The organism is Methanosarcina soligelidi (assembly GCF_000744315.1).
GTDB classification, from domain to species: Archaea; Halobacteriota; Methanosarcinia; order Methanosarcinales; family Methanosarcinaceae; genus Methanosarcina; species Methanosarcina mazei.
The window spans coordinates 1960092-2017762 of the sequence record NZ_JQLR01000001.1 but is presented as its reverse complement, the minus strand read 5'-3'; the positions used below and the strand labels follow the sequence as shown (position 1 = coordinate 2017762).

Sequence of the window (57671 nt, the reverse complement as noted above, 5' to 3'; positions counted from 1 at the left end):
AGATCGGAGCAAGGGTTGCTGCAGGGCAGGCCAAGGAATACCAGATAAAAAGGGCAAACTACGTAATTGACAGGTATCTTTTCCCACACCTTGGAAACGACGTCAGAGACAGGGTCTCAAAAGCTCATTTCCTCGCAAGAATGGCAGAGTCCTGTTTTGAGCTGGCACTTAAAAAGCGTACCGAAGACGACAAAGACCACTACGCAAACAAGAGGCTTAAACTCGCAGGCGACCTGATGGAAGACCTTTTCAGGGTATCCTTTAACAGGCTTGCAAGGGACATAAAGTACCAGCTCGAACGCGCAAACATGAGGAACAGGGAACTTAATGTTGCCACAATTGTAAGGGCAGACGTTTTAACTGACCGCCTGCAACACCCGCTGGCAACAGGAAACTGGGTAGGAGGCAGGACAGGTGTTTCCCAGCTCCTTGACAGGAACGATTACATTTCTACACTTTCTCACCTTCGCCGCGTAATTTCACCACTTTCCCGTGCCCAGCCTCACTTTGAAGCCCGTGACCTGCACGCAACTCAGTGGGGGCGTCTCTGTCCTTCCGAAACTCCAGAAGGTCCGAATTGTGGCCTTGTGAAGAACTTTGCAGAAATGGTCGAACTCTCAACCGGGACAGAAGAAATAGAGAACATGAAAAAAATACTCTACGACCTTAATGTCGAAAAAGTGGTTGTGAAAGTGCCAGAAATCCCGGCAAAAATAAAAGAAATATTACTCGATGAATTCGGGGAAGAGATTGTTGAAGAGTTTGAAGAAACTCCTGAACCCGAAACCAAATTCAAAGATGATGATTTCTACGATTATTCAGATATGGACGACTCTGGATCTATGTATGGTGACTGAGGGGTTGATGTCAGATGGCTAAAGCAAAAGTATTCATAAACGGAGAGCTCGTCGGGACTCATGACAACCCTGCGGAACTCGTAGAAGAGCTCAGAAAAATGAGGCGGCAGGGATTCATATCCAGACAGGTCAATATAGCTCTAAATGACAGTACCAGGGAAGTAATTATAAATTCCGATATGGGCAGGGCAAGAAGACCTCTTCTGGTTGTGGAAAATGGTTCTCCCAAAGTAACCGAAGAGCATGTACAGAAACTGAAGAACAAGGAAATCAGTTTTGACGACCTTGTGAAAGAAGGCTGTGTGGAGTATCTGGATGCCGAAGAAGAGGAAAACGCATACATTGCCCTCTATGAGTCCGACATTACTGACAGGCATACCCATATGGAGATCGACCCCGAAATGATGCTCGGCATCTGTACCGGGATGGTCCCTTACCCGGAACACAACGCATCTCCGCGTAATACCATGGGTGCAGCCATGATCAAACAGTGTATCGGAGTCTCCACAGCAAACCAGAAGTTAAGGCCGGATACCCGTGCCCACGTCCTTCACTATCCTCAGAGGGCACTCACCAGAACAAGAACATCCGAAGCAATAGGCTTCGATGACAGACCTGCAGGCCAGAACTTCGTAGTAGCAATTCTGTCTTATGAAGGATATAATATTGAAGACGCCCTGATCTTCAACAGGGGTTCAATCGATAGAGGGCTCGGGAGAAGTCATTTCCTCAGGACTTTTGAGGGTGAAGAAAGAAGGTACCCCGGTGGACAGGAAGATAAATTCGAAATTCCTGACTCCGAATACCGCGGAGCCCGCAGTGCAGAAGCATATGCAAACCTTGACGTGGATGGGCTTGTGAACCCTGAGACCCCTGTAGGTCCCAATGACGTGCTTATAGGAAAGACCAGCCCTCCCAGGTTCCTTGAAGAGCCTTCTGATTTCGGGATTGCAGTAGAACAGAGAAGAGAAAGCTCTGTTACCATGCGGTCTAACGAAACAGGGATTGTGGACACAGTAATTCTTACAGAATCCATTAACGGAACCCGCCTTGCCAAAGTAAAGGTAAGGGATGAGAGGATCCCGGACATAGGGGATAAGTTCGCTTCCAGGCACGGGCAAAAAGGAGTTATCGGCTTAAAAGTCCCTATTGCGGACATGCCTTTTACGGAATCAGGTCTCACCCCCGATCTGATGATTAACCCGCACGCAATTCCTTCACGTATGACTGTAGGACACGTCCTGGAAATGATCGGCGGGAAAGTGGGCTCAATGGAAGGCAGAAGAGTAAATGCAACAGCCTTCTCAGGAGAAAAAGAGGACGATTTAAGAGAAGCCCTGAAAAAACACGGCTTTGCCCACACAGGAAAAGAGGTTTTCTATGACGGAGCAACAGGCAGGATGATCCCTGCAGATGTCTTCGTTGGTGTAATCCTTTACCAGAAACTTCACCACATGGTTACTTCCAAGATGCACGCAAGGTCTCGCGGACCCGTACAGGTGCTTACCCGTCAGCCGACTGAGGGTCGTGCAAGGGAAGGTGGTCTCAGGTTCGGGGAAATGGAGCGTGATGTTCTGGTAGGGCACGGAGCAGCCATGTCCTTAAAAGAAAGATTGCTTGACGAGTCTGACAAAGTGGTTGAACTTGTCTGCTCGCACTGTGGAATGGTTGCAACATACGACAAGCAGAGGAACGTAGCTTTCTGTTCGGCCTGCGGTGCTGACACTGATATATATCCTGTAGAGATGAGCTATGCTTTCAAGCTGTTACTTGACGAAATTAAGTCTCTTGGAGTCGCTCCCAGGCTTAACCTTGAAGATGCTGTATAAGTGAGGTGGACATATGGCAAACGTACCTCCAATTCCTAAAAGAATTTCTTCTATCAAATTCGGCTTAATGTCCCCAAAAGAAATCCGTAAGATGAGTGCAACCCCCATTATCACGGCTGACACTTATGATGACGACGGGTTTCCAATTGACATGGGGCTTATGGACACAAAACTCGGGGTTATTGACCCCGGGCTTCGCTGCAAGACCTGCTCTGGCAGGGCGGGTGAGTGTCCTGGACACTTCGGGCACATTGAACTTGTTGCCCCTGTTGTCCATGTAGGTTTTAACAAAGTAATCAGAAAACTTCTCAGGGCAACCTGCAGGAAATGCAGCAAGATCCTTCTGGAACCGGCACAGAAGCAGCAGTTTCTGGACCAGCTTACTGCAGTTGAAGAGATCGGGCACATGCCTGATGACCTGATTAATGAAGTATATAAAGAAGCCAGCAAGGTGAAAAACTGCCCTTACTGCAATGAAGAACAACTTGAAATCAAGTTCGAAAAGCCCAGCGAGTACCTGGAAAACGGAGAGAAGCTGACCCCTACCGAGATAAGGGACCGCTTTGAAAACATCCCTGACGAAGATATAAGGGTTGTAGGGATGGACCCGAAAAACGCAAGGCCTGAATGGATGATCCTTACAGTCCTGCCGGTACCCCCTGTTACCGTACGTCCTTCAATTACACTGGAATCCGGGCAGCGCAGTGAAGACGACCTGACCCACAAGCTGGTAGACATTATCAGGATCAACCAGCGGTTCCAGGAAAACAGGGAAGCAGGAGCTCCACAGCTTATCATTGAGGACCTCTGGGAACTTCTCCAGTATCACGTTACCACATTCTTTGACAACTCGGTTTCAGGAATTCCGCCTGCAAGGCACAGGTCTGGAAGGCCTCTCAAGACCCTCTCCCAGCGTTTAAAAGGTAAAGAAGGGAGGTTCAGGGGAAGCCTGTCAGGTAAGCGTGTTAACTTTTCAGCCCGTACTGTTATCTCCCCTGACCCGAACCTCAGCATAAACGAAGTCGGTGTGCCCATGCCCATTGCAAAGATCCTGACAATGCCTGCAGTGGTGACTCCAAGGAACATCGAACAGCTCAAGGTCTATGTAAGGAATGGTGAAGATATCCACCCGGGAGCAAACTACGTTTTCAGGTCAGACGGCAGGCGCATAAAAGTAACCAATATGAACAAGGAAGACCTCGCCGAGAAGCTGGAATTCGGCTGGACTGTGGAGCGCCAGTTAAAAGACGGCGATACTGTCCTTTTCAACAGGCAGCCTTCTCTTCACAAAATGAGTATCATGGCGCACTCAGTAAAGGTTCTGCCGAACAAAACTTTCAGGCTGAACCCTGCAGTCTGTCCTCCGTATAACGCGGACTTTGACGGGGACGAAATGAACATGCACGCCCTCCAGACAGAAGAGTCAAGGGCTGAGGCAAAGATCCTCATGCAGGTCCAGGAGAACATCCTTTCCCCGCGTTTCGGAGGTCCCATTATCGGAGGGATCCACGACCACATTTCAGGTCTTTTCCTGCTCACCCGTTTTGAAAACAGAATTTCCAGTTTTGATGCTTACGACCTTCTCAGGAAGAGCAGCGCACGCAGCCTGCCTGAACCTGCAGGGCATGATGAGTACGGAAAACCTTACTGGACAGGGAAACAGATCTTCAGCCAGATCCTGCCTGAAGGTCTCAATGCAGAGTTCTCAGCTCAGGTCTGCTCACACTGCGATACCTGTAAGAAAGAAGAATGCCCGAACGATGCCTATGTGGTAATCCGGGATGGAAAACTCATTACAGGTACCATAGACGAAGCGGCAATAGGGGCTTTCAAAGGAAAGATTCAGGACCGCATCATCAAGGAAATTGGCCCCGAAGCAGGAGCCCGCTTTGTGGATGACATGACTAAACTGGCAATCAGGGCAATCATGCGCACGGGACTGAGTTTCGGAATTGCTGATGAAGATATCCCGAAAGAAGCCAGGATCCAGATCAATGAGGTCCTCACAGAGGCTGAAGATGCCGTGCAGAACCTTATCAAGTCATACATAAATAAAGAGCTTGACCCCCTCCCGGGAAGGACCCTTGACGAAACAATTGAAATGAGTATCATGCAGAAGCTGGGTAAAGCCAGAGACAAGACTGGTAACATAGCAGACAGCCACATGGGTCTTGAAAACTCTGCAGTTATTATGGCTCGTTCGGGAGCCAGAGGTTCTATCCTCAACCTTACTCAGATGGCAGCCTGTGTCGGCCAGCAGGCAGTGCGTGGTGAGCGCATCCGCAGAGGGTATGCAGGCAGAACCCTGCCCCATTTCCTTGAAGGTGACCTGGGATCGGATGCCCATGGGTTCGTTAAGGCAAGCTACAAGAGCGGGCTCAACCCGACCGAGTATTTCTTCCACGCCATCGGTGGTAGAGAAGGTCTTGTGGACACTGCGGTCAGGACATCGCAGTCAGGTTACCTGCAGAGAAGACTTGTCAATGCCCTTCAGGACCTTGAGGTCCAGTACGACCTTACAGTAAGGGATACCAGAGGTGTGCTTGTACAGTTCAAGTACGGGGAAGATGGAATTAACCCGACAAAGAGTGATTTCAGCAAACCCGACACTATCCACAGGATTGTCCGTTCCGTAGTAAACAAGGAGGTGGCATGATGAGCATCAGCGAAGCCACAGTAGACAGCATGATAAAGGACCTTCCACTTCCTTCTAACATTTTAAAAACTCTGAGGGACGATGTTATCAAGGCAGGGGTAAGCAAAAAAGAAATGGAAGAGATTATAGAAAGGATAATGGAAGAATATACGGTCTCGTGCATTGAGCCCTGTGACGCTGCTGGAGTTGTTGCAGCCCAGTCAATAGGAGAACCGGGCACTCAGATGACGATGCGTACCTTCCACTACGCCGGTGTGGCTGAGATTAACGTTACCCTGGGTCTTCCTCGTTTGATTGAAATCGTGGATGCAAGGAAGATTCCGAGCACTCCTATGATGACAATTGCCCTTTCCAAAGAACACCCGGAAGACTATGCTTACGACAGGGAAAAGACAAGAGCCCTTGCATGGGAGATTGAAGCAACCAAAATAGACCATATCGCTGACGTTACCACTGACCTTTCCCAGATGAAGCTTATAATAGACCTGCACGAAAAAGCAATGGAAGGCAGGAATATTACAATAGACCGGGTAAAGGAGAAGTTCAATGAAGAGCTCAATGTCCTGGTCAGCATCTCTCCTGATATAGACAACCAGATTGTTATCACTCCCGGAGAGCCTTCTTACAGGGAACTGCTCCAGCTTGCAAAGAGCATCCACAATGTTACCCTCAAAGGCATAGAAGGGATCAAAAGAGTCGTGGTCCGAAAAGAGGGCGAAGAATATACCCTGTATACAGAAGGGTCGGCTCTTCGTGAAGTCCTGCAGTTTGAAGGCGTGGACAGGACCAGAACCAGCACAAACAACATTAACGAAATATACGAAGTGTTGGGGATCGAGGCTGCAAGAAACGCAATCATCAAGGAGGCTACGGATACCCTGCGTGAACAGGGTCTTACCGTGGACATCAGGCACATCATGCTTGTGGCAGACCTTATGACTTCGGACGGGGAAGTAAAACAGATAGGCAGGCACGGCATTTCAGGTGAAAAGGCAAGTGTATTTGCCCGTGCGGCTTTCGAAGTTACTGTGAACCATCTTCTCGATGCAGGTATGCGCGGATACGTGGACCAGCTGCAGGGTGTTACGGAAAACATCATTGTCGGCCAGCCGATACGCATGGGTACGGGAGACGTACACCTTATAAGCAGAAAAGCAGAGAAAGTGGTGAAAGTACCACCGGAAATCGAAGCAGCAGAAGAAATTGAAGTCGAAGAGGGGTGAAGTCCGGTAAAACCCGGACACGACCTATAATTATTTAAATGTATAATCTGATACAGGACGGGTCCATATCGGACACATATTACCTTAATAAACTTCATCAAATCCTGCTGCAGAAACTTGAGTCCGCGAGGCTCATAACCAGAAAATTGATATAAGGCATCAGGTATTTAGAGTACCATATACTCACCGAGCTTGGAATCTTTATTTAGAAAGAGATAGAGTAGACGAGCGAATTTGAGACGAGAGTTGATGAAAATGAAGATTAATGTTGATAAATCTCTTATTAAGGCTGTGAAAACAGGAAAAGTAATAATCGGAGCCAACAGGACCGTTGATGCAGCAGAAAATGGCTCAGCAAAAATGGTGGTTCTGGCATCAAACTGCCCGGCAGATATCAAGAAGAAAGTTCAGGAAACAAATGTTCCGGTTCTTGAATACGAAGGCACAAGTGTGGAACTCGGGCCCGTATGCGGAAAGCCGTTCACGATTGCAGCCATGGCAATCCTTGATGCAGGCGAATCAGATATACTTGCAGCTACAGCTTAAGAAAAAGGAGTTGCAGCGTCTTGGGTGAAATAAGACTTACTGCAGAAAGCATCCAGTACATTGCATTGTTTGAAAACATGACACGGGCCAAGATACTTGACTGTATCCCGGAAGAGGAAAGGCTTGTGTATGTTGTAAAGCAGGGCGATATGGGGCTTGCAATAGGCAAAAACGGAGAAAATATAAACCGTGTTAAAAAAGCCCTGGACAAACCCATTGAGCTTGTGGAGTATTCAGAGGATCCTGGAACTTTTATCAAGAACGCCTTCGGACCGGTATCTGTAAGTTCAGTGAACCTTACAAATAAAAATGGCAAGCGATTAGCTTATGTAGAGGTACCCAATAAAGAGAAGGGACTTGCCATCGGTCGCAACGGTAAGAATATAGAGAAAGTGAAAATGCTTGCACGTCGTCATCACAATATAGAAGACGTTATCCTGCAATGATATCCCTTTAATTTACGTTGATCCATTAATCCGGCGTTGAAGGACAATTCTTGCATTTGATGCAAAATCAGGAAACTGTGATCAATTATTAACGGAGAATTTACTATGGCTAAAGGAAAATATGCAGCTAATATACTCAAACAAACCAGGAAAGATGCCCGCTGGAAAGACACATACTACGGCAGGCGTGTTCTTGGTCTGAATGTTAAGGCTGACCCGCTTGGTGGTGCACCTCAGGGTCGGGGAATAGTATTGGAAAAAGTAGGAGTCGAAGCCAAACAGCCGAACTCCGCAATCAGGAAATGCGTAAGAATCCAGCTCATTAAAAACGGGCGTCAGGTAACCGCTTTCTGTCCCGGAGACGGTGCAGTAAACTTCATTGACGAACACGATGAAGTTACCGTGGAAAGGATAGGAGGCCGCATGGGCGGTGCTATGGGTGACATTCCAGGCGTACGTTTCAAAGTAATTGCCGTAAACAATGTGTCCCTGAACCAGCTGGTCATCGGCAGATTGGAAAAGCCCAGGAGATGATTTTTTGTACAAGATTTTTGGGAAATGGGACCCAACAGAAGTAGAGGTCAGGGACCTCGGTATTAAGCGCTATGTCAGCCTTACACCTGTAATTGTTCCGCACAGCAGTGGGAAACATGCCAGGCAGCAGTTTAACAAATCTGAAATTTCCATTGTAGAGCGCCTCGCAAACAACCTCATGAGGACAGAAACAAACACTGGAAAGAAGCAGGTGACCCTCCGCGCAGTCGAAGAGGCTTTTGATATCATCAACAGGAAGACCCAGCAGAACCCTATCCAGATTCTCGTGGACGCCATTGCAAATGCAGGCCCCAGAGAAGAAGTGGTCAGGCTGAAGTACGGCGGAATCTCCGTTCCAAAAGCAGTTGACACCGCACCTCAGAGGCGTGTTGACACCGCTCTTCGCTACATCAGCATGGGAACAAACGCTGCAGCCTTCAAATCCAAGCGCTCTGTTGCAGAGTGTCTTGCAACCGAACTTATAGGTGCAGCAAACCGCGATACAAAATCCTTCTCCATCAACAGAAAGGATGCAAAGGAAAGAGTTGCGAAGGCAGCCCGTTAATCGTTTACGGGCCTTTCCTGAATAAACATATAAACATTCACATTTTGCTTAAAAGGTATTAGCATGGGACGAAGAAAGAAAATGGTCGAGCGTGTGACAACGCTCATGAACGATCCGCAGAGGATCAGAAACATAGGAATCGTTGCACACATTGACCACGGTAAAACCACATTATCGGACAACCTGTTAGCAGGCGCAGGCATGATTTCCAAGGAACTTGCCGGAAGACAGCTATTCATGGACTCCGATGAAGAGGAACAGTCAAGAGGTATTACAATTGATGCCTCCAACGTTTCCATGGTTCACACATTTGATAATGAAGACTACCTGATCAACCTTATAGACACCCCGGGTCACGTTGACTTCGGTGGAGACGTTACCCGTGCCATGAGAGCAGTAGACGGTGCGGTAGTGGTAGTTGACGCAGTAGAAGGCACTATGCCCCAGACCGAGACTGTGCTGAGGCAGGCTCTCAGGGAACACGTAAGGCCCGTGCTTTTCGTTAACAAGGTAGACAGGCTTATCAATGAGCTGCAGGTCGATTCTCAGGAAATGCAGGTCCGCCTCGGAAAGGTTATTGACCACGTTAACAAACTCATCAAGAACATGAACCCCGAAAAGTTCAAGGCAGGCTGGAAAGTAGATGCTGCAGCCGGAACCGTAGCTTTCGGGTCAGCCCTTTACAACTGGGCAATCAGCGTTCCTATGATGAAGAAGACCGGGGTTTCCTTTAATGATGTATATGAATACTGTAAAGCCGGAGATATGAAGACCTTGGCAGAAAAGTGCCCTCTGCACGAAGCTGTCCTTGACATGGTTATTCACTTCCTGCCAAACCCGCTTGTAGCTCAGGAGGGCAGGGTACCTGCTATCTGGCACGGAGATGCTAACACTGAAATTGGCAAATCCATGGCAAGTGCAAATGCAGATGGAGACCTTGCATTCATGGTAACTGATATTTCCGTTGACCCCCACGCAGGAGAAGTCGCAACCGGAAGGCTGTTCAGCGGATCTCTTACGCGTGGAATGGAAGTCTTTACCTCAGGGACTGCAAAGAAGAGCAGAGTCCAGCAGGTAGGTATCTTCATGGGTCCGGAAAGGCTTGAAGTGGACAAGATCCCTGCAGGAAACATTGCTGCAGTTACCGGATTAAAGGACGCAATCGTAGGTTCCACCGTAACAACTCTTGACGGAATGACTCCTTTCGAAAGCATCAGGCACGTAAGCGAACCTGTGGTGACAGTGGCTGTAGAAGCAAAACACACCAAAGACCTCCCCAAGCTTATTGAGGTTCTCAGGCAGGTAGCAAAGGAAGACCCGACTCTCCAGATTACTCTGGACGAGGAAACCGGGGAACACCTGATGGCAGGTATGGGTGAACTTCACCTTGAAGTCATTGCCCACAGGATCGAAAGGGACAAGAACGTGGAAATCACCACAAGCAAGCCTATTGTCGTTTACCGGGAAACAATAAAGAAGAAGACTGAACCCATTGAAGGGAAGTCTCCGAACAGGCACAACAGATTCTATATCTCTGTTGAGCCCCTTGACCTCGAGATTGTCAGCGCAATCAAGGAAGGGGAAATCACTATGAACATGCCTGAACTTGAGAGGAGACAGAAACTTATTGAGCTCGGCATGGACAAAGAACAGGCAAAAGGCATTGCCGGCATCTTCAATTCCAATATCTTCATCGATCAGACCAAGGGTATCCAGTATCTGAATGAGACAATGGAACTGGTACTTGATGGGTTTGAAGAAGTTATGCGTGCTGGCCCGTTAACCAGAGAGCCTGTGGCAAACGTGAAATGTGTACTTGTAGATGCAAAGCTTCACGAAGACGCAATCCACAGAGGTCCTGCTCAGATTATCCCTGCATCAAGGCAGGCAATCCAGGCTGGTATGCTCATGGCAGAGGACAGCCTTCTTGAACCTTACCAGAAGGTCTTTGTCCAGGTACCCCAGCTCCTTATGGGTGGTGCAACAAAGGAACTTCAGGGCCGCCGTGGTGTTATCCTTAACATGACCACAGAGGGAGACCTGGCAATTATCGAAGCAAGAGTACCTGTGGCTGAGATGTTCGGATTTGCCGGAGAGATAAGGTCAGCAACCGAAGGACGTGCCATGTGGAGCACTGAGTTCGGAGGCTTTGACGTTGTGCCGTCAAGCATCCTGACCGAAATTGTTGGCCAGATCAGAGAAAGGAAGGGTCTGAAGAAGGATCTTCCCAAAGCTTCTGACTACCTTTCAATGTAAGCGGAACTATTTTCCGCTTCACCTTATTCAGGCATAAACCGGACCACAAACTTTCCTGTCCGTTCACAGGAGAAAGATCAGGATGTCTTCAAAGAGAAGAGTCCAGAAATCTTTTGATGGTTAAGTCGATGGGAAAGGTTTAAAACAAGGTATGCCTATAATGGGGAAAACAGTCCAGGCCGCTGGAAATTCAAATCAATTTGACCCGATAAATGTTCGAATCGGGAAATTTTAAGTAATGGTTGAAAGAAGACCGGAGAAGGTCTGATCATTACGAGATCTGCCCTAATATTAATATACTATGATTAGATATAGCATTGAAACTCATCCAGAATTTATAAAGGAGAATAATAAATGGCAGCAGACAAACCGCACATGAATTTAGCAGTGATTGGTCACATTGACCACGGAAAGTCAACATTCGTAGGACGTTTAATGTATGATGCAGGAGCTGTACCTGCTCACATTATCGAGAAGTACAAGGAAGAAGCAAAACAGAAAGGTAAGGAATCCTTCGCTTTTGCATGGGTTATGGACTCTCTTAAGGAAGAGCGTGAAAGAGGTATCACAATCGACATCGCTCACAAGAGATTCGACACAGACAAGTTCTACTTTACAGTCGTGGACTGCCCTGGCCACCGTGACTTCGTTAAGAACATGATTACAGGCGCTTCCCAGGCTGATGCAGCTGTTCTCGTTGTCGCAGCCCCTGATGGTGTCATGGCCCAGACCAAGGAACACATCTTCCTTTCCAGGACCCTCGGCATCAACCAGCTTATTGTTGCAATCAACAAGATGGACGCAGTAGACTACAGCGAAGCAAGGTACAAGGAAGTCGTTGAGCAGGTATCCGGTATCCTTAAGATGATCGGGTTCAAGCCAAGCGAGATCCCCTTCATCCCGACCTCTGCATTCCACGGTGACAACATCCTGAAGCTCAGCGACAAGACCCCCTGGTACAAGGGTCCGGCAATCATGGAAGCCCTCAACAGCCTTAAGGAGCCTGAAAAGCCGTCCACTCTCCCTCTCAGGATCCCTGTCGAAGACGCATACACTATCTCCGGTATCGGAACTGTGCCTGTAGGCAGAGTTGAAACCGGTGTAATGAAGAAGGGTGACAAGGTAGTCTTCATGCCCGGCGGAGCCGGCGGTGAAGTTAAGTCCATTGAAATGCACCATGAAGAAATTCCACAGGCAACCCCTGGAGACAATATCGGCTGGAACGTCCGTGGTATCGGTAAGAACGACGTCCGCAGAGGAGACGTTTGTGGCCACGTTGACAACCCACCAAAGGTAGCTGACGAGTTTGTCGGACAGATCGTTGTCCTTCAGCACCCCTCAGCAATCACTGCAGGTTACACACCTGTTTTCCACGCCCACACCTCCCAGATCGCATGCCAGCTGATTGCTCTTAACAAGAAGCTGGACCCGAAGACTGGCCAGGTTAAGGAAGAAAACCCGACTTTCCTTAAGGCAGGAGATGCAGCAATCGTTACCATCAAGCCAACAAAGCCGATGGTCATCGAGCCCGTAAAAGAAATTCCACAGCTCGGCAGGTTCGCTATCCGTGACATGGGTATGACAATTGCCGCAGGCATGTGCATGAGTGTTAAGCAGAAATAACACTTTCCTTTTTTCATTTTTTAAGGAGAAAAAAGGTTATGCAAAAAGCTAGAATAAGATTGTCAGGCATCAGTCCTAAGGATCTGGACGGAGTCTGCAACCAGGTAAAATCAATTGCGGAAAGGACAGGAGTAAATATATCAGGACCTGTTCCACTTCCAACAAAGAAGCTGGTCGTCCCTACAAGGAAGAGTCCAAGCGGTGATGGGACAGCAACATGGGACCACTGGGAAATGCGCGTACACAAGAGGCTCATCGACATCGCAGCCGATGAAAGAGCACTCCGCCAGCTCATGAGAATCCAGGTCCCAAAGGACATAAACATTGAGATTGTCCTCGAAGGATAAATGCAAAAAACGCCAGGTTACAGAACAATTCTGTACCCGGTCTTGCAAATTTTCCTTTTACTTCGTTATTCCTGAATATTTATTCCATCCACTTTTGAGAAATTTGCCGGTGGCTGTCTGTATAAAGAACCTGTCAGCCAGCCGGATATTCTTCAAATCTATTTCTGTGATGTTTTTCTTGATTTTTCTCTCTGTAATTTCTTGTGATTTTCTTTCTGTGATGTTTTTCTTGATTTTTCTCTCTGTAATTTCTTGTGATTTTCTTTCTGTGATCTTCTTTCTATATATTCACTTTACTTAGTGAGATCAGTTTTTTACTTAGTGAGATCAGTTTTTTACTTTAGTTAGATCTCAGCCAGTTACAAATTCATTTTATAAGATAAATTGAAATTACTCAGTTTTATTCACTTGTTCTTTGTCCATTTTTCCGATTTTGTCTATTCGTTCAGATAGAACGAATCTGGCATACTTACAGAAAAAAATACCTGTAGAAATATACTTCAGGATATTCAGATGTTAAATTCTAAAATTCATATCAATCTTTCTTGATATTTGCCTTGTGGGTTTTTATAAACCAGACCCATATTGATTAAGAGAATTGAATTTCCTTTTTGGAAGAAGAATGCCTGATATTATTATGTAAAAACCTCAGTTAAATTTTTGTAACCTTCGCAGGTGGTAAAATGCCCGGAAATCCTAATGAAATAAAACTGGTAAACAATGCTATGTCCAATGTTGCCCGACGGAAGATAATGAACTTTTTATCGGCAGGAGACAAAAGTACTGAGGAAATCGGGGGACAAATGGGAAGGACTATGCTTGATTTCCATCTAAAACTCCTTCAACAGGCAAGCCTGATTGAGATTGAAGAAGGGACTGTGAGACTGAGCGAATATGGCAGGAATTTCCTTAAAGAGAAAGAGGAGAAAGGTGCAGATAAAACTGCAGATATTTCTCAGGCAAAACCAATAGAGATTACTGAGGTCAGACAGCTTTTGCCCTGTATAGCCGATTCCTCAAAGTTCAGGGTAATTGCAAATATAGCCCCTCCTCCAGGCGGAACTCTCAAGGTTCTTGAACCACTTTTTCCCAGAGGCAAATATTCGGACAAAATAGGCGCTCTGATAATTCAAAAAGGAGAAATTATTACAACTGTCTACGGCACTGGGAAGGTGACCATGACAATGATAAAAAGTGAGGCGGAAGCCAGAGAATCTCTCCAGAGCCTCAAAAATACTATCAATGAAGCAATTGCAAAAGGTGTTGCTCCAGCACCAAGAGAAAAAGTAAGGGTTGAACCTATGGAGATATACAAATACCTGCCTCAGACCAACTGTGGCAAGTGTGGTGAACAGAGCTGTTATACCTTTGCAATAAAGCTCATGGTAGGAGAGATCGCTCTGGACAAATGCACACCTCTAAAAGAACCGGGCTATGTAACAAACCTGGAGCATCTGCAAGTCCTGAGTGCATATATCTGATTCGGTTTTATGAAATTCGTCTGATTGGAGCACGTTAAAACACCTTGGTTACAGTGCTCATTGATAGCTCTTTATCATACTCCAGACCGGTTAAATTCTCCTGCAAACTCGCTGAAAATGCTCTTAAACGATGTTATTTGAAGACACTGGCGCCCAGAAGTAAGGAAATATCCAAAAAAGTCATATATTTTTTTATTTTTCATAGAGATTTCTTCATCGGGTTGTGGAAAATGAGTTGTGATCAGAGCCTGTAAGCAACGTGTACGCCTGAAAAAATTACCTGGCGGAAATAGCCTCCTGGTGTTAAAAATGACGGAGAATCCGAACGAGACAAAGCTAGTAAACTTTGCTATGGCCAACGGTACTCGAAGGAAGATAATTAACTTCCTGGCGGACGGCTATAGAAGTACCGGGGAAATAGGAGAGATAGTTGAGAAGGCAACGCTTGACTTTCATCTCAAGATTCTCAAAGATGCGGGAATTATCGAGCTAGAAGAAGAAACTGTAAAGTTAAGTGAGTACGGAAAGAATTTCCTGAAAGGTAAAAAAGAGACAAATCCTGAAGAAATCGCTGATTTCTCCCAGGCAAAACCAATAGAGATTGCAAGTATCAGACAGGTTTTGCCCTGCATAGCTGATGCCTCAAGACTCAGAATAAGTGCAAATATAACCCCACCACCTGGTAGAGTTTTGAAACTCCTTGAACCGCTCTTTCAAAGAAGTAGTTATTCAGATAGAAAAGATAGCTTGATAATTCAAAAAGGAGAAATCATCACAACTATTTACGGTAGTGGGAAAGTCTCCATCAGAATGGTCAAAAACGAAAACGAAGCTAAAGAAGAACTTGAAAGACTGAAGAGTATTATCAATGAGGCTATTGCAAAAGGCGAAGCCCCAGCTCCCAGAGAAAAGGTAAAGGTTAATCTTATGGAGATATATAAACACCTGCCCCAAACCAACTGTGGCAGATGTGGCGAGCAGGGATGTTACAGCTTTGCCATCAAGCTTATGGCCAGACAGGCAGCTCTGGAATTGTGTACACCCCTTAAAGAGCCGGAATACGCAAATAATCAGGAGCATCTTGAGGTTCTGGTTAATTACATCTAAACTATTAATAAAATAATCTTGTTAGGAGGAAATTTGAAGACACTTACTATAGTGCTCACCGATGGCCCTTATATTTCAGAATATGCTGAAATCGCCTCCAAACTCGCTGAAGAAGCACTTAAACAAAATCAGGTGAACATATTCCTTTACCTGGATGCAGTGCATATCCCTAAAAAAAGCCAAAACCCTTCATTTTTTAATAATGTGAGTGAACTTTTCACCGGGCTGGCAGAGAAAGGAGCCATAATTAGAGCCTGTGCAAGGTGTGCTGCTGCACGCGGCTACTTGGCAGAAGAGGACAATACTCTGAAAGGAAGTAACTGCAAAGACTACCTTCCCGGAATAAAGATCTCCAGTCTTTATGAACTCTCAGAAATGCTGAAAAAGAGTGACAGGGTAATCTCACTGTCAAGATAAACCACCAAAAAGAGGTCTAATGATGAAATCGGTTTTCTGTCTGCTGGATACTGCCCCATACGGAAATGAAAAAGCCTTTGGAGCATTGAATGCGGCTGCAGTAAGTCTTACGGAAATGAGCGTTACTTTCGGCCTTTATGGAGATGGAGTTTATCTTGCAGCTGCTGACCAGGATAGCACAGAGCTTGGAGTTCCAAATCTTTCAGACATTCTCTACTCATATGGAGAGTTAAGAGTAATTGTGCATGAACCCTCACTGATTGAAAGGGGACTTTTTGGTGAAACTCTGATAGAGACCATAGAACTTGTAGATGAAGAGGATTTTCTTGAAGAGATGGAAAACTCAGACTTCGTTATCTTATTTTAAGAAAGAGGTAATAGTGTGCAAGAAGAATATGATGTATTCCTGTTGACAAAGCCTCCTTTCAGTCCACGGGCAGAATTGTGCCTTAAACTGGCTGCTCGCTCCGGAAATGCAAGGCTTTACCTTGCAGGCGACGGAGTTTATCATCTTCTTTGCGGCATACGAGAGCTTCCGGGATGTATGGTTTATGCCTGTCAGGAAGACCTCGAAGCAAGGGCTGTAAACGCCAGAGAGAAAGCTATGGTTCCTGAGAACTTTTACGCTGTTTTTATAGAGGATGTAATGGAACACTGTAAACATGCATATACATTTTAAACGAAAGCCAGCAGACATGAAATAAGCGTCACTGGACAGGATGACTTTATATGACCGAAAAGCTCCCACCTGAGATTATTTAGGGATTAGAACAAGCGAGCAGGTTGCATGAGCAAGCAGTCTGCGACCATGAAAGATGCAGAGAGTTTAGTGAAACTTTATCTAACCTTCTGGTCAGGCTCGAAGACATGAAATACTACAGGACAGCGGATAGGTTAATGAGCATTCTCATAAACTGCAGCCCGAAAGAAGCCTCTCACTGCGAAAAAGCTTCGCTTGTTGGAGAAATGATGAAAGAACTGACAAAAGAACTGACAAAAAAGCACAATTCAAGATAAGTTATTATGATCTTTATATACTCAGTGTTATCAAATACTCGACACTCAGAACTTTAATAATGGGTAATTCGTTTTTTAACTCCAAAATCTTGAAAAGAATGCGCTCTTATTAACATTTCAGGTTGACAGCTCTCAGCTACTTAAATAAGTTATTTAATATTCAGTATCTCTATAACATTCCGGACTCGTCATCTGTTTTTTACCCGGTTAAAAATGATTAACAATCATCCCAAAAATATTACAACCGGTTACTTTTATATAGGTTATTTCAAATATATTTGAAACAGCCATGGGATTCATACCTTTAAAGAACAGCATGAGGCACATTAGAGATTATGAAATACTTCTGTGCTTCAGAGACTTTGATGCTGATTTTTAAATTCAGTTGTCTGAAGCCTGAACAAATGAATATTTCAGAAGATTGTTCACGTCAGCGTTAAACTGAGTGTAGTCGATTACAGGCGGTTCAAAATCGTATTATTTATGAGTATTGACGCAACATCAGATATAAAACTTTGATGTATGCAATATGTGAATAAAATAGCAGTTTATGGGGTACAAAAAACGTGTCGGAACCAAAAAACTCCTTGTTCAGGTAATTGGCTTTACACCAACAGACGCTCTGCATGTGCTGGGGGAATACACAGCCTGGAACGAAGAAGCTTCGCGTACAGGAGCAGAAAGGCTTGGAAGACTCATGCGCATGACACCAATAGAATTCTGTACTGCCGTAAAAAAGAAAGTTGCCAGAAATATGGCACTTCATCTTCTCTCGTATATCCTGACAGGTGTCCCATGCGAATCCATTGAGAAGATTTTGGACGGAGACTATCCCGCAAAATTCAAACTGCAACTTCCTGTTGTCCTGCTTGGAGGACCTGTTAGAGCGCATAGAAAGGAACTGGAAGAACTGATAGATGCAGATATCCTGGTTCCAGAACATGCCGAGGTAGGGAATGCAGTTGGAGCACTTGTAGGAAAAGGAATCAAAAGAGCTGAAATTCTCATAAGGCCAGAGAGCCTCATGTCTCCTGACAGGGATTTTCTGGTCTTTGCCCCGGGAAGCAGACTGAAATTTGAGACTTACTCAAAAGCTTTGGAGAAAGCAACCGAGATTGGAAAAAAGCTTGTTGAAGATTATATGAAAGAATGTGGGCTCAGTGGCAACCAGGTTGAAATCTCTAGTGAGAAAAAGACCGTTTCTCCTGACGGCTGGAACCATCCTCCTATGGAAACAAATCTGCTGGTTGTGGGAGTAGGTATGAGAGAATTGCACGTTTGAGCAACTGACTCAGAATCGAATCATGAAAGCTGGCAAGGGTTTTTAAAAAACAATTAATAAGTTTGTCTTATCAGGCTATACCCAGGATCCACGTTTAAGACTTTCTCAATGTGGAGTTTGTATTTTAAAGTAAGGGATAAAAATGGATGAAAAATATTTGAGGTATGTAAGGCAAAACAAAAAAAAGATAGGAGCATCCATTGTAATTCTTGTTTTCCTGATTGCAATGGGAATTTTCATTCTTTATGCCATAAAATCCGAATATTCTCCTATACCTTTAAATAAAAAGGTATATGTTGCAGGCGATAGAAGTGGAGATTTCAACTGTGACGGAGAAGCTGACCAGGTAGAGATAAACCAGGCTCTTAAATTCGTAGCAGAAACACCCGGATATAATACTGTTTATCTTAAAGGTCCCTTTACCTATACTATCAACAGTACCATTTACATGCAAAGCAACATGATTCTTGAGGGAGACCCTGATGCTGTTATCAAACTGGTTGATCATGCAGGGTGGACCAATTCTCCTATGATCCCCCTGATTGGGAAATATGGAGACTCAGAAATAACCAATGTAATTATTCGTGGGTTTGAAATCGATGGCAATCATGATAACAACACTGATCGTTCTAAAGGTAGAGGCTACTATAATATAATTTATTTCACCAGTGCGAAAAACATAAAAGTTTATAATATGTATATGCATGACGGCCACGGTGACGGATTAAGGATTAACCACGGTAAAAATATTCAGTTTTATAATAACAAAATATATAAGCTTGGACATGATGGGCTTTATGCTATTGAGTGCACAAACGTAAAAGCCTGGAATAATACGATAACCTGCAGAACTAACAGTGGCCTCAGAGTCTGGAATTCGAATCATGTGAAGTTCTATGATAACATTATTAATTCCACATTTGACAGGAACGCAGGCGGCCCTGGAATCCTGATTGAAAAAACTACCGGAGTTATGAATGATATAGAAATCTACAATAATTCTATTCACAACACCTTCGGACCCGGATTATGGTTGATAGGATACGACTCTTCTTATCCCAAAAAAGAGGCGCAGAATATCCATATTCATCGAAATACATTTTATAGTACGGGTACTAATCCGAGTATAAACTGGGTCGGTGGCATCGTAACAAGTGGCTTTTACGATACTCTTATAGAGAACAATATATTCGATGGTGTGTACCACGCTGCAGTAATCCATATGTACCCGGATGGTAAAGTCACGGACCTTTCACCTGCAGGTACGGGACACACAACAACCGTCCGCAACAATATTATAGTGAATACCCAGAAACGCACAGAGAATCCAGATGGGACCGGATATGCAGTAATCAATTATCTCCCTGAAACACATAGTTTTGTGCTGGAAAATAACTGCCTTTACAATAATTCTGCAGGTAACTATAAAAACGCGAGTTCAACAACTGACTTCTATGCAGATCCTCTCTTTGTAGACCAGAAGAAACATAATTATCACCTGAAATCAAATTCTCCCTGCATAAAGGCAGGTAACTCTTCTTAAATTTTTAAAAAATTGGAAAAAAATGTCCAAATCAACAAGGAAAAATCAATAGGAATATGGTTAAAAGTGTAGGCTCATACAGAACTCAGCTTCCTAAAGTCAAATCGAAATTAATATCATAATTAACAGCTCATTAAAAATGAAATGCAAGTTATCAAAAAGTGAACTAAAAAACCGTTTAACATGAAGAACTACTCGGAAAAGGAGCTTTTACATGGGATGGCCTGTAATTTCCGGCGATTATATAGTAGGAGATCCAAAATCTCCTGTGGCAGTAGTAACCCTCGCTTCTGACTATCAAAGCCTGAACCTGAAAAACTACGCCATCTGTGGAACCTGTTTTACGGAAAATTTTGGAATTGAGAAGGTAATAGTTAATGTGCTTTCGAATCCCCGCATCAGCTGCCTGGTTGTCTGCGGACAGGAAAGCGACCATTTTGCCGGGCAGTCCCTGCTGGCACTTGCCGAAAATGGGGTTTCTGCTTTCGGAGGGTCAAAAAGGATTATCGGGTCAGAAGGAGTGATCCCTTATCTTGACGACATCCCGGCAACCGCAATATCCCGCTTCCTCAGGGAAATTGAAGTTATTGACCTTGTCGGGACAACCGACCCTGCAGTCATCCAGCAGGCAATCGATTCCTGCAGCGGAAAAGAAAGAGGCGAAGCCCCGGAACTTTCTATGCCCGAAATTAATGAACATAGCTGGAAGAAATACGAACCTGAGGTAAAGAAGAATATAATGTCCAAAATTAAAAAAGGATAAAATTCGCCTCTTTGTTTAAACTTCATTAAACTCTATACTGATACTGCCTGCTTTTTTTACCAGGGATTTTGCAAGGAAACCGCTTTCCATTCTGCATAGATTGAGCACTGCACATGGTACAAGGCAATTAGAGGAGCACTGCGCTTCCTGTGCTCTATCAATGACATAATTGTTTTTGATATCGAGAATTTCCATCATGGGGACTTCAATGTGAGAGAATTTTTTTATCTTCTCACAGGGGGTTTCAATATCAACAATAATTTTGTTTCCTTTTTTGCTTCCATGTATCTTGTGTACAAAACCACAGATCGTAGAATTTACAGTAAATTCAGACAATGTGCCACCTTTGATATCAGTCAATTAAGTTCTTAGATTATCCATTTTCGAACATCTTTTTCATCCGGGACTTTACCTGCAAGTTTTACTTCACCATCAATAACAACTGCAGGAGTGACCATAACGCCGTAGCTCATAATTTTTTCAATATCCTCAACTTTAATTACTTCAGCTTCAATTCCAGTTTGCTTCGATACTTTTTCAATCGTTTCTTTTGTTTTTTTGCATTTGGGGCATCCTGTTCCGAGAATTTCTATTTTCATACGCTTTCCTCTGTTATTTAAGTTCTGTTCCTATTTTGGCTTATTTGACATTTAATTTCAAAAATTTGTAAGACATTGGCAGATTTACAACAACAAATTGAACAAATAACCTGTAAAAATTATCGATAATGCTACAATTGAAACAAATATCGCAATCAATTCTTTTTTCAGTACTTTTCTAAGAATAATCATCTCAGGCAGAGACACTGCTGTAACAGACATAAGAAAAGCAAGGGCAGTCCCTACAGGCAGTCCTTTTCCAATCAAGCTCTCTACAATAGGGATCATAGCCATGATATTCGAATAAAGGGGCACCCCAATAAGGACCGCAACTGGCACTGCAAGCAGATTGTCCTTACCAGCGTATTTTTCGAGTATTCCTTCGGGCGCATATCCATGGAAAATACCTCCGATAGCGACTCCTATTATTACATAGAGCCATACTTTGCCCACAATTTCTTTTACACTTTCAAAGGCATATTCTGCTCTTTCCTTCATTATTAGTTTTTGATCTTCCACACTTTGCTTTCCTACTTTCATCTTATAAACGAAGTCTTCTACATATTTTTCGAGTTTAAGAAGGCCAATTAGATACCCTCCCAACACGCCCAGTATGACTCCTGAAATAATATAAATTACCGTAGCCTTAAGGCCGAGAGTTGCCCATAGAGCGGCTATAGCAGCTTCGTTTACAAGAGGAGAGGTGATCAGAAAAGCGAAAGTAACTCCCAGAGGCACTCCAGCCTCAACAAATCCTATAAATATCGGGACAGACGAACAAGAACAAAAAGGAGTTACTGTTCCGATGAGAGATGCAAGAAAATAATATCTGATTCCTTTCTTACTTCCAAGAACCTGCCTTGTTCTTTCGGGAGTAATGTATGTCCTTATATAGGAAACAACAAAAATCATTACAGCTAAAAGGACGAAAATTTTCATTACATCATAAATAACAAAATTAACACTGGATGCAAGGCGTGTATCAGATGCAATCCCTAAGATCTCATATGTCAGTTTGTCAGCAATCCATTGAAGAGGATAAAATATATCGACCATTTTAGACCCTCCTTTGTATCCATCATTTTATTACTGTTGCTTCAATCTTCAAATATATCAATATATATTGATATATTGTGCACTATATAAATATTTCCATTGGTCTCGGAATATTTTCTTTATTTTGAACACCATTATACATTTACAGCTACCAGCAAGCCTTCCCAGATATTTTCAGAGAAAAAACAGCAAATTCACGGGACAGAAAAAAGATGAAATATAGAAAAAGAGTCCCTAAAACTTGAAATAAATAAATGAGTTTCGATGAAAAAAGAAAACTTCTTCCTTCAGATAAATGCCTGTTAGTTCAAAGAGTGAAGGTCGGTTTTCTAAAGAGAAAGAGTAAGAAGAACTTATTTCATTTAAAAGGAGAATATTGTTATTTATGAGATCCTGAAAAAAACTTTAATCCACTCATAACTTTCAGGGAACACAGCTCATAAGGTTTCTATAATAGTACTAAAAGTTTCTATAATAATACTAAAAGTTTCTATAATAATACTAAACATTACTCTTCAAGGACTTCCAGGATTTTCCTGATTTTTTCGTTTTGTATGGAATATAATCTCTTTTTGCCTTCTTTTCTTACTTTAATTATCCCCCAGTCCTGTAGTTTTGCAAGGTGCATTGAGGTATTGGATTGAGTCTTACCAATAATTTCTGGAATTTCACATGCGCATATTTCACCTTTATTACCGTGTTTATTTTCCCCACATTTGCACTCAGATTCAATTAGAGCCCTGATGATTCTATACCTTGTATCTTCGCTAAGAGCCTTGAAAATTTGTAAGTTTTTTTCATTAATCATATCAAGATACATTGAATATGAAAGATATATACTTTTCTAAAGCCAGGAATTAATACTGAATTGAATTATCCTGATGAATTTCAACGGTCTTAATTGCTTATTAATCCTTATCTCTGCCCTTGCTATTCTTGGTCCCTCACTTAGAAATTACAATATAATTGTCAATCTTGAAAGCGGCTAATATCGTAGTTTCGATCGAACATCATGAAAAACCACATAGGCCTATTTTTTTCTATCTTGAAGTTTGTATTTTTTGAAATCGTTATCATTTTATATCATATCGATAGACATAAATATCAACAATTCATGATATATCTTATAGATCTCTAATGGAGATGTTCTTAGATGGGCAAACTTGGAAAAAATTTGCTTGGAAAATTGGTTGGAAGCGACAAAAGTTGCTGTTGCTGCGGCCCTTCTATCGTAAGTGTAAAAAAAATAAAAGTTGACAACAAAGATATGGAAATTGCCGGATTAGATGAAGAATTCGAAAAATATTTTTCTGCAGGCAAGACACCTGAAAATATAGATATAGAAGAACTTATCCGAACCCTTACAAAAATAAATGAAATACCCGAAGAAGGACTGGATAAGTTAAAAGTCGCAGTACTTGAGGAGTACGAGACATACTGGCAGGGGAAAAGAAAATAATCATATCTACGTGTGTGAATATGTAGTGTTGCCATTTACTAAAAGATTTTGTCGTGAGTCGATGGAAATGAATCCCGTATGCTCAATTTGTGGAAAAGAGGAAGATTCGTTACTCAGAGCCAATCACAGGGACTTAGGAAATATAAAGATGTGTGTGAAGTGCTGGTCAAAAGAACAGTGTAAAAACATGCTACTTCCTATAGGAAGTGGAGGCAGCTGCTGCAGGTAAATTCATGAAAGCTGAAAGAAAATCAGATGTGAACAAAAGAAAGCGTGAAGTGGAAATTGGAAGATTGGAACGTTTTATTTTTGACAGAGATCAGTTAGAGGTAAGAACACAAAAGCTCAGTTCTCTGGTAAATGGGCTGGATGAAGAAGCACTATACTCAGAAGCCAGGATTTTTAAAGCCCTTGCAGATCCCAATCGCCTCAAAATTGTAAAACTATTAAAAGAAGGAGAACTCTGTGCCTGCGAATTAACTATTGCACTTTCCAGTTCCCAATCGACTGTTTCTCACCATCTTTCGGTATTGAAGAGTGCGGGCCTGGTCAAAGAACGGAAAGAAGGAAAATGGTCTTACTTTCGTCTCTCAGAAGGAGCAGTTATTGAAATACTTAACCAGGCAAAATTGCTTCATGAAAGATGAGATTTCAGAAAGTTATATTTTTAAAAGTAGCATTAAGGGCCGGATCTGTATCCCTTAAAAATGGTTAAAGCTTCAGAAAAATCGCATTTATGAGAGGGTGTCTGGTGTTTTCAAGGTTCCAATAGCTGTAGCTTTCGGTAATTTAAAGGAAAAAATAATTTTGAAGGAAGATCAAAATGTTCTGGGATAATTTAACTGTGGCGGCTAAGTTCTTTATTGAGATCTCCGTTGAGCTAACTATTTTATTTATAGGTATAACTTTTCTAGTGGGGCTGATTCAGGAGTATGTGCCGGACGAGACCATAAAAAGAGCCCTTGGTGGGCGGAATAAAGTTATAGGCAGTATCCTTGGGGCAGGATTTGGTGCAATTACCCCTTTCTGCTCCTGTTCAACCATACCGCTTCTCCTGGGAATGCTTAAGGCTGGTGCACCTTTTGCTGCAGCAATGGCATTCCTATTCTCGTCGCCTTTACTAAACCCGGTGATAATATCTCTGTTTGTCATTCTGCTGGGCTGGAAGGTAACTGCTCTTTATTTTGTCGTCGTTTTTATGTCTACAATTGCTATAGGTCTCTTACTTGACTGGTTAGGCTTTTCCAATCAGATTAAGCCAGTTGCTGTTGTAAGAAACCGTTGTGATTGTGAGCAGGACACAAATGCGAAGTCCAGAATACAGCGGTCTGCAGTATTCGCGTTTAGCCTTTTCCGTCAGCTTATGCCTTATCTCCTCTTGGGAGCAGGAGTTGGGGCATTTATTCACGGATTTGTACCAACAGAAGTTATCACCCGCGTTGCCGGACCGAGCAATCCTCTAGCAGTTCCTGTTGCTGCAATTATTGGTGTCCCCATCTATATCCGGGCTGAGACTATGATTCCTATAGGACTGGCACTCATCGAAAAGGGAATGAGTGTGGGAGCTGTTCTGGCACTGATAATAGGCGGTGCAGGAGCCAGCATACCCGAGCTGACACTTCTGTCATCAATATTCAAGAAGAGACTACTTACAGCCTTCATGATAACGGTTTTTTCAATAGCTGTGATTGCAGGATATCTTGCAAATCTGCTGACACTGTGAAAACCTTATAAAAGCTTAGGAACCATACCAAGCATGTAGATCAAAGACCTGGATCATTTCTCAAATATCCGGATGATCCAGTCTTTTATCTCATCTCTGATCTGGCGGAAGATCTTAAGCTTCTCTTCTTCTGATCCCAAAGTTGCAGCGGGATCCTCAAAACTTTTCTGAATCACCTCTCTTGCTCTTGGGTATTCGGCTGGAACCTCCAGGTTTGTACTGCAGATAGGACAGGAAACTTTAGCCTGATCGCAGACTGTAGCTGCCACATCAAAAATGGTGTCCTGAAATTCTTTGGGAGTTTTGGAGTATTGGCTGGAGATATCAATGCCAATTTCCTTCATAACTCGAACAGCATACGGATTAACGGTTGTAGCTATAATACCGGTGCTGTAAGCCTCGTACCGATCCCCATAAATAGCTCTCAAAAGACCTTCAGCCATCCGGGATCTGGCTGAGTTGTGGGCGCGTAAAAAAAGAACTTTCTTTTTTCCTTTGATCCCGTATTTGGTACCATATGACTGTTATTGCATATAATAATTAATTATCATTGTGATGGTTCTTTAATCTGTCAGGTCATGTATTAAAAATGAGGGAGAATAGTAAAGGTTCTTTAAGTATTAAGAGCGTGTCTTAAAATTCATTCTCATTCGCATAAAGGTTTGATCTTTGCCATTCTTCTGACCATTATGTGAATCATAGCAGCATAAATTAATGCTTGACTTGACTCTGTTAATCCCTCGTAATCTTTACTCAACCTTCTATACCTGCCTAACCATGCAAATGTCCGCTCTACTATCCATCTATGTGGAAGTACTTTAAAGCCTTTGACATCATCGCTGCGCTTAACTATTTCGAGTACCCAACCACAAACTACTTTGGTCCAATCAATCAGTTTACCTGAATAACCAGCATCAGCCCAAACTAGCTGCAATCGAGAAAATGTTCCTTTAACTTGTTCTAGAACAAGTTTAGCCCCATCTCGATCCTGGATATCTGCCGTATGAACCACAACCATCAACAGCAGCCCTATTGTATCCACCAGAATGTGGCGTTTTCTCCCTTTGGTTTTCTTGCCAGCATCATAGCCGCGTACTCCCGGAGTTTCTGTGGTTTTTACTGACTGACTATCTAAAATCGCTGCACTAGGTTCTGATTCTCTACCATATGCAGTTCTCAGTTCAGCTCTCAGTATAGCATTTATGCGCTCCCAAACTCCATCAATTCTCCAGAGACGGAAGTAGTAATAGACAGTTTTCCAAGGAGGAAACTCATGCGGTAACATCCTCCAAGCACAACCAGAACGTAACAAATAGAAGATACCATTCAATATTTCTTGATAAGAATGAACGCGTTTACGACCCCGATTAGAATTGGGAATCGGAATATGAGGCTTAATTAATTCCCATTCTTGATCGGATAAATCACTAGGATAAGGAAGACGTATAGATCGTTTTGACATTAACGAACATTCAGAGTATAGGAATTATTTAATTTTAAGACAGCCTCTAAGAGAAAAATTGAAAATCGGCAAGAGTAACCATCAGGAACTGCTGATATCCACCCATACTTTTTTCCATATTTGTCCTGTCTTCTATTACACCCGGGCTTTTAATTTCAGGCTTTCGACTGGCAAATCTCTGTATTGCCTTTTACTGATATCTAAATCTTCATTCAGGATTTCAACCGAAAACCCTGCCTTTTTCAGAAGCCCCAAATATTCCTCTTTTAAAACGGCACCAGCAATACAACCTGCAAGCAGCTCACTGTCATTTTTAAGTTCTTCAGGCAGCTCATCAAGGAGAACCATGTCCGAAATATACATTCTGCCTTCCGGTTTCAGAACACGGAACGCCTCTCTGAAAACTTTTTCCTTATCAGGAGCCAGGTTAATAACACAGTTACTGATAATAACATCCATAGAACTATCTTCAACCGGGAGAGACTCAATATCCCCATGGCGGAATTCTACATTTGAGTAGCCATATTTTCGGGCATTAGCCTGCGCTTTTTCAACCATTTCAAGAGTCATATCGACCCCGATAACTTTTCCTGAGCTTCCTATTTTCTGTGCAGCAAGAAAACAATCAAAACCCCCGCCAGAACCCAGATCCAGAACGACATCTCCGGGTTTCAGTTCTGCAAAAGCGGTAGGATTGCCGCAGCCAAGACCCATATTCGCATCCGGAGCAGCCTGAACGTCAGATTCGGAATAACCAAGTGACCTGGAAAGGTCTGTTGAGTTAGAATCACCGCAGCATCCGCCAGAACAGCAGGAGCCCCCTAAAATTGCAATTTCCTGATACTTCTTTTTGATAACTTCCTTTTTTTCATTCGCATCCATTTTTATATCCCATTCCTTACCATTGATATTTTTCTATTTATCTTGAGCTTACTGTCAGTTATTTTTAACTTTGTTTTCAACCCGGTTTTCAGTACTCCCATTAATAGTGTTGTTGATTCGGTATTCGGTTTTACATACAGGACATACCTCTGAAACAGAGCATACTCCTGAAGCCTGCTGCCCATCACAACAGGGTTTTATATCCCGGATTCCAAGAGATAATAGCAAACAGCTGATCTCTTCGTTTTTAATGCTGTAAATTACGTTTCTTCCCTGCTTTTCGTACTTTAAAATTCCAGCTTCAACTAGGACTTTCAAATGTTTTGAAACCGTTGTCTGGTCCTTTTTTGTAAGGGAAGAAAAGTCACAGGCACAGTAGCTGTGTTCCAGCAAGTAAGAGAGGATGGTAAGCCGTGTTTCATCTCCGAGAGCTTTAAAGAATTTCACTTTACTATCAAGCATGATTATATGGATATATGCACATATATCCATATATATTTGGTGGTCACTGGTTTAGAATTCTATTAGTTCAAAAATCCATTTTTTACAAATAACAATCAGTTTACCGGGCACTGTTTTAACACTTACGCGATCAAAAAAATAAGTGTTTAGAAGAGTCTAAGAAACTCAGAATCCGCTGAAGTGGTTCTGGTAAACCATATAAAAGCCGACACATAAAACAATGATGCCTGCAACTTTTTTTAAAGGAAAACCATACTTTGAAACTTTCTGAAGCCTTGTGGAAGAAAAGCTTGCAGAGTAAGCAACAAGAAGCATTGGAATGGAAAAGCCGATAGAATATATGAAAAGCATCAGTGCCCCATATGCAACTTTTCCTGAAACTGCTACCATTGTAAGGATTGAGCCAAGTACTGAGCCCACACATGGAAGCCAGACAATCCCCAGAGAGAGACCGAGCAAAAGACCTCCGAAAAGTCCTTCCTTTCGGGAATTTGCAAGTGAAGAAAAATTTCCAAAAACATTGAAAATATTGAGGTCAAAGATCAGTGAAATACCCATTGTGACCAGAAGAACTTCGGCGAAGATGTAAAGTAGATCGAGATATGCAGTTAGCGTTGCTCCGAAAAGAGAGGTGACAATCCCCATGCTGGTAAAGGAAATAGACAACCCCAATACTATTGCAAGAGGCCTGAACTTTCCTTGTTCAGTTGAATAAGCAAAAACTGCCGGAATTACTGGAAGGATGCAGGGGGAGAGTACACTGACCAACCCTGCAAAGAAAGCGGCGACCGGCAGAAAGTCAGAAAACATAAATTACTCTCCATGGTTTCTGTCTTCGATGGCTTTCCCAAGAGTCTCTGAAAGGGTTGCTTTATCGACAACACCCAGGAACCTTGCATTTGCTCTCTCCGAACTTTCAGTTCCGTCCTGCCGCATGTAGATATATTTACCGTCTTCGATGACTGTAATAACACAGGTATCTGGAATAACTCTTACCCCAAATGTTGATGCAAATTCAGGGTACTCATTGACATCAATGAGCATTATTGAAGCTTTATCCTGATATATCGGTAGAATCTCTGTAAGTATCTCTTCCTGTTCCTGACAGGGGATGCATCTTTTAGAACCAAGTTTCAACACAACAGGACCTTTATCAAGAGCTTCGTCAATCTGGCTCAGATCTGTAACCTCGACCAATCCTGCTCCACTGACGGAATTATTAATGTCAGCAGCGGTTTCAACAGTCTCGGCTTCACTTTCGGAACCATTAATATCCGTGCAGCCTGAGCTGAAAAGGACAAAAAAAATAGCTAAAATAGGGAGCGGTTTTTTCAAAAAGGACTGAAACGAAGAAGAAATTCGTTCTCTGTCCTGTATTTTATGCAATCGCTTCATTACAATTCTCCTAAATCAGGTTCTGTATTTATGCATATAAGAAAAGGATTAAAGAATCAAAATATGTTGATATATTCAAGTATAATATATGATATAAATATTTTACCTGGATCATTCGGATGCAGAAAAAAATTCAATAAACACGCATTAATCTTTCAATTTAGTTCAGGATTCGTTTGATAAAAAAATGCAGGTTAGATATCAAAATATATTGATATGGGTCCTCCAGACTCGAAGTCGAAAAGTATCGCTTATAAATAATAATACGTTTAATATCAAACAAAATTGATATGAAAAAATTTATTTAGAAAGCTTAACTTCTTTTATTCATGAGTTATTGCTGCCCTGTGGACCCGGAGAAAAAAAAGGAATGGGAAGAAAAAATGCTCCAGGAAATAGATTTTCTGGACAACGACATTAAAAAAGCAAGTGAGATATTTAGTGCTCTGGGACATCCGATAAGACTGAAAATTGCTTATTTTCTTTCTCAGAGAGACCACTGTGTCTGCGAACTGATATTCAAGTTAAATGAGAGGCAAAACCTGGTCTCCCACCACCTGGCGATTTTGAAAAACTGCGGGGTCATTGAAGCCTATAATGTCTCAAAATGGAGGTTTTACAGACTGAACCCTGAATTCGGAGATATTTTGAATAATATATTGAAAATGTGAACTGCTGCCAAGCTAAAGACTTGCCGGCTTTCCGATCATCCTTCCCTCTAACGACACCCACACAGGGCCCTACCTGCAGTCCCTGCGGTGGCAAACCCAAGTCCAAAAAAACCGGGTGAAATGAATTCAACTAGCTGTAAAGGAATCAAAAATAGTGGAAATGGTTTGGCTCTCAGTCCTCACAGCAACAGCAGCAATCCTCTTCTTTCCTGTCTTTATCCTTCTCGAAAATTCTGTTGTATACATTTTCCTCATATACGTTTGTCCACCCTATCTGTGAACCGGCAGCAACAAACATTGCAACAGAAATGGCTTCTGCGATCTCCTCCTTTGTTGCTCCGGCAACAATAGCCCTTTGAGAATGCGTGTCAACGCAAAACTGACAGCGCATAAGGACCGAGGAAGCGACAGCAATTAATTCTTTTGTTTTAAGATCAAGAAAAGCGTCTTTAAAAATGGAATTTCTCATCTGTCCAAAAGCTTCTGCAGTTTCAGGCAACATTTCATTTAAAAATGACATATCAATACCTCTTCTAAAAGAAATCACATCACTGATAAAATTAGTTAGAAGTTATGAATTTTCAGGTGTTCTGTGCATTTTTAATGACCCGGTCTTCTGCAGAAAGCAGAGTTCCATTGCATACTATTGCCGCGGTTTTCAGGTTTATGTGTATACAGCAAGTCTTCTTCATCATTTTCAGGATTATTTTCAGGATTATATTCAGGATTCCCTTCTTCCTTTACTCCATCACTTTCTATTTTCATATTTGACCTCGGAGTTCCATTGAATGATTTAAACTATAATAGAAATAGGAATCCAAATTTAAAAATCTGGAGGACGAGTATCAAGAATAATTGATACAAAAAAGAGCTAACGAAGAAAACCTGAAATATTGAAAAATATCAAAGAGGATATGATTGAAGAATATCAAAGAGGATATGATTGAAGAATATCAAAGAGGATATGATTGAAGAATATCAAAGAGGATATAACAGTCTTATGAAATAGAACGCTGTCAGGCAAAGAGAAATAATATGCGAAAAACACATATTCCTGTATGATAAACCAATAATTAGAGGTTGCAGAATTTAGGAAAAAAAGAATAAAATAAGAAAATATAATGCAGATTTTTGGAGCTCAACGCCTCTGCACCTATTTTTCAATTATACTGAATTTAAGCAGACCGGGAAAAACTATTCACTGCTTCCTGCGCCTCAATACATATATGGAAGCCACTAACGCAATACCTGCCCCAAATTCAAAAGCTGGTGCAGGTTCAGCTTCACTGCTCTCATCAGTAGTCTCTTCTTCCTCTGTTTCTTCTCCAGCCCTTTCTTCCCCGGCTTCAGGCTCAATGTCAATTATAATTTCATGTTCCGAAAATTCGGGGATATATACTGCCATGGTCGCAGTTTCGTTTTCCTGCAAGAGATAACAGAGCGGACGGTTTCCACCGGCGAAGAGTTCATCGATATTTCCCGCTTTTTCAATTACTTTCCCATTAAAGCGGAGCCTGATGCGGTCTGGACTGGAAAGGTTGACGGTCTCGTTGTCCACATTTATGGTAATGACTCTGCCTTCTGGAAGATCGGAATTCACCTCGAGGACTACACGGTCTCTGTCCCTTTCCCTGATGTGCACGCCCATGGGAGTGTAGTTCACAACGGATGCATTATCCCCGCCTGCACGGAGTGATATTTCGGCTCCGATTCTGCCGCGGGCAATTTCCCGGCTAAGCACCTGGTGCATGTATGCAACATGGGGGCCGTACCGGTATCCGGTCTGCATGAGAACAGGGTCCATGGGACTTGCACGGAACATGACCACACTGTTATTTACAAGAGTCACTGTAACCCTGCCGTCTGAAACCCTGGCATCAGGTCCTTCGATAGGCTCATCACCAGTGGCGGTAGCAAGATAATTCTTGAAGACAATAAGGTATCCTGCAAAATTATTTTTGGAAATATTTACAATGACTGCATCTCCCGGACTGTCTGAAAGTTCGGTATCCATGCTTGCTTCCACTTCTTCCGCAAGGTCAAAAACTACGGTTTTATTGGCAAAAGCCCGGACCTGCAGGATTCCCATAGGGTTATCATGGAGGAAAATCTGGCTGTCAGCACCTTCGTAGACAGCAGTTGCCCCTGCAACCCTCTCTTCCTTAAAGGCAAAATCAGAAACCGTAACCGAATTGAAAATCAGGTCTCCGCCAACCGCAAAACTGCTGACTTCTCCTGAACTGTTATCAAAACTGAAGGTCGTATAGTTCCCATATGCAAAGCGTCCCTTATGCATGAAATGCATTCCCTGTCCCGTACCCCTCATGTTCTGTACAGCTTGCTGGCGCATCATGAGCTGTTGCCGGGAATTAATAGAGGCAGGCTTCTGCTGCATATTCGCAGCCATGTAGCTCGCAATTTCCTGCCCTGTAACTCCGTAATGCTCTTCAACCTCAAGAATCGTAAGCTGCGGATCCATATCCTTCGGAAGCCCGAGATCGGAAAGTGCGGTTTCTACAGGGATTCCAAAATTGCTGCATGCCTCATTGAAAATCATTGATCCGAAGCCTGCAAACCTGCTGTCGTACCTGTCAAACCCGTAACCATTCATCATTCCATGTCCCATTCCAGGGCCCATGCCGTCAACAGGCTTTCCTCCCTGCCCGCCCCCAGATCCTCCACCCTGCCCCATCTGGGCAAAAGAGGGACCCGCCCCCAGGAATACAATCAAAAGGACACAGAATACAGATAGAGCTAAGCATTTCATATTCAACTTTACTTTCATCCTTCACCACCCACATACAATAAAATGTTAATAATTGCCAGTGGCCTTGAACTGTCAGTGACCTGTCCAGCTTAAATACAAAAAGCTAAAAAATACTCAAAAAAATAAAAAACCAAAACAGTTGATTATATGGTTTAATCATATAAAATCTCTAATACTGAGGATCCTGCACTAAAATCCAGGTCTTTAAATCCGGACCCATAAATAAAGATCTGTAACAGATCATCCAGAAAAATGAAATTTAAGATAGGATTTGTCCCCAAAAATTCTGCCAGACCAGTAAACTTCAGGAAAAAACAACAGGAAGATTGACTTCTTCCAATTGATAAAGTTAAGTAATATTGAAACAGGTAAAGCCTCTTAGAATACATCGGAAAATATAATAAGAGGCAACCTGTTAAATTGCTGGATTCAGTATCTACGTTCCACCGTGAAAGTAACCTTTTTAGAGCCGTCTGCGGGTACGTTTACTTCCCACTCGGCAGTGTAAGCATCCGTCTTTTCATAAGTATCTGAACCCGTGGTAATTTCCCAGTCCCCGTAGAAGTGTTCTACGATGCGTATTTTTTGTGCCTGAGACTTATGGTTTTTCAGTTCTATCTCGTAGCTCTCCCGCCAGACATCAGTGCTTATTCTCTTGTAATCGGTCTGGGTCCTGGTGCCTGTTACATCAAAGGCGTTTCCGACAACTACCTTAATTTCCTCATCTTTCGGGGTATGGTCTATGCTGTCTTCCCCGAGGAACTGGAGCTGACCTTCGGAATCAGATTTGTATACCCTCAATACTCCGGCAGGGAGAGGCATTCCAAGGCCCCTGTCTTTTGAGTTGGTCAGGTTAAGGGCTACCTGTACTTTATCGCTTTTTGAGACATCAAAGATAAGTTCCTTTTTCACGGGCACGGAATCCGCGGAAAGTAGGGAAAGCTGCTTAACCTGCTTGTTTTTAAGAGTTGCCGGCCTTTCCAGGGTATAAAGGTGGTACTCAAAGAGAGATTCTTCAGCAAAACCTTCTTTTACACTATCGTATGCTACTTCCTCTTCTACTGCAGCTTCTTCATAATAATTCCTCTGCGGTACAGCTATACGGTGGACCTCTCCTGCAACAAGCTTCAACCTGGCGTCCTCATAGGTGGTCCCAGCCTGATTATCGATGCTGACCCAGCCCTGGATGTCAGCTTTTGTGTCATCAGCATTAGTCTTCACGATATAATCCGCCTTCCAGTTCATGCCACCTGTAAGGTAAGATGTGAGGACATTCCTGCTGCCTGATACGGGGGAATAAATCTGCCAGACGAGGGTAGGTTTTGTGAGCAGACCTGCGGAATCAGGGAATTCGAGTCTGGAAACTTCTGTAAGACTCACTACTTTTCCGTCACTCAGCTGGAGCACAACCCCGCCGTCATGGCTTAGAAGAGTACCTGTATAGGTTTCTCCTTCCTTTTCGGTTGCAGTGATTTCCTTGCCCAGGAATTTGTCCAGAAGCTTGTAGCTGCTTACCAGGTCATATTCATAGTTCTGTTCAAGGACGGCAGTATTTTTGTTTTTTGTGTCCTCAAATATGACAGATGTAGGATCGATAAGCTCTGCAACATCAGTGTATTCGATATTGTTAACTCCCGTATTGAGGTCGAGTTTCCGGCGTTCTTTCACAAGAGCAAGGTTGTTGTTATAAACCGTAACCTCAGTTGCCGAATCAGTTCCTGCAGCCCCGGCAGTAAGAAATTCCAAAGGATTTACAGGTTCTGCCTTTGTTATTACGCTGGAAGAGGATTCAATCCCGTTAACAGCCATTTCTCCTCCCTGAGCAATGGTTTCGCGCCCGTCTGCCTGGACTGTATTTCCAGCAGGTCCGGGGTAAGCAAACACTGCAGCTGTGGCTGCAATTCCTATAAAAGCCAGAGCAAGCCATATGTAACTTTTTCGTGTTATCATAGAAGAGAATAGAACACTGTTTTATTTATATGTGACTTTGACTGCGGACAGACTTGAAGTTATCTCGTCTCCTGCCTGAAATAAACAGGCCTTAGGATGCTGAAAAAGGAAAAATCTTCAATTATTTGATAAAAGTCAGGCCAAAAACAGTTATAATAATATACACCAATACAGAATATAGAATTTAAGATAGATAGTGGCGAAAAATGCAGATAAGCAATTGCAGATAAACCAGGAAATATAAAGGATTCATCTTCATGAAAATGATCGGACCCCGGGAAGTAAAAAGCCGGACAGGATTTTTGCATTTAATCTCCGGCATTATACTGATCCTATTTTTTACAATAGCTGTATTTCCGGTTTCAGCCTCCGGAATAGAGGCAAACAGGGAAATCTCTACAGGAACAGCCACAGGAATAGCTTATACAGGCGGGAGTTTTACAGTTACCGTAAATATATCAACAGACCAGAACATTGAAGCCCTCGCGCTTGACGAAAACCTTCCTGAGGGATGGAATGTGAATGTGGTTGAAAGTGCAGGAGCTACTTTCCAGAATATTGAGACGTTTAAAGAGTCTACCCTGGAATGGGTCTGGGTAGAAAGCCTTCAGGCAGGAGGAGAAAAAACAATCGTTTACAGGGTGACAGTACCTCCGTCTGCTGCACCTGGAAACTTCAGGCTTTCAGGAAATATTTCCGCATATTCAGTCTCCGCCATCCCTGTCACGGGAGATTTGGAAATAATTGTGACATGCCCTCCCCCGGAAGCTAACTTTTCCGCAAGCCCCCTCTCCGGCACCAGCCCTCTTAAAGTCCAGTTCACTGACCTGTCCACAGGAAATCCGGATTCCTGGGAATGGGACTTTGACGGAAACGGAATCACTGACTCTTTAGAAAAAAATCCTGTATGGACCTACGAAACAGCCGGGACATATACTGTAATTCTCAGGGCAGTCAATAAGACCTATGGAAATGATACCAGGACAAAAACAGGTTATATCACAGTTATTGAGGAAATCCAGTCTTCCGGAGGAAGCAGCGGGAGCAGGGGAAGCGGCGGAAGCGGAGGAGGAGGCGGAGGAGGTGGATCTCCTGAATCGACAAGGAATGTAGAGCTAAAGGAGATTTCAAATGAGCAGGTCTTCAAAGGAGTCCATACCTGCTACACGTTCAGAGGAGAGACAAACGATGTCGTTGCTATTGAGTTTGACCCCAAAAAGAATTTTGGAAAAACAACAACGATTGTAGAGATGCTGAAGGACACGTCCATATTAGTTAAAAAGCCTGCCCCGGGAACGGTCTATAAAAACCTGAATATATGGGTAGGAAACAGCGGATTTTCAAGCTCGGAAAACCTTGAAAACGCCAGCATAAGCTTCAGGGTAAACCGGATATGGCTCTCCGAAAACAGCATCGGTGAAAACACGATAACCCTTTACAGGTACAGTGACGACACATGGAATGAACTTTCCACAGTCCTGACCGGAGAAGACGAAGATTTCTTCTACTTTAAAGCAAAAACTCCGGGATTTTCACCTTTTGCTATCTCAGGTCCTGACGAAAAAAGCCAGCCGATTGAAATCACTCCTGCCAGAGAAGAGAATAATCTTATGAGCAAAGGAGAAACACCCGAAGAAGAGAATAAAGGGAATATGGTTTCACATACGGAAAAAGAAAGTGAAAGTGCCCCTGGGGCAGGAGTTTTATTTGCAGCAGCCGGAGTTCTGGCATCATATGCAGCGATGAAAAAAAGTAAATTAGAATAAAATAGAATTAAACAAAATAAAGTAAATGAGAGTAAAATGGGATGAAATAAAGTGAAATAGAGTAAAATGGAATAAAATAAAAAAGAGAGTAAAATGGAATGAGATAAAATTCTCAAGACTGAAGCCGGAGAAAATATTTTCAGGCTAATTGTGGATATTTAGATGAATCAAATGTATCCGCACTTTTCAAGCCATGTGAGAGACCTTATCCATTCCCCTTTCGGCTCCCTTGAAGTACCCACAACAAGCCGCTTAATGTCCCCTACTTCTTCGACCACTCCGCGGGCTTCTATGATCTCTCCGGGGAGAGCCTGGCCTGCGTATGTATGAGTGTAGGAAAGCACATGGTCAATTTCTTCGTGTTCCACTTTATAATAGGAAGGGCTATCAAAGGCAAAGTCAGCATTTATAACTTCGGCTTCAATTTTCATTTTGACGGTATCTTTTCCCCGCAGCAGGGGTTCTTTAATCTGGTCCCATTCCCGCACGAAGAGGAGGTCAAAGTACGTGCCCTCAACCATGCCGCGGTTTCCTTTTCTGGACTCATGCAGCATGAATTCATCAAAAGAGATCTCAGGGATTCTTTTTCTGTAGATCCTCTGCCACATGTCTTCATCCAGTTCCTCCACAGGCCCTTCTTGCTGTTTAGCAGCGGTTATGGCATCTCTTGCCCTGAACCACATGGGACCGTAGACAACAAAATCGACATCTGAACTCTCATTTTGCAGGCCTGCAAGCATTGAACCCGTGACTCCCATACTTGTCCTGGGAATTTCCGCCATGTCAAGCACTTTTACTATTGCCCTTACACGGCTGTCGGAATTTATAAGCTCGGGAATTATGTCAGAAGGGCGGAGCACTTTTTCTACTTCGGATTCAGGGACAACGTGCACGTCCCGGACCCATTCTGGCCTATTTTTTTTCATGAATTCGAAAGCAGGACCGAAATCATATTTTTTGTACCTTACTCCGTTTAATTCCCTCTCTCCGGTTTCATCCGGAACGTAGCGAAGCGTGGCTCTTATCCCATCGGTACGGAAATAATCAGAAACTGCAAAAAGCCAGTTGTCTTTTGTAAGAAGAAAATCTCTGAGGCGTGTTTTAAGCATTTTGTATCATCCCTGGAGCCTGTAAAAATAATCCAGTCTGCCGAACTTAACTGCTACGGATTGGTTTTCAGTCAAGAGTTTCCCATAAAGAATGGACCTGTAACGGCCATAATAACCTGATAATGAACCTTAATAACAACCTTAAAAATACCTGAATATAAACGGATTTGAGACCGGACTTCAGGTAATTGACGCGATAAAATGTATTGTACTATTCATGTATTTAACTGCCGATGTTTTGGCTCCTGATAAAATTAGCTTATTTCGAAAAAATGGAGTAATATACCCGGAGTAATATATACTAAAGGAGTAAAATAAAGAATACTGAAAGAATGCTCTGAAAAAAATGCGGAACATCATAAAAAATAAACGGAATAACCTGCGTGTGCAGAAGATCCGAGGTAATAAGTTTGAGAGATGACCCGAGTGGAGAATCGCTTGAATCCTGGATTATCCGGCTGAGGCGAGAATTCCACAAATACCCCGAACTCAGTTTTAAAGAATACGAAACCCAGAAAAGAATCCTGAAAATTCTTGGAGAGCTTGGTATAGAAGGCAGGAAGATTGCGGATACCGGCGTGCTTGCAAGCATCCGTGGAACTATGCCCGGTCCCTGCATTGCCCTCAGGACGGATACTGACGGACTCCAGGTACAGGAAGAGCCTGCGGAAAGAAACAGGGAATATATTTCCAGAACCGAGGGAGTAATGCACGCCTGCGGGCACGACGGGCATATGGCAATGCTCTTTGGGGCTGCAAGAATGTTTATGGAAAACAGAGAGTTTCCCGGAGAAGTCCGCCTGATTTTCCAGCCCGCAGAAGAGATCCCGCCTGGAGGCTCGGAAAGGGTTATCGCCGAAGGAGGGCTTGAAGGCGTGGACGCGATAATTGGCATGCATATTTTTACCAATCACGAGTCCGGAAGCGTGGGGTTTCGTCCCGGACCTTTTATGGCAAGCACAAACCGTTTCGAAGTTATACTAAAAGGAAAAGGCGGGCACATCTCACTGCCAGCAAAATGCATTGACCCTGTGAGGATGGCTGTAGACTTTATAAACAGCCTCAATTCCGCTCTTGAAGAGCGGCTTGATAAAGAAAAATATGTCCTTGGAGTGGGCAGGATCCAGGGAGGTGCTCAGTTTAACAGGATACCTGACAATGTAGGGATTCTTGGGAGCTACCGGACATTTGACAGCGAGACAACAGATATTATCGACGCGACGATAAAAGAGTGCCTTGAAAAAATAAAACAAGAATACCTGAAACCCGGAGAGGAGTTTTCAGGCCTTCCGAACTATGAGCTTGATATCCTGCACGGTTACCCGGTCCTGGTAAATGACCCATTTTTCACGGAAGCTGTAAACTTGAAACTGCATGAGAGCTTCCCTGAGCTCACGGTCTACCCGGAAATCGAAAAGACCTTTGCTGCCGAAGATTTTGCAAGCTATCTGCAGGTAGTGCCGGGAGTTTTTATTTCACTCGGCACGAGGAACCAGAAAAAAGGAATAGTGGAGATCAACCATTCATGCGCTTTTGATATTGACGAAGAGATCCTTCTCAAAGGCAGTGAAATTTTCCACACATTATCCCTGGATTTCCTCAAAAACCCTGAAAAATACCTCAGCCTCCAGAAATACCACGGGCCTCAGGAATATATCGAAAAAACCTGAATTTTAAAAAGCCCCGAATTGAGAAAAACAAGGAGAGAAAAATGATAATCCAGATGTACGACGATTCCAGAATGGATGAAGTTCGTGAAGTTGTCCTGGGAGTCCTGCTGGAGCACGGTTTTGAGTATGACAGGCTTAAAGACGCCGACCTGAAGGACATAAACAGCTACTATTTATCAAAAGATGGCACCTTTTTCGTAGGAATTGATGACGGTAGGGTAGTGGGCACCGCAGGGGTCCGCAAACTTGAGGAGAACATGTGTGAAATCAGGCGTATCTACCTCAAAAAGGAATACAGAGGCAAAGGAAATGGAGAAAAGCTTTTTCTGGCTGCTCTAAATTTTGCAGAGAAAAATTGTGCGGGTGCTCTTCTTAAAACAGATCCGGCCCTTAAAAAAGCAATAAGCATGTACCTTAAACACGGTTTTTCCTTTGTAATGAAAAAAGATGGGTATCTGTATTTTGAGAAACGGTTTTAAAGATGGGTATCTGTATTTTGAGAAGCGGCTTTAAAGAAAGTAGGACTTACGCACTTGAGATTCAAAATCATTGTCAGTAGACCTTGCTGTTAAATCGTTGGTTTAGACAGTTGAAGGTTTAGAGCCATTGTTTTTCAGTTCAACCGCGTAAGTCCTAGAAAGGTGTCATATTTTGAGAAGCGGCTTTAAAGAAAGGTGTCATATTTTGAGATAAGGTATTAAAAAGAGAGTGTAAAAATTAGCTTCAAAAAAACCGTTTTATATTTCCTGTTGAAATGTCAGTTTTACTTTTCCGGAGACTGCATTATTTTTCCGGCAAAATGCAGGAACCGCCTTCTCCCCTGTCAAGAGCCTGAAGATATTCAAGCACCGCAAGCACAAAGGCTGAATGTGACCATGCAAGCGGGAGGACGGAGAGAGGCTTTCCCCCATTATCTACCTGCTCGGGCATAAGGCCTGATGGATGGGCGTGGGCTGCACACCATTTAATAAGCTCAAGAGCGCGGTCCAGGTTCCCAGTTGCAGAATGCCATTGAGAGAGCCAGAGGGTGCAGATAATCCAGCTGTTCATATAACCAAAGTAACTGTCATGGAGATACCTTGCAATCCCGCCTGAGGGGCGCAAAAGTTCGCGCTCTATTGCTTCCATTGTCCTTACCATTCTGGGGTCATCCGGGGGGAGGATCCCGAAATACCAGACTGCAAATACAGAGGAATCAAGATCTGGCTCTTCAAGAGACCGCCTGAATCTTCCTAGCTTATGGTCGTAAAGCTTCTCAATAATGGTTTCTTTTAACTTCCCTGCAGCCTCTTTCCAGATATCTGCATTGCCATAATCCCCAAGGGAACGGGCAAGCTCACAGGCGCCCTTGAGCCCCGCATAGACCGTACAGGCACTGTAAGTATGTACGCCTTTTCTCTCTTCCCACAGGTCAAAACTTGGAATTGGCAGGCCTGTTTCCCTGTCAATTGCTTTTATGAGGTAGCTGGCTGCGGGGATTACAAGAGCTCTGTAGTACCTACCTGTTGTCCATACGCTCCTTGCAATCTCCCAGTTGTTATAAAGAGCATAGAGAGGAAGACCTGTCTCATCAATCTGTATCATGGGCACAGGATGCCAGGTACTCCCAAAATCCCCTGCAGGCGTATATTTATGCAGGAAATTACCTCGATGAGTAATAGTTCTTGAAAAAAACTCAAATGTTTCCGCACTCAGGTGGTGATACCGCGCCCTGTCAAGGGCAAGGCAAACCCAGGCAGCATCCCTTGGCCAGCAGTAAGTGTAAAGGTCTGCCCCAAACTGTTTAATATCCGAATCGCAGGACGCGATCACCGAACCCGTAATGTCCATATGGGCTACGGATGCGAGAAGGCTTCTGTAGAAACATTTTACAACCTCTTCAGGAAGCTGCGGCATCCAGGCATATTCAGGAAGTACGGATATCCTTTCAGTAAATGAATTCCAGAAATTGAAATTATGATGGAAAAGGTAACTTCCCGTGTTCTTCACCCTTTTATGTACTTTAAACACACCGCAGTAGTTCTTTCCGATTGCGACCCAGAAATGCACCCTCGTTGCTTCCCCCGGTCTTAACTCCGGAAGGGTCCAGCCAAGTGTGGAGTCCACAGAGCCGTGAGCTACAGGATTTCCGCTCAGGCTTGCGTCACTTTCCATATCTTTCCAGGTACCTTCGAGCCCTCTCCATTCTGCAGTCCCCACTGCATACTGGTCAAAGGCTGGCTCACTGGCATGCAGAAAATAGCGGTCTCGTTTGTAATGGATAAGGACATTTTTGTCTATTACGGCTGTTTCTCCTATTTTGGTTTCAAGTATCCTGTAATTCTGGTTGGAAAAAAGACGGAGGCGCCTTGAAGAGTTGGAGACATTCCGGATCTCAAATGTCCTGTAGAAAATGCTGGTAGACGGGTGAACCGCCTCCCAGACCGTGACTTTAAGGCCAAGATCCGAATTTTCAAAAACTGTTTCCCCTATGTTCGATGTTACCTCCCTGAAGGTTTCAGGTGTTTTTTTATTGCCTGCTCCTTTTTCGCTAGCCATTACACGTGCAATCTCTTCCTCCGGGCTTTCCGAGATCTCATGGATCCTGTTACAAAACTCGGTATCAAATTCGGATTTATACCGCTGTCGGATATTCCAGTTTTCAAGCCAGCTGCAGTAAAGAGAATCAAGGTCACATATCCCGACCCTTATTGAGTTTCCGTGATTTTCAAGCCCTACATACGGGAAGTAAACATCCCTTACAGTCCCCCTTTCATCTTCACAGATAAGGATTTTCCCATTTCCAAAAATCAACGGCCTAATTCCGGACACCCCCGACTATATTTTTTATAAATTTTCCGGTTATTTTTTCACTTTCCGTCCAGGTAATACTCTGTTTTAAAAGAGAATCCGGTCAGGAACCCAGTCCGGATTCGAAGTAATTGGATGACTGTATTTTATTTTAGATCTTAATATTCTTTTTCGAGCCAGGAATGTAAATAAATCTGTACATTAATAACTCCTGGATTTCCTTAAACCTGATAATTTTCAGATCACTATTCAGTACAGCCCTGAATACCCAGGTAAAGAGCAGATAAAAGCAGGTAAAAAACGGTAAAAACAGATAAAAAAGGCTGTGAAAACTATTTTAGTTTTAAAAAATTTACCTTCGGGGTAAACCCTGTAAAATAATTTTATTCCCAAATATTTGTAGAGAAAAGATACACATTTGCTGCATAGGGATTCTAATATAAAGCACAGCTAAGCTCCGGAGAATGATAATATTTCTTACTAAGTATATATATAAACATAATACGAAAGTTTATATTTGGTTGCGTTCTTTTTAGTATGATTTAAAAAAACGGCATCTCTAAAGAAAAAACCTACATACAGAAAATCTGCGTGTCTACTATGGTTTACGTAACAAAAATATGTCCCGTTTGCGGGAAAGAATTCTTTGTCCTCAAGGATGCAGAGGAAAAGGCAATATACTGCACTCTGGCGTGCCTGGCAACAGCTCAGGAGAAGTTTGAACGCAGAGGCAGGTCCTTCCCGAGTTTTAGCTAAGCATTCTTATTTCAGGCAAAAATAACTCAAAAACTGAAAGGGAAAACACCCGGGAGAAGGGAATGTTTTTCCGCCCTTTTTATTTTTAGAGATATTATTTTCCAGCAATTTTTTTTGCTATCTGAGTTACATGCCTGCCCTGGTAACGTGCCATCTCAAGTTCATTCTCTGAAGGCTGGCGGCTCCCGTCCCCACCTGCAATCGTTGAAGCCCCATATGGGCTGCCGCCTGTAATTTCGTTCATTATTGTCTGCCGCTTTTCTGCATAGGGAAGACCGACAATAACCATTCCAAGGTGAAGCAGGGTAACATGAAATGAGAGTATTGTAGATTCCTGTCCGCCATGCTGCGTTCCGCTGGAAGTAAATACGCTCCCCACCTTTCCTACAAAAGCGTCCTCACTCCACAGTTTTCCAAGCCCATCAAGGACCGCACGCATCTGGGCAGTCATCATCCCGTAACGTGTGGGAGTACCGAATATTAATGCATCGGCTCCAGCAAGGACATCTTCATACATATCCCGCGTCACGACCGGAATGTGGGCAAAATGTTTTTTGGTTTCTATTGCTCCCATTTTCTCAAGAACGTCCTCCGGCAGGGTTTCCGGGACCTGATAAATCCCAACCTCTGCTCCCTCAACTTCCCTTGCTCCTGCAGCGACAGCTTCTGCCATCCTGTAAATGTGCGCGTGAACACTGTGAAATATTATATTTACCTTAACCATCCAATCAACCTCAAAAAGCCGTTAAAATTATACTGAAATGTGATTGAGGTTCCAAAAATAAGATAGCCTGATTTAAGCTCCTGAAAACTCCAGAACCCCTCATTAAAGGTAGTTTTCTGATACTTTATATAGCTTGTTAGCAGAAGTCACGCCCTTTTCCCGGGCTTATTTTATACTGCTTATCTTTCTGAAGTATCAAAATAGTTATTAAGAAATATGATGTATAAGCTGGGCATGCCCTCTCTTTCTATCGTAATGCCTTCCATGAATGAGGAAGAAACTATTCGTATCTGTATAGAGAAAGCCCAGTATATATTCAAAAAATATGGTATAGAGGGGGAAATAATAGTTGCTGATAATTCTTCTGACAGAACTGCAGAGATTGCAGCATCAATGGGTGCAAAAGTCATAGGCCCAATAAAAGGTTACGGGAATGCTTACCTCAAAGGGCTCGCAGAGGCAAAAGGGGACTACATTGCTATCGCAGATGCGGACAACACCTATGACCTCCTTGAACTTGACAGGTTTCTGGATCCCCTTATGGCAGGAGAAGCCGATTTCATAATGGGCACGCGGCTTAAGGGAGAAATTAAAGCAGGAGCCATGCCCTGGCTGCACCAGTACATAGGCAATCCCATACTGACAGGAATGCTTAATTTCCTGTTCAAAACGAAAATCTCGGACGCACACTGCGGGATGAGGGCTTTTACTAAAGAAGCCCTTGAGAAAATGGATCTTAAAACTCACGGGATGGAACTCGCATCTGAGATGGTGATCGAAGCTGCAAGATGCGGGCTCCGAATTAAGGAAGTTCCCATAACATATTATTCACGCAAAGCTCCCTCCAAACTTCGCTCATTTCAGGACGGCTGGCGGCATGTAAGGTTTATGATGTTATACAGGCCTGTCCCTTTCCTCTATATTCCAGGAGCTTTCGTATTTCTCCTGGGTTTCCTTATAACCGCTTCCCTTCTTCTTACGAACAACGCTGCATATAACCGTCTGCATTCCTTTATCTTGGGCAGCATGCTCTTAATCATTGGCGGGCAGATCCTTGCAACCGGAGGGTACATGAAAACATACGGAATTATCCACGGTATGTACCGCGATGACGAAAAAGGCAGAAAGCTTCTGAGCTACCATTCCCTTGAAAAAGAGCTTGTAGGAGGATCCCTTATCCTGGGCTCAGGATTTATTATCGGACTGAAAGTTGCCTATACCTGGGCCAGTACAGGCTATGGCACTCTTGAAGAGGTGGAGTCTGCGGTAATCTCAATGGTCCTTGCAGCAATCGGGCTTCAGCTGATTTTTGCTGCGATATTTGTAAGTGTAATGCTCCTTGAAGTTGACACCGACTGGTAAAGTGATCAGATGAAAGTTGCCTTTGTATACGATGCTGTCTATCCCTGGGTCAAGGGCGGCGCTGAGGTGCGCATCCATGAGCTGGGGAGGAGGCTTTCCTTACAGGGACATGATGTGCACCTTTTCGGGATTAAATGGTGGGAGGGTGAAGATGTTTTACAGTATGAAGGCATGACCCTTCACGGAGTCTGTAAAGCCCGTGACCTGTATGTAAACGGCAAGCGTTCGATTTCCGAAGCACTCATTTTCTCTTTAAAGCTGTTTCCGGTTCTTGTAAGAGAAAAGTTCGACCTTATTGACGTGAGTGTATTTCCCTATTTTTCCTGTTTCACCGTAAAAGCGGTTTCAGTCCTGAAGAGCACCCCTGCAGTATTTACATGGCACGAGGTATGGGGGGACTACTGGTACGAATACCTTGGAAAAAGAAAAGGCTTTTTCGGGCTTGCGATAGAGGCTGCGGTTGCAAAGATTTCAAAGAATGATATTGCGGTCTCGGAGTGGACAAAGAACAGACTTGAGTCGGTTCTGGGAACGAAGAGAGAGATAGCAGTCCTGCCCAACGGGGTCGACCAGAAGATGATCTCCGGGATCAAGCCTGCCGGGCAGAATTGTTCAGAAAAACAAAAGGGCAAAATTTATGACATTATCTTTGCAGGCAGGCTCATAAAAGAAAAAAATGTTGATGTTTTGATAAAAACTGTTTCCCTGTTAAAAAAAGATAACCCTGAAGTTTGCTGCTGTATTGCCGGAGATGGGCCTGAAAGAAAAGCTCTTGAGAAATTTACTCTTGAGATTGGGATGCAGAAAAATGTAGAATTTGCAGGGTTTCAGGAGTACAGGGTATTAATAGGAAAAATCAAAGCCTCAAAGGTTCTTGTTCTTCCTTCAAGCAGGGAAGGCTTTGGAATGGTTGTAATCGAGGCTTTTGCCTGTGGTGTGCCCGTAGTAACAGTAAAAGAAAAGTATAACGCAGCACAGGGGCTTATTGCAGACGGGATTGATGGGTTCGTCGTGGGGCTTGACGAGAGAGAAATTGCAAAGGCTATAGACAAAATAATAAAAGAGCATCAGGAAGGCGTAAAGTATTCAGAAGCTATATTAAACAAAGCTAAAAAATATGATTGGGACGAAATCGTTAAGAATGTCCTTATCGCCTACAGAGGCTTTATAAAAAAGGATTAAAGTAAGTATTCCTACCTGTATAAAAAATAAAACCTACCTGAAATCTCTTAATAAAAACAACCCGATTCAAAGAAAATATAATAAATAATTACCTTCTTTACAAAAAAAGTATAAAACCCCAGTTTTAATAAGGAATTAAATCATAGTTTTTATTAGAAAAGTAGTTAAATTCCTACATACATTATTTAGTGGGGGATAGGCGATGGGCAAACTGAGCTCATACCTGTGCAGTTTGAGTTTTAATAGTCCTGGTTGCCACATACAGCATCTGAGTTACTACATAGCATTATTATCCAGACTATTTGAGAACATCAAATTGAATATACTTTCAGATATAGCTTAAATATTTACATCTTATTTAAAAATTCAGTTGTATAGATCCAGTATATATTAGAATACACAATTTAAGGAATTAATAAACAGAAGCTCCAATTAATTCCCCCTAAGTGTATCCCATCTCAGAGGATTATACATGTCTAATAAAACCCAGTTATCAATTATAATCCCGGTACATAATGAAGAGGAAAATATCTTAGAGCTATACAAAAGTTTATACAATATTCTTTCACTGGTTGGAAAAACATATGAAATAATCTATGTTGATGACGGATCTACGGATGATAGCTTTGAGAAAATAAAAAGCATTGAGGATACAAGGGTTAAAGTTGTAAGGTTTCAGAGAAACTATGGAAAAGCTGCGGCTCTCTCCTGCGGATTTAAAAAATCAAAAGGGGATATTGTTATTACAATGGACGGGGATTTGCAGGACGACCCCAAAGAGATACCCAGATTTATAGAAGAACTTGATAAGTATGACATGGTTTCAGGCTGGAAGAGTAAAAGATATGACCCAATTTCAAAAACCCTGCCTTCAAGATTCTTTAACTGGTTAACCCGATTCATAACCGGGGTTAAAATCAACGATTTCAACTGCGGGTACAAAGCATATCACAACTATGTTGTAAAAAATATAAACTTATACGGTGAATTTCACCGCTACATCCCGGCTCTTGCTTACTGGAGAGGTTATTCAGTGGGAGAAATTGAAGTGGAACATCACCCGAGAATACACGGGGAATCTAAATACGGAGTCGAAAGGTTATTGAAAGGTTTCCTTGACCTTATAACTGTTACATTTCTCATGATGTACAAAAAGAGACCTCTGCATATGTTTGGAGGCATAGGGTTCCTTCTGGGCTTTTCGGGAGTATTCATATCAGTATATTTAATGTTTTTATGGATAATAGGGGAAAGAATCGGAGAAAGGCCTCTTCTTATGCTCGGGATACTGCTTACGGTGATAGGGGCCCAGTTTGTTTCTCTCGGTCTTATAGGAGAGCTGATTACAAACTCGAGAAACAATGACGATTATATTATAAAGTACGATAGCTATGAAATGGAAAACGGCAATTAAAGTTGCAGTTACCTCTGGATTAATGCTTTACCTGATAAGCAAACTTGATGTGAATGCAATCTATGAAGCCTTTATTCAAATGGATCTGGCATTACTTTCTCTTTCATTACCTTTCATTGCCCTGATGTATTTAATAAAAGCAAGGAAGTGGCAGGCACTGCTTGATTGTATAAATGTCAGGATCCCGATCAGAAGGTCACTGGAGATAATCCTGATAGGTACATTCTATGGAGCACTTACTCCAGGAAGGGCAGGAGAGGTCTCAAGAGCTTTTTACCTTGATGCTGAAAAATCCAGGAGCATTCCCACTGTAATAATGGACAGAGTTATAGATGTAATCTGTCTCCTGACATTGAGTGTCCTGTCAACTGCCCTATTCTTTAAAGACAGAAGCCTGATTTATCTGATGATTTTAGCTGTGCCGCTTTTTATTTCCGGGATAGTTATCACCATGAATGAGAGAATAGTAAGCTTTGCTTTCAAGAGCTTTTCTCAGGGAAAAGAATACACAGAAAATTACATGAAAACAATCAGGGAGATAACAGGCAATAAAAAAGTTCTGCTTTTTACTTTTTCTTTAACTCTTGGCTATTATATCCTGAACATGATTGTGTACTGGATAGTGATAAAATCCCTGAGCCCTGCTTTAAATAATATCCTTACCTTCTCCCTGCCTATAATAGTAATCCTGGGCAATTTTCCCATATCCATATCCGGATTCGGAGTCAGAGAGTTTGCAAGTGTCACTATTTTCCAGATGTTGAACGAGAATTCAGCCTATGGGTTCACATGTCCAGTAGTCCTTTACCTTTTAACTTCCCTTTCTCCTGCATTACTTGGATTTTTATTTACTTTAAGAAAAAAAGTTTGAAAATTAAGCTATAAAGCTCAAATCAAGGATGAATCGGGAATAAATCAGGAAATAAATAAAGGATAAATCAGGAATAAATCAAAGATAAATCAGGAAATAAATAAAGGATAAATAAAGGATAAATCAGGAATAAATCAGGAATAAATCAAAGATAAATCAGGAATAAATCAGGAATAAATCAGGAATAAATCAAAGATAAATCAGGAATAAATCAGGAATAAATCAGGAATAAATCAAAGATAAATCAGGAAATAAATAAAGGATAAATAAAGGATAAATCAGGAATAACAAATATAGACAGATATGTAGAATCAAAATCCAATACCGGAATTTTAAAACGTTTTATGGGGATTAAAATGAGCCAGAATTCAGAGAGTGGAAATTACAGGAAGTATACTTCCAGAAACCCGCTCATGGGGATAGTTGTATCCGGGTTTATGAAAGATTTGAGCGAAACTATAGCTCCACTGGAAGAAGTGGGAAGTATTATCGATATAGGCTGCGGGGAAGGGTTCATCATTAACTGTCTTAACAGGAAAGATATTACAGGCGTGGATGTCTCAAAGAAAGCGTTAAATATCGCAAAACAAAAGAATCCGGGCTGTAATTTCTGCACGGGAAGCATATATGACCTGTCATTTAAAAAGAGCAGTTTTGACCTCGTAATTGCAACGGAAGTGCTGGAACACCTTGAAAACCCGGAAAGAGCTCTCCGGGAAATAAAGAGAATATCTAAAAAATACTGCATATTCAGTGTGCCCAATGAGCCATATTTTCGCACAATGAATTTCTTAAGAGGTAAGAACCTTACACGCCTTGGGAATGACATTGAACATTTACAGAACTGGAGCACAAAAGAGTTTGTAAAGTTAGTGGGAAGGCATTTTAATGTGGTGGAAGTAAAGAGACCTTTTCCGTGGACAATGGTATTGTGCGAAAAATAAGGATTAAAGGTGCAGGAGCTTGGATAATTTTTTAGGAATAACTTTGTTCTCGTGGTCGTAACCAATCCCCGACAAATCCAGTTCAAGGGATTTTTTAATGAAGTTATTTTTATATCAAATATATTTTTGAGGGAAGAAATCGTCTGCCCGGACCCAGTAATCCCTGTGCTAGCAGCAGTCTGGAAATAGATGAGCCATGTATACCCCCAGCAACGTATTGCGGAAGATCCTTACAGAGTCGCTGTGAAGTTATAAGGGGGGGAAGTAGCTGAAGGGGTTAAAGGGTATTTGAAAATAAAAGCTATTTAAAGAAAAACAGCTCCATCATGTTTAAAAAATCTGAAAAATCAGAAGTGAAATATTTATTTACAAGCATTCTCTACGCATGTAAGGATATGGAATAGACTCTGAAGAAAAAACAAATACTGGTTTTGTGTATAACAGGTAAGTACGTATGAAAATTCTGCACCTTACAAAGAAGTATCATCCCATGATAGGAGGAGATGCTTATGCCGTATACAATCTAAAAAAATACCAGATGGAGACTGGCTGTGCAGTTTACGTTTTAACCTCTAATTGCGATGAAATAACTCAAAATGAAAAAGTTTTCAAGTATGGCTTAAAAGATACCTCAGCGAATCTGGACAAAATTACCCCTCAAAGGCTAATATCTCTTTTTTTATTATTTTTTGAGAGCTTCAGGATGCTTGGAGAACTGAAGCCCGACATTATCCACTCTCACTCCGCAGACCTTGGATTTTTCATATCCTTTGCAGCAAAATTCTATAATATTCCTGTCGTCAATACCTGCCATGGAATCAGCTTTGATGATAAACGATATTTCTTTTTGAAAAGAAAGGCTGAAAAGTTTTTCATAAAACATTCAGGATTTAAAAAAGTTATAGCTGTGGACAAAAATGGGCTTGAAATCCTGAAAAAAGCTGAAATAAAAAATGGGATCTATATTCCGAACGGTGTGGATATTCACCGATTTGAAAATATAACCAGAGAAAAAAACTGTGGAAAGATAAGATTCCTGTTTGTGGGAAGGTTGGAAAAACAAAAAGGGCTGGAGTACCTCTTAAAGGCGACAGAATACCTCCGCTCAAAAAACGATTTTGAGATTATTATCGCCGGTAATGGTCGAGAGGCTAAGAAACTTAAAGAGAGTGCAAAAGAGTACGGAATACAAGATATAGTAAAATTTACCGGAAAGCTCAGCGAACAGGAACTGTTTGAACATTACCTCAAATGTGACATATTCGTTTTGCCTTCATTATGGGAGGGTCTGCCTTTGACACTCCTTGAAGCCGCATCTGCAGAGTTGCCCATAATAGCTACTAAAGTTGGGGGCATACCTTCTGTTTTTTCCCATGGAAAAAATGCAATTCTGGTAAAATCAGGGGAAAGCATGGAACTAGCAAGAGAAATGCGCAGACTGATAGAAGATAAAAAACTTAGAGAAGTACTGGGTTCCAACGCCAGAAACCTTGTAGAAGAATATTCATGGGAAAATTCAGTAAAAAAACTGGATTCAGTTTATTCTCTGCGAGTAAGTTGAGAGAAATTCAACTGAACAGTAGCTGAGTAACTAAACTTAAGCAGGGAAAAATCTTGCTGGGATCTGATTAATAGTGCCCTGAGGCTGTGAATTTTCGTTTTAAAGCCTGGGGGAGGATATCAAAGTGCAGACCGAGCCAGAAAGCTGTGGCTTCCACGAAATGTCTTACTACAGCTCTCGGGACCCATTTAATAATATTTATTGTCTCATAATTATTGAAGAACATAAACCTGATGTCCAGAAAAGTTGAAATCACAGAAAAAAAAGGTATAAGAGGCAGATACACGTTGTTTCTATTTTTGAATATCTGAATATGCGCTGTACCTGCATCAAAGTATTTCTTGAATAAAATTTTCAGAGAATTATTATGCGAATGCACAACAACTGAACCCGGATCGTACACTATTTTATAGCCGGCTTCGAGAACCCGTTTGGACCAGTCCTGATCTTCAGTCTGAACCAGTAACTCATTAAAAGGAAACTTTTCCCATGTATCCTTTCTGATGCAGGAGCTGGTATTTGAGAAAAATACGAGTTTCTTATAGTTCCTGCAATTCTGCATACTTTTGACTTCCCTATCAGACCCCCAGCCGCTTGAAATGTATCGTGCTTCAAAAGGATCACAATCTGATCTTGGAACATTCCGGCTATACACACCCGCAACTTCTTCATCAGAAAAATTTCGAATTAAGTTTTCAAGCCAGTGTTCATTGAAAGGCGATGCATCCTGAGTTAAATAAGCCAGATACTTCCCCTTAGACAACTTTGCGCCATAATTTCTGGTTTTTCCATGTCCAAAGTCTTTCACGTCTATACTGAAAAATCTAACAGGAAAGTTATTCACAATATCCGGGGTTCCATCAGTCGAAGCCGAATCAATAACTATAACTTCAAAATTTGTATAATTCTGAGCATATACCTTTTTCAGGCATTCCCCAATAGTTGCTTTTCCATTTCGGGTCAAAATAATTATAGAGACTTCTGGACAGGGCATTAAAATGATATCATGCATACTTCATTATATAAATGTCGATGATATAGACGATTCAAGCCACGCTCCATATATAAAAATCCATAATTAACCCGAATCTATGGAATATAATAGAATAAAGCATTTTTAGTATAGAGCGAGCATATCAGAACTATATATAATACTTTATTTTTAGAAAAAAACAATCAAAAAACAAAAGCTTATTAATAAAAGACTCCTGCATCTATCTTCAAAATTTATCATATAGAAAAAGAAGTGAAAAGATAGAAATATTAAAGAGTTAAATTGAAAGTCTCAGTATCATGCAGATTTAAGAGCAGGCTGATGAGAATTTTACGCAGAGATTAGATTCAAAAATCTGAAGATAATCTGGTAAGATATTGCCACTGCATATCAGGTTGTTATGAAGGTTAGAATTATTATAAAATCCAAACAGACAATTTTGCCTTTATGCATGGTTGATTAAAATCGCTCTTTATGATTCAAGAGACGATTCTCCAACCTGCGGAAATATAATGGAACCGTTTATAGGAAAAAAGAACAAGTATCCATAAGCAGACCGCCTCATGTTCACAGTAGCTGCAAACAAAACTGAGACAGAAACAGCAAATATTATAAACGTCCTGTAAGGCAGTACAATTACTCCAAACTCGACCGTTCGGACTGCCGCCAGAAATGAACAGCTCGAGATATTCCGAAGTGGTCTATGTGAAGCCTTTCACACTGCCATGAAAATGGCCCGCCAGAAACCTAATATTAATTAAAAAAAAGTTTCAGATCCATTATGCAATAAAGGAAAAAATGCCTGATCATTTTGATGGTTCCAGGCATGGGTATGAGGAATTTTGTTTAACAAATCCTATTAATTAATGTTTATGGAGAAGCCATATTTTTGGTAAATGACATCATCTAAAGCATAAGGTTAATATCACCCGTACATCCTGAAAATACACACCGGGAACATACCACACCATAAATAAAGGATCATTTTCATGATATAAACCTGTAAGCTACTACTGAAACATAGTATTCCGTGCAATTATAAATTTCCAGGAACAGTAAAATGCCCTGGGGTTCTGAGTATTCTATCCTGACAAATGCAAAATTATCCCTCCAGACCATGAAAAGGAACCCATATTAAATATCCTGAACTGAGAAAAAGTATAAAAAAAGGAGTAATATCTATGAAAGGTGTAATCCTCGCAGGAGGCACAGGCTCTCGCCTCTATCCGCTTACTAAAGTAACAAACAAGCACCTGCTACCAGTATACGATAAGCCGATGATTTACTATCCCATACAGACTCTTATTAATGCAGGAATCAAAGAGATTATGATCGTTTCAGGAAAAGGTCATGCCGGACACTTTCTGGAATTGCTAGGCTCAGGTTCCGAATTAGGTGTCCGTCTAACCTATGAAATCCAGGAGGAGGCCGGAGGAATTGCTCAGGCACTTGGACTTGCGGAAGACTTTGCTGACAATAGTCCAGTGACAATGATTCTTGGAGATAATATTTTTCAGGATAATATCATTGATTCCGTAAAGTCTTTCACATCAGGAGCAAAGATATTTCTCAAAGAGGTTTCCGATGCTCACAGATTTGGAGTCGCTGAAATTGATGGAAACCGGATAATTTCTATAGAAGAAAAGCCTAAAATCCCGAAATCCAGCCTTGCAGTTACGGGCCTGTACATCTATGACTCCAGAGTCTTTGAGATAATACGCAACCTGAAACCCTCCGGAAGAGGGGAGCTTGAGATTACCGATGTCAATAACGCATATGTTAGGATGGGTGAAATGGAATACTCAATACTTGAAGGGTTCTGGAGTGACGCGGGTACTTTTGAATCTTTATTCCGGGCAAGTGAGCTTGTAAAAAACTTAAATAATAAAAACTAACGGAAAAACGAATATGTATATTTTTGAATACAGCGAGTTAATCCGAAATCTGGTAATAAGCGACCTCAAGGTCAAATACCAGAGTTCTTTCTTAGGTTTTGCCTGGTCGATGTTGAATCCGTTATTGATGATGTTAGTATTATATGCTGTGTTTCAAAACATTTTCAAGTTCGAACAGGAACATTTCGCTCTATATCTTCTTATAGGAATCATTGCGTGGCGTTTTCTATCAATCGGGACTATGACAGCCATGGGTTCCATTGTCGGGAAACCCAGTCTTGTAACTAAGATTTATATTCCAAGAGAAATACTTACGTTCAGTATTACTATGTCAGCATTCATCAGTTCTATACTTGAATTTACAGTGCTCATACCCTTAATGCTGATACTGGGAGCTCCAATATCAATAACTATATTGCTATTTCCAGTAGTTCACGCACTGTATTTTATTATTGTGTACGGGCTCAGCCTTGTACTTTCTGCTTTATATGTTTATTTCCGAGACTTAAATCAAATATGGGATATCCTTCTTCAGATTGGGTTTTACGTGTCCCCTATCATATATCCGCTTACTATGGTACCTGAAAAATATCTCCTATATTATACCTTGAATCCTATCACTCGCTTAATAATGATGTACAGGGACATCTTATTGTTCGGCAATTTTCCTACGGTCCTTGATTTTTTAATCGTTGGCGGCTTCGGAGTAGTATTTTTAGCATTTGGGTCTGCAGTCTTCAAGAGGCTGTCCTTAAGGTTTGCGGAAGAGGTGTAAAAGTTGCAAGGGTTAAATTTTGGCTCAAATATGAAAGAAAAAAATAAAGAAGAATACGCTATCGAAGTTAATAATGTGTCAAAAAGTTTCAGGATTCCCCATGAAAAAAGAGTAACCGTATACGATAACCTTGTCGGATGTGTCACAGGCAAATCATATAGTTACGAAGCTTTTGAAGCACTTAAAGATGTTAGTTTCAATGTAAAAAAAGGGGAAACTTTTGGAATAATCGGCCGAAATGGTTCCGGGAAAAGCACAATGCTAAAGATACTTGCGAACGTTTTGACCCCGGACAATGGCTATGTAATAACGAAAAATAAAATTGCTCCTTTTTTAGAACTCGGAGTGGGTTTTCAACCAGAACTCACTGCTGTTGAGAATGTGTATCTTTACGGAGCAATCATGGGATTAAAACGTGCCGAAATGGATACGAAGATCGATTATATCTTCGAATTTTCAGAGCTGGAGAAATTTAAAGACACAAAACTGAAAAATTTTTCATCCGGAATGTACGCAAGGTTAGCTTTTTCTACAGCTATTTCTACAGATCCGGATATACTTTTAATAGATGAAGCGCTGTCAGTAGGAGATGAAGCATTTCAAAAAAAATGCGCGGAATGGATTGAAAATATCAAAAATAAAGGTAGAACAATTGTTTTTGTGTCACATGATCTCAATTCTGTAAAAAACCTGTGTAGTCGATGTTTGCTGCTAAATGATGGAAAAGTATCCTGCATGGCGGACACCGAAACGGTCATTGCAGCATACCGTAAAATTATGAACACTTCTGAGGATGAGATAGAAACTGCTCATGTTCCCTCGAATGATGAAACCGATATTTTGCACATAGAAGAACCTGCAGGGATGATAGGGATTCCAGAACAAACAGAGACCGCAGAACCAATAGAAGTGAAGAATTGTATGCAGCATATAGAAAACCTTCAAGCTGTCAAAGTAAATGAGACTACAGAAATTTCATACGACAATTTGCTGTCTTCTAATGTCCATATTGGAGAATACACATATGGGAACCCGCAAATATTCATCTGGACAGATAGATATCATGTTCATATTGGGAAATTTTGCTCGATTGATGATAATGTAAAAATATTAGTTGATGGCGATCACAGATTGGATTGGGTATCTACGTTCCCATTTGGTCATATAATCCCGTCAATTAGAAAAAATATAGATCATCATAAAGGGAAAGGGGATGTTATTATTGGCAATGATGTTTTTATTGGCTATGGCTCAATAGTACATTCCGGGGTAAAAATTGGAGATGGAGCGGTAGTAGGAGCAGGTTCAGTAGTAACAGAAGACGTCGATAATTATGAGGTAGTCACAGGAAACCCTGCCAAACATGTAAAATACAGATTCTCAGAAGAATCGATAGAGAAATTGATGAGAATAAAATGGTGGGATTGGGACATTGAAAAAATTAGTGAAAATATTGAGCTGTTCGAATCTCAGGACATAAATTCATTTATATCAAAATTTATTAAAGGTTCAGGTTGATGTAATGCTCGAGTGGACTGGTGAGAGATATCTGCCTTTTATAGATCCAGGTGTATGTGGGGCAGAAATTCATTATGAACACTTACATCGTTATGCTTTTGCGGCTCAATTTGTAAGTGGTAAAAAAGTGCTGGATCTTGCATCCGGAGAAGGTTACGGAAGTTACTTATTAGCAAAAGAAGCAAATTTTGTCGTTGGTGTCGACATCGATGAAAATGCCGTAAAACATGCTTCACAAAAGTATCAGGCAGAAAATCTCAATTTCGTGAAAGGCTCAATTTGCGAAACCCCAATTAAAGGAGAAAAAGAGTTTGATGTAATTATTAGTTTTGAAGCAATAGAGCATATTGAGGAACAAGAAGCTTTTCTTTCCGAGGTAAAAAGACTTCTCAAAGACGATGGTTTATTTATAGTTTCCTCACCAAACAAAACCCTTTATACTGATGAAACGGGCCAGCAGAATCCACATCATGTAAAAGAATTATATTTCCACGAGTTTGAAAACTTATTAAGGAAATATTTTTCAAACACTATTTTCTTTGGACAGGAAGTATGCTGTGGTTCAAATATATGGGAACTGAAACAGAAAGGAATTTCGAAATCATTAGATTTTGTTATTGAAAAAAAGAATACAAATTTTGACTTTGTAGATGAAGATAGTAAGGACCCTCTTTACTACATTGCTGTAGCTTCAAATTGTAGAACAGAAAAAGTTGAGGACATATCAAGTTATCTTGTTGATAAGTCTCACACTCTGCTAAAACAAGGACTTACCTATATAAGAGAACTCGAAGAAGGAATGCATAAACGTGAAAACCTGATTTCAGGCTATGAGGGAAAAATTTCTGATTATGAAGAAAAAACTTCTGATTATGAAGAAAAAATTTCTCACTATAAAGGAAAAATTTCTATTTATGAAGAAAAAGTTTCCGATTACGAAGAAAAAATAAATAGCTTAAATAGCCAGATCTCAGATTTAAATAAAAGGTCTCAGGAACTCGAGCATGAAATCGATGAGATGAAGCAGAGTATATTATATAAAATTGCGATGGGTTTTCAGACAAAATTTGTTGAGCGAGCTTTACCAGTAAATACGCGTAGAAGACGAACTTATGATACATGTCTGCTAACCGGTCGTACTTTGATAAACCAGGGGCCCAGTAATTTATTAACCAGTCAAAAAAAAGACCAGATGCAAAAAAAAGATGCAAGTGAATCCTCAGACAGAGAAAAAATTCAGGACCTCAGACCTGATCAAACAGGCATTAATATTGACCTATATAATAATATGAAAAAAAGCAGACTTCATGAATTAACAGCAAAATATGTTCGCGGCAAAGGAATACAGGTAGGACCAGTATATCACGAATTAGGTATTACGAGCAATATAGACATAACATATTTAAATCATACAGGACAGGA

Annotated in this window: 55 protein-coding genes and 1 pseudogene (2 of these 56 cut by a window edge); 38 read left to right on the top strand and 18 right to left on the bottom strand. The window is 41.9% G+C overall.

What is annotated here, in order from left to right; translation table 11 throughout:
* The 20 genes and pseudogenes from M886_RS08870 to M886_RS08775 all read left to right on the top strand — a co-directional run.
* Positions 1-857, top strand: the 3' portion of a protein-coding gene (locus tag M886_RS08870) for a DNA-directed RNA polymerase subunit B'' (protein WP_048041049.1). It extends 739 nt beyond the left edge of the window; the window shows 857 of its 1596 coding nt (coding positions 740-1596); the start codon falls outside the window, past its left edge; its stop codon occupies positions 855-857.
* 14 nt (positions 858-871) lie between these two features.
* Positions 872-2686: a DNA-directed RNA polymerase subunit B gene (gene rpoB / locus M886_RS08865; RefSeq protein WP_011034199.1), complete on the top strand. Its 1815-nt coding sequence runs from the start codon at positions 872-874 to the stop codon at positions 2684-2686.
* A gap of 13 nt (positions 2687-2699) precedes the next feature.
* Entirely contained in the window at positions 2700-5342 is a 2643-nt protein-coding gene (locus tag M886_RS08860) for a DNA-directed RNA polymerase subunit A' (protein WP_048051044.1), read from the top strand.
* Positions 5342-6565, top strand: coding sequence for a DNA-directed RNA polymerase subunit A'' (rpoA2, locus tag M886_RS08855; RefSeq protein WP_048038811.1), 1224 nt, complete (start codon positions 5342-5344; stop codon positions 6563-6565). Before M886_RS08860 ends, rpoA2 begins: the two co-directional genes overlap by 1 nt.
* Before the next feature lie 249 nt (positions 6566-6814).
* Positions 6815-7111, top strand: a complete 297-nt coding sequence (locus tag M886_RS08850) for a 50S ribosomal protein L30e (RefSeq protein WP_015412425.1) — start codon at positions 6815-6817, stop codon at positions 7109-7111.
* A gap of 20 nt (positions 7112-7131) precedes the next feature.
* The gene (locus M886_RS08845) at positions 7132-7557 is read left to right on the top strand and encodes a NusA-like transcription termination signal-binding factor (protein WP_048038812.1); all 426 of its coding nucleotides are present in this window, start codon (positions 7132-7134) and stop codon (positions 7555-7557) included.
* Positions 7558-7662: 105 nt separating this feature from the next.
* The gene (locus M886_RS08840) at positions 7663-8091 is read left to right on the top strand and encodes a 30S ribosomal protein S12 (protein WP_011034194.1); all 429 of its coding nucleotides are present in this window, start codon (positions 7663-7665) and stop codon (positions 8089-8091) included.
* A 4-nt stretch (positions 8092-8095) separates the two neighbouring features.
* Positions 8096-8656: a 30S ribosomal protein S7 gene (locus M886_RS08835; RefSeq protein WP_015412424.1), complete on the top strand. Its 561-nt coding sequence runs from the start codon at positions 8096-8098 to the stop codon at positions 8654-8656.
* A 63-nt stretch (positions 8657-8719) separates the two neighbouring features.
* The gene (locus M886_RS08830) at positions 8720-10912 is read left to right on the top strand and encodes an elongation factor EF-2 (protein WP_048051043.1); all 2193 of its coding nucleotides are present in this window, start codon (positions 8720-8722) and stop codon (positions 10910-10912) included.
* Positions 10913-11266: 354 nt separating this feature from the next.
* Positions 11267-12535, top strand: a complete 1269-nt coding sequence (gene tuf, locus M886_RS08825) for a translation elongation factor EF-1 subunit alpha (RefSeq protein ID WP_048051042.1) — start codon at positions 11267-11269, stop codon at positions 12533-12535.
* A gap of 38 nt (positions 12536-12573) precedes the next feature.
* Complete coding sequence (rpsJ, locus tag M886_RS08820) at positions 12574-12882, top strand: 30S ribosomal protein S10 (protein WP_011021276.1); 309 nt, start codon at positions 12574-12576, stop codon at positions 12880-12882.
* Between the two features lie 683 nt (positions 12883-13565).
* On the top strand, positions 13566-14363 hold the full coding sequence (locus M886_RS08815) for a (Fe-S)-binding protein (RefSeq protein WP_048051041.1): 798 nt from the start codon (positions 13566-13568) through the stop codon (positions 14361-14363).
* A gap of 309 nt (positions 14364-14672) precedes the next feature.
* Positions 14673-15470 (top strand): (Fe-S)-binding protein, encoded by a 798-nt coding sequence (locus tag M886_RS08810; RefSeq protein ID WP_015412421.1) that lies wholly within the window; start codon positions 14673-14675, stop codon positions 15468-15470.
* Positions 15471-15503: 33 nt separating this feature from the next.
* Entirely contained in the window at positions 15504-15887 is a 384-nt protein-coding gene (locus tag M886_RS08805) for a DsrE/DsrF/TusD sulfur relay family protein (protein ID WP_015412420.1), read from the top strand.
* Positions 15888-15906: 19 nt separating this feature from the next.
* Positions 15907-16254 (top strand): DsrE family protein, encoded by a 348-nt coding sequence (locus M886_RS08800; RefSeq protein ID WP_235203911.1) that lies wholly within the window; start codon positions 15907-15909, stop codon positions 16252-16254.
* A 15-nt stretch (positions 16255-16269) separates the two neighbouring features.
* A complete protein-coding gene (gene tusB, locus M886_RS08795) occupies positions 16270-16566 on the top strand; it encodes a sulfurtransferase complex subunit TusB (RefSeq protein ID WP_015412418.1) in 297 nt (98 codons plus the stop codon).
* Positions 16567-16670: 104 nt separating this feature from the next.
* Entirely contained in the window at positions 16671-16904 is a 234-nt protein-coding gene (locus tag M886_RS08790) for a hypothetical protein (protein ID WP_235203910.1), read from the top strand.
* 550 nt (positions 16905-17454) lie between these two features.
* The gene (locus M886_RS08785; protein WP_235203909.1) at positions 17455-18186 is read left to right on the top strand and encodes a hypothetical protein; all 732 of its coding nucleotides are present in this window, start codon (positions 17455-17457) and stop codon (positions 18184-18186) included.
* A gap of 142 nt (positions 18187-18328) precedes the next feature.
* Positions 18329-19729, top strand: a complete 1401-nt coding sequence (locus M886_RS08780; RefSeq protein ID WP_015412415.1) for a right-handed parallel beta-helix repeat-containing protein — start codon at positions 18329-18331, stop codon at positions 19727-19729.
* 211 nt (positions 19730-19940) lie between these two features.
* Positions 19941-20492, top strand: a pseudogene (locus M886_RS08775) (tetrahydromethanopterin S-methyltransferase subunit A); the annotation flags it as partial.
* 15 nt (positions 20493-20507) lie between these two features.
* Here the strand turns inward: M886_RS08775 and M886_RS08770 are convergent.
* The 4 genes from M886_RS08770 to M886_RS08755 form a co-directional block, all read right to left on the bottom strand.
* A complete protein-coding gene (locus M886_RS08770; RefSeq protein ID WP_048051040.1) occupies positions 20508-20828 on the bottom strand; it encodes a DUF6951 family protein in 321 nt (106 codons plus the stop codon).
* Positions 20829-20860: 32 nt separating this feature from the next.
* Positions 20861-21091: a thioredoxin family protein gene (locus tag M886_RS08765; RefSeq protein WP_015412414.1), complete on the bottom strand. Its 231-nt coding sequence runs from the start codon at positions 21089-21091 to the stop codon at positions 20861-20863.
* Positions 21092-21175: 84 nt separating this feature from the next.
* Positions 21176-22147 carry a permease gene (locus M886_RS08760; protein ID WP_015412413.1) on the bottom strand — a complete coding sequence of 324 codons (972 nt, stop codon included), beginning with the start codon at positions 22145-22147 and terminating at the stop codon, positions 21176-21178.
* A 508-nt stretch (positions 22148-22655) separates the two neighbouring features.
* Positions 22656-22955, bottom strand: a complete 300-nt coding sequence (locus M886_RS08755; protein WP_230626425.1) for an ArsR/SmtB family transcription factor — start codon at positions 22953-22955, stop codon at positions 22656-22658.
* Positions 22956-23300: 345 nt separating this feature from the next.
* On the opposite strand from M886_RS08755, the gene M886_RS08750 reads away from it, so the two are divergent.
* From M886_RS08750 to M886_RS08740, 3 genes are all read left to right on the top strand, one after another.
* Positions 23301-23606 carry a hypothetical protein gene (locus M886_RS08750; protein ID WP_048038305.1) on the top strand — a complete coding sequence of 102 codons (306 nt, stop codon included), beginning with the start codon at positions 23301-23303 and terminating at the stop codon, positions 23604-23606.
* Positions 23607-23839: 233 nt separating this feature from the next.
* Positions 23840-24253 carry an ArsR/SmtB family transcription factor gene (locus M886_RS08745; RefSeq protein ID WP_015412408.1) on the top strand — a complete coding sequence of 138 codons (414 nt, stop codon included), beginning with the start codon at positions 23840-23842 and terminating at the stop codon, positions 24251-24253.
* Between the two features lie 176 nt (positions 24254-24429).
* Positions 24430-25329: a permease gene (locus M886_RS08740; RefSeq protein WP_048051039.1), complete on the top strand. Its 900-nt coding sequence runs from the start codon at positions 24430-24432 to the stop codon at positions 25327-25329.
* A gap of 53 nt (positions 25330-25382) precedes the next feature.
* On the opposite strand, the gene M886_RS08735 is transcribed toward M886_RS08740, so the two are convergent.
* The 6 genes from M886_RS08735 to M886_RS08710 form a co-directional block, all read right to left on the bottom strand.
* Positions 25383-25829 (bottom strand): arsenate reductase ArsC, encoded by a 447-nt coding sequence (locus tag M886_RS08735; protein ID WP_084685062.1) that lies wholly within the window; start codon positions 25827-25829, stop codon positions 25383-25385.
* Between the two features lie 146 nt (positions 25830-25975).
* Positions 25976-26791, bottom strand: a complete 816-nt coding sequence (locus M886_RS08730) for an IS5 family transposase (RefSeq protein WP_048037801.1) — start codon at positions 26789-26791, stop codon at positions 25976-25978.
* A gap of 135 nt (positions 26792-26926) precedes the next feature.
* Positions 26927-27673 carry an arsenite methyltransferase gene (locus M886_RS08725; RefSeq protein WP_015412405.1) on the bottom strand — a complete coding sequence of 249 codons (747 nt, stop codon included), beginning with the start codon at positions 27671-27673 and terminating at the stop codon, positions 26927-26929.
* Between the two features lie 54 nt (positions 27674-27727).
* Complete coding sequence (locus tag M886_RS08720) at positions 27728-28135, bottom strand: ArsR/SmtB family transcription factor (RefSeq protein WP_015412404.1); 408 nt, start codon at positions 28133-28135, stop codon at positions 27728-27730.
* Between the two features lie 165 nt (positions 28136-28300).
* The gene (locus M886_RS08715; protein WP_011034169.1) at positions 28301-28945 is read right to left on the bottom strand and encodes a cytochrome c biogenesis CcdA family protein; all 645 of its coding nucleotides are present in this window, start codon (positions 28943-28945) and stop codon (positions 28301-28303) included.
* A gap of 3 nt (positions 28946-28948) precedes the next feature.
* On the bottom strand, positions 28949-29530 hold the full coding sequence (locus tag M886_RS08710) for a thioredoxin family protein (protein ID WP_011034168.1): 582 nt from the start codon (positions 29528-29530) through the stop codon (positions 28949-28951).
* A gap of 329 nt (positions 29531-29859) precedes the next feature.
* Between M886_RS08710 and M886_RS08705 the strand changes: the two genes are divergently transcribed.
* On the top strand, positions 29860-30201 hold the full coding sequence (locus tag M886_RS08705; RefSeq protein WP_011034167.1) for an ArsR/SmtB family transcription factor: 342 nt from the start codon (positions 29860-29862) through the stop codon (positions 30199-30201).
* A gap of 172 nt (positions 30202-30373) precedes the next feature.
* Here M886_RS08705 and M886_RS08700 read toward each other — a convergent pair whose 3' ends face one another.
* The 4 genes from M886_RS08700 to M886_RS08690 all read right to left on the bottom strand — a co-directional run bounded on the left by M886_RS08700 (position 30374) and on the right by M886_RS08690 (position 34918).
* Complete coding sequence (locus tag M886_RS08700) at positions 30374-30721, bottom strand: carboxymuconolactone decarboxylase family protein (RefSeq protein WP_048038301.1); 348 nt, start codon at positions 30719-30721, stop codon at positions 30374-30376.
* A gap of 80 nt (positions 30722-30801) precedes the next feature.
* Positions 30802-30966, bottom strand: a complete 165-nt coding sequence (locus M886_RS18640; protein ID WP_155395264.1) for a hypothetical protein — start codon at positions 30964-30966, stop codon at positions 30802-30804.
* Positions 30967-31399: 433 nt separating this feature from the next.
* Positions 31400-32968 (bottom strand): MAST domain-containing protein, encoded by a 1569-nt coding sequence (locus M886_RS08695; RefSeq protein ID WP_152558009.1) that lies wholly within the window; start codon positions 32966-32968, stop codon positions 31400-31402.
* 429 nt (positions 32969-33397) lie between these two features.
* On the bottom strand, positions 33398-34918 hold the full coding sequence (locus M886_RS08690; RefSeq protein ID WP_015412402.1) for a DUF4139 domain-containing protein: 1521 nt from the start codon (positions 34916-34918) through the stop codon (positions 33398-33400).
* 257 nt (positions 34919-35175) lie between these two features.
* Here M886_RS08690 and M886_RS08685 point away from each other — a divergent pair, with 257 nt between their 5' ends.
* Positions 35176-36684: a PGF-pre-PGF domain-containing protein gene (locus tag M886_RS08685; RefSeq protein ID WP_048051037.1), complete on the top strand. Its 1509-nt coding sequence runs from the start codon at positions 35176-35178 to the stop codon at positions 36682-36684.
* 167 nt (positions 36685-36851) lie between these two features.
* Here M886_RS08685 and M886_RS08680 read toward each other — a convergent pair whose 3' ends face one another.
* Positions 36852-37793, bottom strand: a complete 942-nt coding sequence (locus M886_RS08680) for a nucleotidyltransferase domain-containing protein (RefSeq protein WP_048046622.1) — start codon at positions 37791-37793, stop codon at positions 36852-36854.
* Between the two features lie 410 nt (positions 37794-38203).
* On the opposite strand from M886_RS08680, the gene M886_RS08675 reads away from it, so the two are divergent.
* Both M886_RS08675 and M886_RS08670 read left to right on the top strand, forming a co-directional pair.
* The gene (locus tag M886_RS08675; RefSeq protein ID WP_048051036.1) at positions 38204-39463 is read left to right on the top strand and encodes a M20 metallopeptidase family protein; all 1260 of its coding nucleotides are present in this window, start codon (positions 38204-38206) and stop codon (positions 39461-39463) included.
* Positions 39464-39504: 41 nt separating this feature from the next.
* Positions 39505-39942: a GNAT family N-acetyltransferase gene (locus M886_RS08670; protein ID WP_048040180.1), complete on the top strand. Its 438-nt coding sequence runs from the start codon at positions 39505-39507 to the stop codon at positions 39940-39942.
* A gap of 304 nt (positions 39943-40246) precedes the next feature.
* Here M886_RS08670 and M886_RS08665 read toward each other — a convergent pair whose 3' ends face one another.
* A complete protein-coding gene (locus M886_RS08665) occupies positions 40247-42274 on the bottom strand; it encodes a glycoside hydrolase family 15 protein (RefSeq protein WP_084685060.1) in 2028 nt (675 codons plus the stop codon).
* A gap of 579 nt (positions 42275-42853) precedes the next feature.
* Between M886_RS08665 and M886_RS18885 the strand changes: the two genes are divergently transcribed.
* Positions 42854-43009, top strand: a complete 156-nt coding sequence (locus tag M886_RS18885) for a hypothetical protein (RefSeq protein WP_015412395.1) — start codon at positions 42854-42856, stop codon at positions 43007-43009.
* 94 nt (positions 43010-43103) lie between these two features.
* On the opposite strand, the gene wrbA is transcribed toward M886_RS18885, so the two are convergent.
* Entirely contained in the window at positions 43104-43733 is a 630-nt protein-coding gene (gene wrbA, locus M886_RS08660; protein ID WP_048040178.1) for an NAD(P)H:quinone oxidoreductase type IV, read from the bottom strand.
* Between the two features lie 234 nt (positions 43734-43967).
* On the opposite strand from wrbA, the gene M886_RS08655 reads away from it, so the two are divergent.
* From M886_RS08655 to M886_RS08630, 6 genes are all read left to right on the top strand, one after another.
* Positions 43968-45095: a glycosyltransferase family 2 protein gene (locus M886_RS08655; protein WP_235203908.1), complete on the top strand. Its 1128-nt coding sequence runs from the start codon at positions 43968-43970 to the stop codon at positions 45093-45095.
* A 9-nt stretch (positions 45096-45104) separates the two neighbouring features.
* Complete coding sequence (locus M886_RS08650; protein WP_048051035.1) at positions 45105-46277, top strand: glycosyltransferase family 4 protein; 1173 nt, start codon at positions 45105-45107, stop codon at positions 46275-46277.
* 472 nt (positions 46278-46749) lie between these two features.
* Positions 46750-47691, top strand: coding sequence for a glycosyltransferase family 2 protein (locus tag M886_RS08645; protein ID WP_048038822.1), 942 nt, complete (start codon positions 46750-46752; stop codon positions 47689-47691).
* The gene (locus M886_RS08640) at positions 47669-48562 is read left to right on the top strand and encodes a lysylphosphatidylglycerol synthase transmembrane domain-containing protein (protein WP_048036733.1); all 894 of its coding nucleotides are present in this window, start codon (positions 47669-47671) and stop codon (positions 48560-48562) included. The genes M886_RS08645 and M886_RS08640 overlap by 23 nt, the downstream gene beginning before the upstream one ends.
* 356 nt (positions 48563-48918) lie before the next feature.
* Positions 48919-49506, top strand: coding sequence for a class I SAM-dependent methyltransferase (locus M886_RS08635; protein WP_011034150.1), 588 nt, complete (start codon positions 48919-48921; stop codon positions 49504-49506).
* A gap of 454 nt (positions 49507-49960) precedes the next feature.
* A complete protein-coding gene (locus tag M886_RS08630) occupies positions 49961-51067 on the top strand; it encodes a glycosyltransferase family 4 protein (RefSeq protein WP_048051034.1) in 1107 nt (368 codons plus the stop codon).
* A gap of 67 nt (positions 51068-51134) precedes the next feature.
* Here the strand turns inward: M886_RS08630 and M886_RS08625 are convergent, their stop codons facing one another.
* The gene (locus tag M886_RS08625) at positions 51135-52061 is read right to left on the bottom strand and encodes a glycosyltransferase (RefSeq protein ID WP_015412388.1); all 927 of its coding nucleotides are present in this window, start codon (positions 52059-52061) and stop codon (positions 51135-51137) included.
* A gap of 1181 nt (positions 52062-53242) precedes the next feature.
* Between M886_RS08625 and M886_RS08620 the strand changes: the two genes are divergently transcribed.
* The 4 genes in view from M886_RS08620 to M886_RS17470 are tightly spaced (at most 30 nt apart) and all read left to right on the top strand, a layout consistent with a single transcriptional unit that may run on beyond the window.
* Positions 53243-53956: a sugar phosphate nucleotidyltransferase gene (locus tag M886_RS08620; protein ID WP_015412386.1), complete on the top strand. Its 714-nt coding sequence runs from the start codon at positions 53243-53245 to the stop codon at positions 53954-53956.
* A 13-nt stretch (positions 53957-53969) separates the two neighbouring features.
* Positions 53970-54731, top strand: a complete 762-nt coding sequence (locus M886_RS08615) for an ABC transporter permease (protein ID WP_011034146.1) — start codon at positions 53970-53972, stop codon at positions 54729-54731.
* Between the two features lie 30 nt (positions 54732-54761).
* Positions 54762-56249 carry an ATP-binding cassette domain-containing protein gene (locus M886_RS08610; protein WP_230625009.1) on the top strand — a complete coding sequence of 496 codons (1488 nt, stop codon included), beginning with the start codon at positions 54762-54764 and terminating at the stop codon, positions 56247-56249.
* A 4-nt stretch (positions 56250-56253) separates the two neighbouring features.
* Positions 56254-57671: the 5' portion of a methyltransferase domain-containing protein gene (locus tag M886_RS17470; protein ID WP_052728073.1), read on the top strand. The gene runs 2725 nt beyond the window's last position; only the first 1418 of its 4143 coding nucleotides appear in the window; its start codon is at positions 56254-56256; its stop codon lies beyond the right edge, outside the window.

Coding starts and splice junctions, on each gene's coding strand:
- rpoB (WP_011034199.1), top strand. CDS start 872: ATGGCTAAAGCAAAAGTATTCATAAACGGAGAGCTCGTCGGGACTCAT.
- M886_RS08860 (WP_048051044.1), top strand. CDS start 2,700: ATGGCAAACGTACCTCCAATTCCTAAAAGAATTTCTTCTATCAAATTC.
- rpoA2 (WP_048038811.1), top strand. CDS start 5,342: ATGAGCATCAGCGAAGCCACAGTAGACAGCATGATAAAGGACCTTCCA.
- M886_RS08850 (WP_015412425.1), top strand. CDS start 6,815: ATGAAAATGAAGATTAATGTTGATAAATCTCTTATTAAGGCTGTGAAA.
- M886_RS08840 (WP_011034194.1), top strand. CDS start 7,663: ATGGCTAAAGGAAAATATGCAGCTAATATACTCAAACAAACCAGGAAA.
- M886_RS08830 (WP_048051043.1), top strand. CDS start 8,720: ATGGGACGAAGAAAGAAAATGGTCGAGCGTGTGACAACGCTCATGAAC.
- tuf (WP_048051042.1), top strand. CDS start 11,267: ATGGCAGCAGACAAACCGCACATGAATTTAGCAGTGATTGGTCACATT.
- rpsJ (WP_011021276.1), top strand. CDS start 12,574: ATGCAAAAAGCTAGAATAAGATTGTCAGGCATCAGTCCTAAGGATCTG.
- M886_RS08815 (WP_048051041.1), top strand. CDS start 13,566: ATGCCCGGAAATCCTAATGAAATAAAACTGGTAAACAATGCTATGTCC.
- M886_RS08810 (WP_015412421.1), top strand. CDS start 14,673: ATGACGGAGAATCCGAACGAGACAAAGCTAGTAAACTTTGCTATGGCC.
- M886_RS08800 (WP_235203911.1), top strand. CDS start 15,907: ATGATGAAATCGGTTTTCTGTCTGCTGGATACTGCCCCATACGGAAAT.
- M886_RS08785 (WP_235203909.1), top strand. CDS start 17,455: ATGGGGTACAAAAAACGTGTCGGAACCAAAAAACTCCTTGTTCAGGTA.
- M886_RS08780 (WP_015412415.1), top strand. CDS start 18,329: ATGGATGAAAAATATTTGAGGTATGTAAGGCAAAACAAAAAAAAGATA.
- M886_RS08765 (WP_015412414.1), bottom strand. CDS start 21,091: ATGAAAATAGAAATTCTCGGAACAGGATGCCCCAAATGCAAAAAAACA.
- M886_RS08760 (WP_015412413.1), bottom strand. CDS start 22,147: ATGGTCGATATATTTTATCCTCTTCAATGGATTGCTGACAAACTGACA.
- M886_RS08755 (WP_230626425.1), bottom strand. CDS start 22,955: ATGATTAATGAAAAAAACTTACAAATTTTCAAGGCTCTTAGCGAAGAT.
- M886_RS08750 (WP_048038305.1), top strand. CDS start 23,301: ATGGGCAAACTTGGAAAAAATTTGCTTGGAAAATTGGTTGGAAGCGAC.
- M886_RS08745 (WP_015412408.1), top strand. CDS start 23,840: ATGAAAGCTGAAAGAAAATCAGATGTGAACAAAAGAAAGCGTGAAGTG.
- M886_RS08740 (WP_048051039.1), top strand. CDS start 24,430: ATGTTCTGGGATAATTTAACTGTGGCGGCTAAGTTCTTTATTGAGATC.
- M886_RS08730 (WP_048037801.1), bottom strand. CDS start 26,791: ATGTCAAAACGATCTATACGTCTTCCTTATCCTAGTGATTTATCCGAT.
- M886_RS08725 (WP_015412405.1), bottom strand. CDS start 27,673: ATGGATGCGAATGAAAAAAAGGAAGTTATCAAAAAGAAGTATCAGGAA.
- M886_RS08720 (WP_015412404.1), bottom strand. CDS start 28,135: ATGCTTGATAGTAAAGTGAAATTCTTTAAAGCTCTCGGAGATGAAACA.
- M886_RS08715 (WP_011034169.1), bottom strand. CDS start 28,945: ATGTTTTCTGACTTTCTGCCGGTCGCCGCTTTCTTTGCAGGGTTGGTC.
- M886_RS08710 (WP_011034168.1), bottom strand. CDS start 29,530: ATGAAGCGATTGCATAAAATACAGGACAGAGAACGAATTTCTTCTTCG.
- M886_RS08705 (WP_011034167.1), top strand. CDS start 29,860: ATGAGTTATTGCTGCCCTGTGGACCCGGAGAAAAAAAAGGAATGGGAA.
- M886_RS08700 (WP_048038301.1), bottom strand. CDS start 30,721: ATGTCATTTTTAAATGAAATGTTGCCTGAAACTGCAGAAGCTTTTGGA.
- M886_RS18640 (WP_155395264.1), bottom strand. CDS start 30,966: ATGAAAATAGAAAGTGATGGAGTAAAGGAAGAAGGGAATCCTGAATAT.
- M886_RS08695 (WP_152558009.1), bottom strand. CDS start 32,968: ATGAAATGCTTAGCTCTATCTGTATTCTGTGTCCTTTTGATTGTATTC.
- M886_RS08690 (WP_015412402.1), bottom strand. CDS start 34,918: ATGATAACACGAAAAAGTTACATATGGCTTGCTCTGGCTTTTATAGGA.
- M886_RS08685 (WP_048051037.1), top strand. CDS start 35,176: ATGAAAATGATCGGACCCCGGGAAGTAAAAAGCCGGACAGGATTTTTG.
- M886_RS08680 (WP_048046622.1), bottom strand. CDS start 37,793: ATGCTTAAAACACGCCTCAGAGATTTTCTTCTTACAAAAGACAACTGG.
- M886_RS08670 (WP_048040180.1), top strand. CDS start 39,505: ATGATAATCCAGATGTACGACGATTCCAGAATGGATGAAGTTCGTGAA.
- M886_RS18885 (WP_015412395.1), top strand. CDS start 42,854: ATGGTTTACGTAACAAAAATATGTCCCGTTTGCGGGAAAGAATTCTTT.
- wrbA (WP_048040178.1), bottom strand. CDS start 43,733: ATGGTTAAGGTAAATATAATATTTCACAGTGTTCACGCGCACATTTAC.
- M886_RS08655 (WP_235203908.1), top strand. CDS start 43,968: ATGCCCTCTCTTTCTATCGTAATGCCTTCCATGAATGAGGAAGAAACT.
- M886_RS08650 (WP_048051035.1), top strand. CDS start 45,105: ATGAAAGTTGCCTTTGTATACGATGCTGTCTATCCCTGGGTCAAGGGC.
- M886_RS08645 (WP_048038822.1), top strand. CDS start 46,750: ATGTCTAATAAAACCCAGTTATCAATTATAATCCCGGTACATAATGAA.
- M886_RS08640 (WP_048036733.1), top strand. CDS start 47,669: ATGAAATGGAAAACGGCAATTAAAGTTGCAGTTACCTCTGGATTAATG.
- M886_RS08635 (WP_011034150.1), top strand. CDS start 48,919: ATGAGCCAGAATTCAGAGAGTGGAAATTACAGGAAGTATACTTCCAGA.
- M886_RS08630 (WP_048051034.1), top strand. CDS start 49,961: ATGAAAATTCTGCACCTTACAAAGAAGTATCATCCCATGATAGGAGGA.
- M886_RS08625 (WP_015412388.1), bottom strand. CDS start 52,061: ATGCCCTGTCCAGAAGTCTCTATAATTATTTTGACCCGAAATGGAAAA.
- M886_RS08620 (WP_015412386.1), top strand. CDS start 53,243: ATGAAAGGTGTAATCCTCGCAGGAGGCACAGGCTCTCGCCTCTATCCG.
- M886_RS08615 (WP_011034146.1), top strand. CDS start 53,970: ATGTATATTTTTGAATACAGCGAGTTAATCCGAAATCTGGTAATAAGC.
- M886_RS08610 (WP_230625009.1), top strand. CDS start 54,762: ATGAAAGAAAAAAATAAAGAAGAATACGCTATCGAAGTTAATAATGTG.